Origin of the sequence: Acetobacter fabarum, from assembly GCF_029069195.1 — a bacterium.
GTDB classification, from domain to species: domain Bacteria; phylum Pseudomonadota; class Alphaproteobacteria; order Acetobacterales; family Acetobacteraceae; genus Acetobacter; species Acetobacter fabarum_A.
This window is the reverse complement of sequence record NZ_JARDYK010000012.1, coordinates 56,688-100,664: the sequence shown is the minus strand read 5'-3', so window position 1 is coordinate 100,664 and position 43,977 is coordinate 56,688. Positions and strand designations below refer to the sequence as shown.

General features: G+C 54.1%; 32 protein-coding genes, 4 pseudogenes and 1 other annotated feature (1 of these 37 cut by a window edge). Of the genes and pseudogenes, 24 read left to right on the top strand and 12 right to left on the bottom strand.

The features are described from left to right. Positions 1-63 precede the first annotated feature (63 nt). The 4 genes from PY793_RS12460 (at position 64) to PY793_RS12445 (ending at position 3,632) form a co-directional block, all read left to right on the top strand. On the top strand, positions 64-639 hold the full coding sequence (locus PY793_RS12460; RefSeq protein ID WP_475638945.1) for an RNase A-like domain-containing protein: 576 nt from the start codon (positions 64-66) through the stop codon (positions 637-639). Then, positions 614-997, top strand: a complete 384-nt coding sequence (locus PY793_RS12455; protein ID WP_275178333.1) for a hypothetical protein — start codon at positions 614-616, stop codon at positions 995-997. Before PY793_RS12460 ends, PY793_RS12455 begins: the two co-directional genes overlap by 26 nt. A gap of 291 nt (positions 998-1,288) precedes the next feature. After that, complete coding sequence (locus tag PY793_RS12450) at positions 1,289-3,346, top strand: hypothetical protein (protein WP_275178332.1); 2,058 nt, start codon at positions 1,289-1,291, stop codon at positions 3,344-3,346. 118 nt (positions 3,347-3,464) lie between these two features. Next, positions 3,465-3,632, top strand: coding sequence for a hypothetical protein (locus PY793_RS12445; RefSeq protein ID WP_275178331.1), 168 nt, complete (start codon positions 3,465-3,467; stop codon positions 3,630-3,632). Here the strand turns inward: PY793_RS12445 and PY793_RS12440 are convergent. The 3 genes and pseudogenes from PY793_RS12440 to PY793_RS12425 all read right to left on the bottom strand — a co-directional run bounded on the left by PY793_RS12440 (position 3,629) and on the right by PY793_RS12425 (position 6,991). Beyond that, positions 3,629-4,785 (bottom strand): annotated as a pseudogene (locus PY793_RS12440) (IS3 family transposase). The gene PY793_RS12445 and the pseudogene PY793_RS12440 sit on opposite strands and share 4 nt — an antisense overlap. Then, positions 4,445-4,561, bottom strand: a sequence feature (AL1L pseudoknot). It overlaps the preceding pseudogene by 117 nt. A gap of 263 nt (positions 4,786-5,048) precedes the next feature. Next, positions 5,049-6,050: an alpha/beta hydrolase gene (locus PY793_RS12430; RefSeq protein WP_275178330.1), complete on the bottom strand. Its 1,002-nt coding sequence runs from the start codon at positions 6,048-6,050 to the stop codon at positions 5,049-5,051. Then, positions 6,047-6,991: an MBL fold metallo-hydrolase gene (locus PY793_RS12425; RefSeq protein WP_275178329.1), complete on the bottom strand. Its 945-nt coding sequence runs from the start codon at positions 6,989-6,991 to the stop codon at positions 6,047-6,049. The genes PY793_RS12430 and PY793_RS12425 overlap by 4 nt, the downstream gene beginning before the upstream one ends. Before the next feature lie 77 nt (positions 6,992-7,068). Here PY793_RS12425 and PY793_RS12420 point away from each other — a divergent pair, with 77 nt between their 5' ends. Further along, positions 7,069-8,010 carry a LysR substrate-binding domain-containing protein gene (locus PY793_RS12420; protein ID WP_275178328.1) on the top strand — a complete coding sequence of 314 codons (942 nt, stop codon included), beginning with the start codon at positions 7,069-7,071 and terminating at the stop codon, positions 8,008-8,010. A gap of 30 nt (positions 8,011-8,040) precedes the next feature. Here PY793_RS12420 and PY793_RS12415 read toward each other — a convergent pair. Further along, positions 8,041-8,252, bottom strand: a pseudogene (locus tag PY793_RS12415) (IS3 family transposase); the annotation flags it as partial. 83 nt (positions 8,253-8,335) lie between these two features. Here PY793_RS12415 and PY793_RS12410 point away from each other — a divergent pair. The 4 genes and pseudogenes from PY793_RS12410 to PY793_RS12395 all read left to right on the top strand — a co-directional run bounded on the left by PY793_RS12410 (position 8,336) and on the right by PY793_RS12395 (position 11,611). After that, positions 8,336-8,641, top strand: a complete 306-nt coding sequence (locus PY793_RS12410) for a hypothetical protein (RefSeq protein WP_275178327.1) — start codon at positions 8,336-8,338, stop codon at positions 8,639-8,641. Further along, a pseudogene (locus PY793_RS12405) lies at positions 8,604-8,766 on the top strand (globin family protein); the annotation flags it as partial. The gene PY793_RS12410 and the pseudogene PY793_RS12405, both read left to right, overlap by 38 nt. 95 nt (positions 8,767-8,861) lie before the next feature. Next, positions 8,862-11,204 carry a nitric-oxide reductase large subunit gene (locus tag PY793_RS12400; protein ID WP_275178325.1) on the top strand — a complete coding sequence of 781 codons (2,343 nt, stop codon included), beginning with the start codon at positions 8,862-8,864 and terminating at the stop codon, positions 11,202-11,204. Further along, complete coding sequence (locus PY793_RS12395) at positions 11,201-11,611, top strand: DUF488 domain-containing protein (protein WP_275178324.1); 411 nt, start codon at positions 11,201-11,203, stop codon at positions 11,609-11,611. Before PY793_RS12400 ends, PY793_RS12395 begins: the two co-directional genes overlap by 4 nt. Positions 11,612-11,696: 85 nt before the next feature. On the opposite strand, the gene PY793_RS12390 is transcribed toward PY793_RS12395, so the two are convergent. From PY793_RS12390 to PY793_RS12380, 4 genes and pseudogenes are all read right to left on the bottom strand, one after another. Beyond that, on the bottom strand, positions 11,697-14,186 hold the full coding sequence (locus PY793_RS12390) for a phosphocholine-specific phospholipase C (protein WP_275178340.1): 2,490 nt from the start codon (positions 14,184-14,186) through the stop codon (positions 11,697-11,699). 274 nt (positions 14,187-14,460) lie between these two features. Then, entirely contained in the window at positions 14,461-15,054 is a 594-nt protein-coding gene (locus tag PY793_RS12385) for a FecR family protein (protein WP_275178323.1), read from the bottom strand. 168 nt (positions 15,055-15,222) lie between these two features. Beyond that, positions 15,223-15,360 (bottom strand): annotated as a pseudogene (locus tag PY793_RS14215) (FecR/PupR family sigma factor regulator); the annotation flags it as partial. Next, a complete protein-coding gene (locus PY793_RS12380) occupies positions 15,338-15,904 on the bottom strand; it encodes an RNA polymerase sigma factor (RefSeq protein WP_275178322.1) in 567 nt (188 codons plus the stop codon). The gene PY793_RS12380 and the pseudogene PY793_RS14215, both read right to left, overlap by 23 nt. Positions 15,905-16,585: 681 nt before the next feature. Here PY793_RS12380 and PY793_RS12375 point away from each other — a divergent pair. Next, positions 16,586-20,614, top strand: a complete 4,029-nt coding sequence (locus PY793_RS12375) for an EAL domain-containing protein (RefSeq protein ID WP_275178321.1) — start codon at positions 16,586-16,588, stop codon at positions 20,612-20,614. Between the two features lie 89 nt (positions 20,615-20,703). On the opposite strand, the gene mdlD is transcribed toward PY793_RS12375, so the two are convergent. Then, the gene (gene mdlD, locus PY793_RS12370; protein WP_275178320.1) at positions 20,704-22,032 is read right to left on the bottom strand and encodes an NAD(P)-dependent benzaldehyde dehydrogenase MdlD; all 1,329 of its coding nucleotides are present in this window, start codon (positions 22,030-22,032) and stop codon (positions 20,704-20,706) included. A gap of 545 nt (positions 22,033-22,577) precedes the next feature. Between mdlD and PY793_RS12365 the strand changes: the two genes are divergently transcribed. Then, on the top strand, positions 22,578-24,956 hold the full coding sequence (locus PY793_RS12365) for a TonB-dependent siderophore receptor (RefSeq protein ID WP_275178319.1): 2,379 nt from the start codon (positions 22,578-22,580) through the stop codon (positions 24,954-24,956). A gap of 74 nt (positions 24,957-25,030) precedes the next feature. On the opposite strand, the gene PY793_RS12360 is transcribed toward PY793_RS12365, so the two are convergent. After that, positions 25,031-25,828, bottom strand: coding sequence for an acid phosphatase (locus PY793_RS12360; protein WP_275178318.1), 798 nt, complete (start codon positions 25,826-25,828; stop codon positions 25,031-25,033). A gap of 199 nt (positions 25,829-26,027) precedes the next feature. Here PY793_RS12360 and PY793_RS12355 point away from each other — a divergent pair, with 199 nt between their 5' ends. Further along, positions 26,028-26,828 carry a deaminated glutathione amidase gene (locus PY793_RS12355; protein WP_275178317.1) on the top strand — a complete coding sequence of 267 codons (801 nt, stop codon included), beginning with the start codon at positions 26,028-26,030 and terminating at the stop codon, positions 26,826-26,828. A gap of 30 nt (positions 26,829-26,858) precedes the next feature. Further along, the gene (locus PY793_RS12350; protein WP_275178316.1) at positions 26,859-29,366 is read left to right on the top strand and encodes an excinuclease ABC subunit UvrA; all 2,508 of its coding nucleotides are present in this window, start codon (positions 26,859-26,861) and stop codon (positions 29,364-29,366) included. A 127-nt stretch (positions 29,367-29,493) separates the two neighbouring features. Here the strand turns inward: PY793_RS12350 and PY793_RS12345 are convergent, their stop codons facing one another. Both PY793_RS12345 and PY793_RS12340 read right to left on the bottom strand, forming a co-directional pair. Beyond that, positions 29,494-30,450 carry a GGDEF domain-containing protein gene (locus PY793_RS12345; RefSeq protein ID WP_275178315.1) on the bottom strand — a complete coding sequence of 319 codons (957 nt, stop codon included), beginning with the start codon at positions 30,448-30,450 and terminating at the stop codon, positions 29,494-29,496. Positions 30,451-30,977: 527 nt separating this feature from the next. After that, positions 30,978-31,601 carry a YceI family protein gene (locus PY793_RS12340; protein ID WP_275178314.1) on the bottom strand — a complete coding sequence of 208 codons (624 nt, stop codon included), beginning with the start codon at positions 31,599-31,601 and terminating at the stop codon, positions 30,978-30,980. A gap of 191 nt (positions 31,602-31,792) precedes the next feature. On the opposite strand from PY793_RS12340, the gene PY793_RS12335 reads away from it, so the two are divergent. From PY793_RS12335 to PY793_RS12285, 11 genes are all read left to right on the top strand, one after another. Beyond that, positions 31,793-33,154 (top strand): sensor histidine kinase, encoded by a 1,362-nt coding sequence (locus PY793_RS12335; protein ID WP_275178313.1) that lies wholly within the window; start codon positions 31,793-31,795, stop codon positions 33,152-33,154. Positions 33,155-33,168: 14 nt separating this feature from the next. After that, positions 33,169-34,167 (top strand): NADH-quinone oxidoreductase subunit B family protein, encoded by a 999-nt coding sequence (locus PY793_RS12330; protein WP_275178312.1) that lies wholly within the window; start codon positions 33,169-33,171, stop codon positions 34,165-34,167. 8 nt (positions 34,168-34,175) lie between these two features. Further along, on the top strand, positions 34,176-35,651 hold the full coding sequence (locus PY793_RS12325; protein ID WP_275178311.1) for a nickel-dependent hydrogenase large subunit: 1,476 nt from the start codon (positions 34,176-34,178) through the stop codon (positions 35,649-35,651). After that, positions 35,651-37,963, top strand: coding sequence for a carbamoyltransferase HypF (gene hypF, locus PY793_RS12320; RefSeq protein WP_275178310.1), 2,313 nt, complete (start codon positions 35,651-35,653; stop codon positions 37,961-37,963). The genes PY793_RS12325 and hypF overlap by 1 nt, the downstream gene beginning before the upstream one ends. 184 nt (positions 37,964-38,147) lie before the next feature. After that, positions 38,148-39,227, top strand: coding sequence for a hydrogenase small subunit (locus PY793_RS12315; protein ID WP_025825895.1), 1,080 nt, complete (start codon positions 38,148-38,150; stop codon positions 39,225-39,227). Beyond that, the gene (locus tag PY793_RS12310; protein ID WP_275178309.1) at positions 39,224-41,044 is read left to right on the top strand and encodes a nickel-dependent hydrogenase large subunit; all 1,821 of its coding nucleotides are present in this window, start codon (positions 39,224-39,226) and stop codon (positions 41,042-41,044) included. Before PY793_RS12315 ends, PY793_RS12310 begins: the two co-directional genes overlap by 4 nt. A 13-nt stretch (positions 41,045-41,057) precedes the next feature. Next, positions 41,058-41,819: a Ni/Fe-hydrogenase, b-type cytochrome subunit gene (gene cybH / locus PY793_RS12305; protein ID WP_275178308.1), complete on the top strand. Its 762-nt coding sequence runs from the start codon at positions 41,058-41,060 to the stop codon at positions 41,817-41,819. 218 nt (positions 41,820-42,037) lie between these two features. Beyond that, on the top strand, positions 42,038-42,688 hold the full coding sequence (locus tag PY793_RS12300) for a HyaD/HybD family hydrogenase maturation endopeptidase (protein WP_275178307.1): 651 nt from the start codon (positions 42,038-42,040) through the stop codon (positions 42,686-42,688). Between the two features lie 3 nt (positions 42,689-42,691). Further along, positions 42,692-43,060 carry a HypC/HybG/HupF family hydrogenase formation chaperone gene (locus tag PY793_RS12295; RefSeq protein ID WP_275178306.1) on the top strand — a complete coding sequence of 123 codons (369 nt, stop codon included), beginning with the start codon at positions 42,692-42,694 and terminating at the stop codon, positions 43,058-43,060. A gap of 6 nt (positions 43,061-43,066) precedes the next feature. After that, entirely contained in the window at positions 43,067-43,477 is a 411-nt protein-coding gene (locus PY793_RS12290; RefSeq protein WP_275178305.1) for a thioredoxin domain-containing protein, read from the top strand. Further along, positions 43,474-43,977: the 5' portion of a hydrogenase expression/formation protein gene (locus PY793_RS12285; protein ID WP_275178304.1), read on the top strand. Its footprint extends 387 nt past the window's final position; the window shows 504 of its 891 coding nt (coding positions 1-504); the start codon lies at positions 43,474-43,476; the stop codon falls past the right edge of the window. The genes PY793_RS12290 and PY793_RS12285 overlap by 4 nt, the downstream gene beginning before the upstream one ends.

Here is a 43,977-nt window from a genome sequence, read left to right as displayed (position 1 = left end):
CCTGTTCCTTCAGGATCCCTATGATCTGCTCTTCCGTAAAGCGGCTGCGTTTCATCCGTCCGTATCCTTCTTGATCGGACTCTACTTTTAAATGGTTACATTTTCGGGGGGCACGTCACTTCGGCCGCTTCCTGGCGTTTCTGTCCAGCTCGGAATGCAGCATGTTGTGCAGGCGCGCGAGCTGCCGGTGGTAGAATTCCGCCATCTGGGGATGGAGCAGGGACGGGGGCGCCTCGGCTGTCGCGAGAAACTCTGTCAGTTCCGCCTTGCGGGCCGCCACATAATCGCAAGGCAGGGGGTCATGTCCTGCTAAAGCACGTCGATCCAAGCGACGAATATATCGAACGCCGGTTTACGAAGGAAAAACGCCCTGTCGTTTCATTCTTCACTTCGAAGGAAGAGGCTGAACGTGCTATTCACCGGGTTCTCAAAGCTAACTCCCATAAGATTGATGCCTGGCTCAAGAGCGCCGCAAATGGAAGTTCAGTCGACGTCGAAGGATATCTCGCGGGAAAGGGAGATATCGTGATCGAGAGTGCTAATCGACAACGCAAAGCCGCACACCGCCTCCTTGTTACAATTATCAAAAAAGAACACAATGGGATGAATTATTATGTCTATACTGTCCGCCTGTACTAAATATGACATTCTTGACAAGTTTCCGCGCCTGACTAGTCTGGGGGGCAACTGTTTGGGTGAAGATGCCGATATGTTTGGAAACACGCTAGCGGAAGCTATCCAATGGGGACCTCGCACATATAATCTGCCATTCAAAACGCAAACGATCGACGAATTAACGACGTTACTGGCCTATGGCGATGCGGACATCGATCGCGTCAGTTGGGCCGTACTCGGTATTAATCCCACTGCGGATGTTGAAGAACCGTCTAATTGGGGCAGTTTTCCAAGCCTGAGGGCGTTCTGGTCCTCTGTTCTGCACGCTTTTGAAAATGACCCCGAGGTACAGGCGGGAAGAGAGATTGCCCCCGAGGTGTAGGGACAAGGCGTGCGCAACACTGAGTATATAGATGTCGGCTTTCATGTGTTGGCGTTTCAGAAGCAGACTTTCCGCTTGCCCCCCCCTGAACTGCCTATCTGCTCTACGAGACAAAAGCAGACGGGCAGCAGTCGCCTCTTTTCAGACCTTGCAGGCTAGCTTCTCATTTTCGGAAAGCGGACCTAGAGCAATTGTCTGGGCGCCTAATAAGCGCAAATATACTTTAGTGCCTTGCGCTCCTGCTGCCTTTGCTTGAAAATAAGCTTAAAACAACGTCGTGGAGAGTAACCGATGTGGGTGACTGAAGAGGTTTCATTAGTCGAGTTTTACCAGTCATGTCTCGGTCTAGCGTGCGAGGCTGGCTATAATGTCATCCTTAGCTTTATCGCTAGAAAGGCAGATGCCCCACAAGTCTATGACGAGATACTCGAGGCATGGCATTCACTCGATGATCTTACTGGGCCTCGAATACTTTTTCTGTTCGCCGGGAACTCGGTACATCAAAGACTGAAATCAGAAAGCATATGTCGGAAATCGGGCAGTGGTCATAACCAGGAAAGACTGATATTTTCACCAGACATAGCCTTATTTCTCTCCAAAAAGATAAATAACAAAAAGTCGCGGTCAACGTCCAACTATTCTGTCACGAGCCACTACACCTTGGAATATCTGAGGAGCCACACGGAAGGACATCATCCACTTACGAGAAAGAAAAATACGCAGGAAGACTGTGGTTTCGCGTACCGTCAACCTGAACGGCCAAGGCACCTTGATATTGAGCGCTCCCAGACCTCCCAAATTCGAGAGATCCGCGATTATCTCTCTTTGTGTGAGAGTGATATTCCATGTATTCATCTGACATTTCTCGATGGAAGAAAACCTTTCCATTACAAGGTTCGTCCAGACGACAATATCTATCAAATACTTAAGATTATTGTCGATATGGTAGAATCCAAAGATTTAAAAACGCTCACGGTAAAATCATTAAATATAGCGCAGGATCTGGTTTCAGTTAAAGCGGAACTTGCGAAACTTCAAACACCCCAAAAAAAAGAAGAAGTCTTTGTTAGCGTTATTACCACTCTTCGAGACAATGCTTTGAACGGCTCAGATTCTAGCGATCGGGTGGTCGCGTTGGAGAAATCGCTCATAGACCTGATACAAGAGCCTAACGAACAGCATAGACGCGCAGCTTTCGATGCTTTCAAAGGTGCCCGCGAGATTCTATGTGATAGACCATTTTGGCACGATTTAAAATCAGGCGTGCAGCGCGTCATCGATCTCGCAGCAATACGCGGTCCTGTCGGTGACATCTCGGATGTAATAGAAGTCCATAGGCGATTCAGTGAACAGAAAGCAGATAAGATATCACTGCTGGAAGAGCAGAAACTCGATCTGGAAGCACGAAGTGCTGCTGTGCTGCGTGAGATCACGGTGTTTTTGAGCGCTCAGAGCATTCGGCAACGTGTCAAAGAGGCCCTATCAAGCCATATGGAGAGGTCGTTGGACACCTTTATCGTAATCGCTGCTCGCCAAGAAATGGAAGCGGTGCGTTCGTATCTGGATTCGATCAAAGCCAGCCGCGCGACCATGAATTTGTCGAGCACTTGGCGGGCGGAACGCGTGTTGCTTCAATCTGATAGGCACCTAGAGTTCGGTTTGATTCAGGCACCTGCGCAAGGTGTGGAAGACATGGCGTCCCTATTGGATTTTCTGCAGAGTAAAGTAAGACCAGCGTCGGTCCTGATGGTGGGCATGATGGCCGGGATTCCAGACAAAAGCCAACTCCTTGACGTGCAGGCGCCGCGTAATATTATCAACGGGACCCGCATTGGCACCAGGGACGGGATGGTCGTAGCCGAGCCTCACGGCCGTGACGTCGATCCGGTGATGCACAATCGTCTTCAGTCGATCGATCGACATCGTAGCGGTATCGCCGACATAACGCTCGTCACCCATAAGCACTCCATATGCGTTGCAGCCAAATTTGACGACTTGACCCCAGATCTCGCTCAGGCAGCCCTTTCGACCGATCCTGAAAACATCGTCGGAATCGAAATGGAAGGCTCGGCGCTGACAGCCAGACAGACAAGTCAGAGAAGAAATGGCGAAAACACCGGATACCTGATGATCAAAGGCGTTGCTGACTACGCCGACGAAAAAGCTTCCGCGAAAGAAATCGCAGAACTCCAACGAGCACTCGAAGCCAGCGGCATTACAGACGTCGGCGATCTGCTCAAAGATCCTGACCCGACCACCAACAAACGGCTCAAGTCAGCGTTGCAGAAAGTCGCGACGATCAACGCCTTGCGGGTGGCATTAGCGTTGATTGAAGAGGAGCAGAATTGAGGTTGGTCGGTGCCAACTTGCTCTCTCCCGATCAACGTCGTAATCTTTATGTTGGCCTGACAGCGCGATTTAGCACTACAGTTGTACTTCCCTGAGAATTCCGAAACTATGGACAACCATGTTTCTGAAAAAGGAGAATCGCACGGTGTCAGTCAAGTATCTTCTGGTGCTGACGCTCAAGGCGTTGCAGGACGTCAAGGCACGGATGCGACAGGGATTCGAGCAAGAGTGGATTGCCGCCTTGAATTGCCCCGGGTTTTGTGGAGACGTTTTTTATCTGAACTAAGCGGCTAATGCATGTGATTTCTGTTTTGCATAAAAGCGCTCCTCAGCTTCTGCTGGCGGGATGTTTCCAATGGATGACAGGATCCGTCTATTATTGAACCAGTCGACCCATTTAAACGTTGCCAGCTCAACAGCTTCTCTGTTTTTCCATGGTCCCTGCCGATAGATGAGTTCGGTTTTGTAAAGTCCGTTAATGGTCTCCGCGAGAGCATTATCATAGGAATCCCCAACACTGCCGACAGAAGCAACGAGGCCCGCTTCAGCCAGTCTTTGCGTGTAGCGAATGGACACATACTGACAGCCACGGTCCGAATGGTGGGTCACTTTGCCCTCAGGCCGCCTTTGGCACAGAGCCTGCTCAAGGGCATCCAGCACGAAGTCGGTATGGGCCGTTGATGAGACACGCCACTCCACAATCATGCGAGCAAATACATCAATGATGAAGGCAACATACACAAAGCCTTGCCACGTGGAAACGTAAGTAAAATCCGAAACCCAGAGCCTGTCAGGGGTTGGTGCATGGAACTGACGCTGCACCATATCCTGTGGGCACGGACGTTGCGGGTCTGGCCGGGTGGTTCTGACCCCTTGGTCACGAATGACACCTTTAAATCCCATCTGGCGCATCAGTCGCTCTACCGTGCAGCGGCCGACATCCAGGCCTTCGCGTTTGAGTTGATACCAGACCTTGCGCGCCCCATAGACGCAGAAATTATCATTCCACACTCTACGGATGCCATCGCATAGTTCTTTGTCTTTCTGGCTGCGCACACAGGGATTTTTCTGTCTGGCCCGATAAGCATAGTAGACAGATGATGCAATCGGCAGAACCTTGCAGATTGAGCCGACACCATATGTCTGCCGGTGTTCCTCAATGAAGCGGATCATGGCCTGAACCGGCGGTCGAGTTCCGCCTGGGCAAAATATGCTGACGCCTTACGCAGGATCTCATTAGCCTACCGCAGTTCACGGTTCTCGCGTTCCAGTTGCCTGACCTTCTCCCGATCAGGCAGCTCATTTACCACAGGCGTATTGGCCCGCTCATGCAGACGTGTCCATTTTGACAGCGTGTCAGGATGAATATCCAGCTTTGGCGCTATCATCATCACCGCAGACCACCGCGAAGGATGGTTCTTCTCTTCCTCCAGAACCATGCGAGCTGCACGGTCACGAAATTCAGGCGGAAAGCGCTTCGATTTGTTGCTTATAAATTCTTCTTACCTCATGGGTCTTTCTGTCTCCACAAAACCCGGGGCAATTCACTGAACAACGGACGGCGGTTCCGGGTGCTGACGGTGGTGGACGACTACACGCGCGAATGTCTGACGCTGGTGGCGGATACGTTGTTGTCAGGCGAACGATTGGACCGCGAACGCACAGACCCTTACTTAAATCTGAGGGCATGTCGAGGGCAGGGTCAGACGCGACCAGTTCTGTCTCGGTGATGAAGGGGTAAATCACGGATACCGCAGGTATGTGCAAGAAAAACCTTGATACTTTCCAGAACCTGCCACCGGTTCTTCTCCATAACCACCATGTGCGTTCCCTCACCAATTTCCACCCAGCGCCGGTAAGGTGCATTCCGAAACAGCGGGAAGAGGTTCGCCATTTGCGCGGTGGTTATACTCCTGTCCCACTCGGCATGGAGCAAAAGAACCGGGACAGTAATGTTTTCTGGCGCGTAGAACGATTTTCCGGCTGACCAGTATTCGCGGATATCCTGAATTACGCCTGCTGGCGCACGGATGATGCCATCCTGTTCTGCAGGGTCACTGGCGAGCATGACCGCAACCCATTGCTCGAACCATCCCGCAGGAAGAATTTCGCCACGCTTGTCTTTCGGCACGCCGTCCAGCCAGTGCTGGTGGAATGCCGTGACATCGAACCGTCGATAGGCGTGAATAGGCCCACCGGGATCGAGCAAAGCCACGCCATTATTAATCCATTGCGGTGCAATTAATGCCAGTTTTTCAACTTTCTCATTATTGGCCGCGGTATAAGTTCCCGTAACGGTGCCCCCCCATGACATGCCAATCAGGCACAGGCGAGGAAGAGCGTGCTGGGTCAGGATGTAATCGACGGCGACTCCCAGATCACGCACTGCGGTTTCAGTTCTGACCTGAGGAGGAGCGTCTTCGGGTGCGCCTTCCATGCCGGGTGGACGTGTTGAGCCACCAAAGCCACGTACGTTGAGCGCGTAGACGTCAAACCCGTCTTGAGCAAGGCTGTCCATAAACGCTCCATCGCCTACTGGAACGTCAAACAGACTTTCCGCAGGCAGCGTCGCACCGTGCATCAACAAAATGGTGCGCTCTGGACCAAATGACTGGATGTCTGTGCGGCGCTTTCGGCGCAGGTGAAGTGAAATGCCAGCAGTATCACTCGGGATATGCAGATTTTCCGTATGAATGTTTATCATTTGATCTCTCCTGCATTTGGCTGGGCAAATTCCCATGAGAACCCACCCTCACGGCGTCTGACATAACCCGCACTCGTTTCCGCAAAGTGAGGAGTAAAACACAGGTTTCCACTTTCGGCTGCCAGTTCGAGCAGCCACCGGCGTGAGCGTTCTGCGGCATCAATGAATTCGCAGTAAACAGACCGGAGATCCGGGCGATAGACCTGAAGTGGATGATGCATGACATCTCCCGTAAACCAGGCTTCCTGCCCCTGCGACCGCAGGCGGATTGAGGCATGATCAATGCTGTGTCCCGGGGTCGAATGGAAGGAGAGACCTGCAAGAATTTCCTGACCGTCGATCATGATAGGCCGCCCAAGCCCGGCTTCGATCACAGAGAGTATACTGTCCTGATAGACACGGCGCAGCGGGCGATGGTCTGGAGGCCCCAAAACCTCAGGAGGCAGATCCGGTGCTGGATCAATGCCGTCATTGCTGGCACCATAACGTGCTTCAATTTCCGAAAAATAATGACGTGCGTTCGGAAAAGTCGGCACCCATTTTCCGTCGCGCAAATGGGTGTTCCACCCGACATGATCGGCGTGGATATGCGTGTGCAGCACAGCATCAATCTGCTCGGGCTGCACGCCTGCTGCTGCGAGACGCGCAAGAAACGGCGTATGCAGGTGATCAAGTGCTGGAGCGGCTGGCAAGGGTTTGTCATTCCCGGTGGCTGTATCGACCAGGATAGCGGTGCCCGGTAATTGGACGAGCCAGGCGTGGGTTCCTTGCGCGAGCCTGCCGGTGGCGCTGTTAAAGGAGCCGGGCGTCAGGGACGGACCAAAGGTCGCCAACGCCTCAGGATCGATATCCGGATACAGTCTTCCGGGGTCAGCGTTGTCCCAGTGCAGTTCCTGAATACGCGTAATGCGGGCATCTCCTACCTGAAAAGCCGCTGTCATTTTAGCCCCAATGCAATTGTTTTCCGTCGTCTCTCAAGTTAGGGTGCCTCCAACCATCATACAAATCGATTTGACACATGAAGCCCATTGACCATTTCAATCTTAGGTCCTTTGACCTTAATCTGCTAATTGCTTTTGACGCCCTTGTGTCAGAACGTAGTGTCACAAAAGCAGCTCATCGTTTGCGCATTCGACAACCGGCAATGAGCCATGCTCTGGCAACGCTCAGGATACTTCTGGCAGATGAGGTGCTGGTCAGAACAGGTGCCGTCATGCTGCCTACCGCCAAAGCAGTTGCCATGGCTCCACGTGTCGCTGAGATGTTGAGGCAGGTTCAAGGTATTCTGACAGCCGAGGATCGATTTGACCCGGAGACAGAGAAGCGGATTTTCCGTTTTGGATTTTCATCCGAACTTGAAGTTTTTTTAATGCCGGGATTGACGGCTTATCTACAACACCATGCCCCGGGGATCAGGCTGCTAGCTCGCGGTTTACCACGAAATGAAGTGCATACGTTGCTGGATACCGGCAAGCTGGATATCGCAGTCGGATGTTTTGACTTCGGTCTGGAACGCCATTGCGGTATGCCGCTATATGAGCAGTCACTAGTCTGCTGTTTTAACCCTGATCTGATCGATCCGGACGTTCAGATCACGGTTGAGCGCTATCTTGCGTTGCCGCATGTGCTCATGACGTTGAAGGATGATATTCAAGGATGTCTGTCTGAAGCTTTGGGGCAGATCGGTCAGAAACTTAACGTCGTTCTGGCCGTATCAGACTTCCTGACTGCCCTTGCGACTGCGGCAGCCGCACCTGTTCTGGCGACGTTACCCAGCCGCATCGCGCACCAGCATGCGTCTCATTTTGGTCTGGTGCTGCGTCCTGTACCGCTGGACCTGCGTATTCCTGCTATTTCGATGGTCTGGTCTGCCCGTAGCGACCGTGATCCTGCTGCCATGTGGCTGCGTGCTGCTGTAGCATCGATATTAAAAAAGGACATCCAGAGTTCCAATTTTTAAATATAAAATTGAACTGCCCCGGGTGTTGAATCAGTCAATCCATTTAAGCGTTGCCAGCTCAACAGCTTCCCTGTTTTCCATGGTCCTTGTCGATAGATGAGTTCGGTTTTGTAAAGTCCGTTAATGGTCTCGGCCAAAGCATTATCATAGGAATCCCCAACGCTTCCGACAGAGGCAGCGAGGCCTGTTTCAGCCAGTCTTTGCGTGTAGCGAAGGGACACATATTGACTACCCTTATCGGAACGGATGGTTCTTCTCTTCTTCCAGAACCATGCGGGCTGCACAGTCACGAAATTCCGGCGGAAAACGCTTCGGTTTATGGCTCATGAATTCTTCTTACCTCTCGGGTCTGCCTGTCTCCATAAAACCCGCGGTCATTCAGGGTTACTGCTGGTCGCTCAGTCCGGCCATCCAGAGCGATCAGGGTGCGCAAGGCATGGTCGGTTTGCAAAGTAAATTTCATGATCATGTAAAGGTGTATAAACTTGACATGTTTTCCAATGCGGCTAAAAAGAGGTGCGGAATGTGCACCTTAAAGGAGGAACTCGTGCCCGTCTCTCTCGACGACAAGACGCGTGCGATTATCTCCGTCAATCTACAAGCGTCTGCTCTCCACCCCGGCCATGCGTGACCTGTTCAACCCCTCCTATAGCTGGACGCGGGCAGCCCAAGGCGCTGGCTGCGCTGTGCTATGTCGAGCATATCAACGACCTCGGCGCGCTCAGCGGCATGGTCGAGAGAATTGCCGAAAAGCATGACCGCGATCTGTTTCTCTCCGTAGCCTGACATTTTTCGGGCGCTCATCGCGCGGGGGCGTGGCTCTTCGTGCGGCCATATCAGGAGCTAGTGCAATGCCGGACTCATCTTCCATTGTCAGGCCGGTCGCTGATCCGGTCAGTACTGTCCTGAAATGGATTCTCCTCGCGACCGGTCTTCTGACTGCGGTGCTTCTCATCTGGACGACGCAAGCGACCTACAAGGGGGCGCCTCCCCAGCCGGAGAAATTTGTCTCGGTCAATGGTGACGTTCTCATAACCGGGAGGGATATTGTTGCGGGCAAGGGTGGTTTCCAGAAAGCCGACCTGATGGACTATGGTAGCCTGTATGGCATGGGCTCCTATTACGGCGAGGATTACACTGCTTCGATCATGAAGCGGCTGGCGCTTGCCACGCGCGATAATATCGCGAGCGCAGACGATCATACAGCGTTCGCAAGCCTCTCGGAGGAGAGGCAGGACGCCATTACGGCGAGAATGCGCGGTGATCTTCATCATCTCGACCTGACTGCGTCAACAGTGACGCTGCCAACGGAACTGGCGGCAGCGATCGTATCCGTTCGCGCGGCAACGGTGGAGGGGCTTCTTCATCCGGACCGCAAAGCCGGCTGGGCCGGGGCGCAGAGTCTTTCCCCCGTACTTGCGGACAAGACGGCCGATTTCCTGATCTATTCGGCCCTCACAACGGTCGCCTGGCGTCCAGGTGCGGACTATTCATGGACGCAGAACTGGCCTTACGAACCATTGGTGGGTAATGCGCCGACAGGAGAAACATTTATCTGGACATGGGCGAGCTTCGGCTTTGTTTTTCTGGCTTTTGGCGCCGTGCTGTTTATCTACGAATATTGGCTCAACGATGCAGACACGGCGGTTCGGGACGCCGAGCTTCTCGTCTTTCATCCTCTGACCCCGAGTCAGAAGAAGATCTGGAAATATTTTCTTCTGGTGGCGTTACTGCTGCTGGTGCAAATTCTCGTCGGCTCAATCATGGCTCATATGTATTGCGACCGGACGAGTTTTTACGGCATCGACATCAATCGATATATTCCGTTCAACGTCATGCGTGATCTTCATATTCAGGCACCTATTGTCTGGATCGGCCTGTCGTGGATCGGTGCCGCTCTGTTTCTCGCACCCATCATCGCTGGTGGAAAGGAAGCCAAAGGGCAGGGCTGGCTTGTGGACGCGCTGTTCTGGGTAACGGCCTTCGTGGTGGTCTGTGGCTTGGCTGGGAACTATCTCGGCGTCATGGGAGTGATCGATGGCAGCTGGTTCTGGTTCGGAAATCAGGGTTTGTCCTATATCCAGCTCGGTCGCTTCTGGCAGATTGGATTCTTCGGGGGACTGCTTTTGTGGAGCGCCCTCGTTATGCGTGCTCTGTGGCCATCGGTTTCACTGTGGACCCGTGCGGCGCACAGTTTCTGGTCCGGTCATATCCGGTTGGAACACCTCATCTGGGCGTCTACCGTTAATGTCGCATTGCTGTATGCCTGCGGCATGATCCCGCTGACCGGCATCGAGAAATCCTTCACGCTCTCGGACTTCTGGCGCTGGTGGGTCGTCCATCTGTGGGTGGAACAGTCCTTTGAGTTCTTCGCAGCGGCGATGACTGCCTGGACGTTGATGGCTACGGGTCTGATCTCGCGCCAGCTTGCTGAGCGGGGCATGTATTTCGAAGTCATCCTGATCTTTCTGGGCGGTGTGATTGGTACCGGCCATCATCTTTACTGGGCGGGCGCGCCGAGCCTGTGGATTCCGTTCGGCACGATGTTCTCCTTCATTGAGGTGCTGCCGCTTGTATTGCTTATCATGGAGGGAATCAGCCACTATCGGATGATCAAGAAGCAGGAGGATTTCCGTTACCGGCTGGGGACCATTTACGTCATCGGAGCGGCCTTCTGGAACTTCGTCGGCGCTGGTGTTTATGGCGGCGGTCTACTGAATGCGCCGCTAGTGAATTACTACGAACACGGTACGTTCCTGACGCTCAATCATGCGCACTCATCTCTGTTCGGCGCGTTTGGCGAACTTGCGATTGGCCTGATCTATTTCTGCCTGCGTTATATTCATGCCGAAAAACCCGGTTTCTCCGAACGGCCTGGTCTGTGGGCGTTCTGGCTCTACAATGCGGGACTGGTTCTGTGGACGCTGCTCAATTTCTTCCCAATCGGCTGGCCTCAACTGCTGGCGGTGTACGAGCATGGTTATGCTTATGCCCGTAGTGCTGTTTTCTACGACAAGACCCTCTTCTGGCAATGGATGCGCTTGCCGGGCGACGTTGTCTTTGCGGCTGGTGCGCTGATTATGGCGTGGGATTTTCTTGTCAAGCTTACGCCGGTCTATCCTGGCTGGATGCGGCGGCTCATTCCCGGTTCGGGGGCAGGTTCCGCAAGCCGTCCCACTGAGAACACGCCATGACGGTAAAGCACGATGTTCCGGATGTGAGGCTCAAGCGCGTGTATGATGCCTTCGCACCCGACGATGGTCTGCGCGTGCTGGTGGACCGACTCTGGCCGCGAGGGCTGCGCAAAGCCGATGTGAAGATGGATCTCTGGCTGAAAGACGTGGCCCCAAGTCCGCACCTGCGTCAATGGTTCGGCCATGATCCGGCGCATTGGAGTGAATTCAGGCTGCAATACCGTCATGAGCTTTCAAACGGAAATGCCGAGATCGCCCGCCTTGTGGAACTGGCGCATAAAAGCAGGATCACGCTTCTTTATGCAGCGCATGACCCTCTCTATAATCATGCGCTCGTTCTTCGGGATTTTCTGTGCGATGCCGCGATGGTTGCATCTTCGGGCCATGGACGAGAGGACCAGTCATGACACAATACATCGCTTAACAGACAACCCAAGGCCCAGAACTAAACCGTGATACGTCCAGACCCCGTCGTTTCTCTCAGGAACCGGCTTAAACAGTACCCATTGCCGGATCCGTTTGTCCGGGACGCCCGGTTTCAATCCGGCCAGCAAAATGCCACAGAAAATCAGAATCATCAGGACTGGTTAAAATAATATCATACCACATTGAGTATTTCGTCAGATCAAATGCAAGTTCAGTGCTCTGTCCTGGTGGCAGGGTGAGCATTTTTTGCCCTCCCTGACTTTTCATTACACTGATAATGTTTGCCGGTTTCATTCCATGATTGGTCAGGCGCAGGATGAGGTCTTTCTTTTTGGCGTGGAGGTAACGAGTTTCGATATGAAGCTGAGGGCCGTCCAATTGCCCTTTGTACCCCCGGTAAAAACCATTCGGTGCGTGGACTGAAACATCGTACATTTGGTTTTTAAAAGATGACGTGCTGAAGGGGATATTTAACGTATCTCCCGCTGCTACAGCATAAGTGGCCACTTGCATGCCCGAAGAGGTCTTAACATCGTGATAGTAGACATTGAAAGGTAAACCAGCTGCGTGGTTTCCATGAATGCTGGTTCCGGCATGGAGACGCAGAGTAATTGCACTTCCGTTTTTCTCGATACTGCCATCACAATAGGGCTCATACGGCAAAGCACTGGAAGGGCGGGTACCAGGTTCCTGCTGGATAGTTTTGCGAACGTCTGTGGGGACGGCGCGCAGCGCCGAAACTTCGGTAGCTGTAAGGGAATGAAAGCCACCGGGCATGGGCTGGTCGCGCGCGTCTTCAATCATGTGTAAATGAGCATCGCGGTTCAGGTACGGTAAGGTCGGGATCGAGCCATCATACGGGCGGAAACACGACGTAAGGTTACCGCTAATTGCCCGTCGCCATGGCGAAATATTGGTCTCTTTAACGGTCTTGCCAAATTTTTCCTGAACGAATGATTCCAGAAAACGCAAGGTCGAAGTATGTTCGAAAAGCTGTGAATTTACCCACCCGCCCCGGCTCCATGGTGAGGCGACAATCATTGGTACACGAAAACCAAGACCGATCGGACCGGTACGCGCCAGATGAGCTGGCACTCCCATATCTATTTCGTCCTTGGCTGTGGTATACTCAAGCCCATCCGGACCAATACTGGCTGAAGACCGTCCTGTTTCCGGGCGGCTGGGGTCTGGTGCAGCATATGAACAGCAATGGTCAAAATATCCGTCATTTTCATCATAGGTTATAATGAAAATGGTTTTTTTCCATATTTCTGGGTTTTCCGTCAGAATGTCCATCACTTCTGACACATACCATGCGCCGTACCACGGAGAGCTTGGATGATCGGAAAAATGTTCCGGCGCGGAAAGCCAGGAAATTGTTGGCAGTGCTCCGGTTTTTACATCCTGACGAAACTGGTGCAGAATATCGCCCTTCGGTGCCTGCATATGCAGAGTGTTTGCTCCGTCATGAAAAACCAGTTCTTCAAGTTTTCGATAATTATTATCTCCACTATTAGTCACAAATGCTTTTTCGAAAAGATTGCGCTCTGATTCTGTCAGTTTTTCTTTCGTCAAGCCAGAAACAGAACGTCTTCGCAAAAGGACTTCAAGCAAAGCGCGTGCTTCGACCAACTGTTCGTTGTGAGCTTCAGACGCAAGCATCTCTCGGCTATGCAACTCTGCGATATCACTTTGACACTCGCTGATTCGTGCCTCCAGCCAGTCCCCAAAACCCGGATTGGCAGAAACACAATACTGATCAAAATATTCCAGAATGTTTGTGCTGAAATTACTGAGCCACGCATCCTCAGCTTCACTCATGCCACCGGTTTGTGACAATTCATTTTGATAATATTTCCAAGAAATACCGGCTTTTTCCAACCGCTCGGGAAAGGTAGCCCATGTCATTCCCCCTTCAAGGATTTCGTCATTGCGTATATAGACCTTTGACGAAACATCCTGTTGATTTCTTATTGTTCCGGTCATGAACAAAAGGCGGTTAGGGCTGGTACTGGTCATTGCGCCACAGTAGTTCTGGTCACAAACAGTAAAAGCATCAGCCAGAGCGTAGTAAAATGGAAGATCTTCACGAGTATAATATCCCATCGTCAAGGGATATTTGCCATATCCTTTGTGATGCGATTTTTTGGCATCAATCCACTGATCATGGCCCCCGTTATTCCATGCATCAACCTGACTGTCGCGGGAATGAGGGATTGAGCCCATCCACGTTACACGTGTATCCTTGATGTTCAACCGCCACGGTAAGTAAGTTTCGCCCGATTTGCTGCTTTGCGCAAAAGCTGGAAGTCCGTTCTGTTGCCGTATTGCACGGGGGTCGTTAAATCCCCGGACCCCCTGAAGAGTGCCGAAGACATGATCGAATGAGCGGTTTTCCTGCATAAGAATAACAACGTGTTCTGCATCTTTCCATGTTGAGCCAATATCTGGCGCAATGGCAAAGGCCCGTTGTATGGAAGAAGGCAGCACTGAAGCAGATCCGGCTGCGGCACCGGACAAGAGGGCGTATTTTAAAAAATCTCTACGTGTTGTCACTGTCATACCCTCTTGTTCATCTCATGAAAAATATGAGGCTGCTGGAAATGGTGCATATAGCCGAGCACTCTCACGGTGAGAAAATACCCTGTATCAAAAAATATATTATTTATGCTGCAGCTATGATGTTGCGGTGTTGCGTGCTTCAGTACAGAAAAAGACATGACAGCATCCTTGTGTAACAGAAGCATCTGTCTTTAATGAGTCGTCGGCATTTCCTTTTCCGCCGTTTTTTTTTGTGACAGTTATAAGACAGGCAGCCGATACAAAGAGTCTATTCCAGATAAAAATGGAGTGGGTCCTCTTTTACCCGTGCACCTGCAATGCTCTGTGCCGCCTGCACAAACATATCAGGTCGATTAAGGTCGAATAAGCCAGAGAGCCTCTGATCGCCCAACCGAAAGGACGGAATGATCTGTTTTTTATTGTAGCGATTGAAAATATCCGCGGCTTCGGAAATGGTTTCTGTTTCCAGTGCCACTTGGCCTGTTGTCCATGCGATGAGGCGGGTCAGTTCATCCTTATCCAGATGGCTGAACTGTAATGTTCCGCGTGATGTCACCGTAATACGAGTGCCTGTGGCAAGATATTTAGGGTCGGATAGGTCACGCCCCCACACATGTGCGCTGCCGTTAACCACGACACCGCTTTCATGATTCTGTCCTTGAAAAACCAGCAGGCTGCCGTTCACTACAAATCTCAGATTGGCTGTTTTCACCAGCCCATCGTATGCGGAAACATAACAGCGACCAGAAAGCACACGGGTGTCACAAGAACTGTCTTCAACTCTGGTATGGCAGTCTAGCGCCAGTTTTCTACGCCATTGCTCTGGAGTGTGCAGAATGTTTCTGTGGGTTTCATAGCGCATTTTTGCTTCTGTTGTTCCGGCTGGCACAAAAAACGCGCAAAGGGACGCTGCAACCGCTGTTGATAAAAACATTCGTCTGGAAGGAAGCCGTCGTCTCTGATTCCAGACAGCGGTCGGGGATCGTAACGCCCGTGCCCTGTCTGTGGCGTGCCATATAGCCTGACATCGCAGAAAGGCGCCTTCATGCCTGACATCCGCACCAATCCAGTTCTGTAACAGACGGTTTTCGTCTTCTGTCAACTTCCGCCTGTCAAGGCGTGCGATCCATTCTGCGGCGACCTGATCAGGAGTGGCTTTTTTTGTCATTATCCACACCTCCTCTTATGGGTATTGTCTGGCTTTTATCGCGTTGGGCATAGAGTTTTGAAATGGAAAACAGCGCGCGAGCCAGTTGTTTTTCAACACTATTTTCTGAAATCCCAAGATTTTTCGCACAATCTCTTTGCGTGAATCCGTTAATTTTACGATCAATAAACACATTACGACAGCGTTCAGGCAGACGCTGGATTACTGAATTCAGAAACCTCAATTCAGCTCTGGCATCTGCAACAGCTTCAAGAGAAGGCGTATGATCTGGCAGCAGATCGTTCTGGACATCAGCCAGAGCGACTATTTCTACAACACGAGCCTTTTTATAATGTTTCAAAACAATGTTCCGGCAAACTGTATAAAAATAGGCGGTAGGATTGGAAATATTATCAATCTCAGCTTCCGCCATAATGACGTAAGCTTCCTGAATGATGTCATCTACCTCAATATGAGAAAAGCGACCAAGCCATGTTCTGACAAGGTGCTCATTCGGCAGAATATGTCTTGCCAACCAGTAACTGTAATGTTGATCGCCAAGCATGAAGACGCCCCACCCTGAATGCGCAGGACGTTTAGCATTTTATCATTCTTTGTTTGTGAACGTTTTATGACAGAATGCGAAAATCACTCCTGAACCAATCTCTTCAAGGCCTGTTGGCTCAACGGTCCTTCCGCCAGATATGATGGTTATCGGGTTGCATGGTCAGGCAGCGGCGTATCGCCCGAATGCCAGAATGACCGCGATGCTTGATAATGAAGGCGTATCTCACCTTGCATTTAGAGCAAAATACGCAGTGGCTTTTTTTTAGATGCCATGCTCTTTGGCAGACAACTTAACCTTATCAAAAAAACATTCAATAAAATCAAACGGTCCGTGGCGTTGCGACCTGCTATGATAAGCTGGATCAACGTTCACGCGGACGTTCAGTTTGCCTCAAGTATCATCCTTCGTAACTGAGCGTATGCCGTACGCCTGAATTTGATCGTTAACATTCATAAATGTAGCTGACAGCGCCGAGCGCTACGTTGTTCCCCACACCTGCGCCAGACTGTTAAGAATTGTTGTATAAAATATAAAATTGTGTAAAGAAATGCACCAACTCTGCCTTCCGTGGATTTGTTGGGGCAGAGAGTATTACAAGGCATATCAGACTGGCATAAGCGTTGTTTCCTGTCGGGCATGCAATAACTATATTTTGTGTTTTAAGACTGGATTGAGCATATGCGTTTTCTGCGTGCCTTGCGATCTGATTCGCGCCGCCTAACCACCTTGGCAGAAGCGGCGTTGGACAGTGGGCAGCGTAAGACGTTGGAGCGCCAGAATGGTTTTAACGCCTTTCTGGCTCGTGTTGGCGTGGTTTTTGATCCTGCGTTGGATGAAACTGTCTGGTTGCAGAATGTATGTGAAGCCGCAACCCGGACTGCACGCCTTCGGGCTGCATTTGTTGCTCAGCCGGATGATGCAGGGGAATTCCATCTGCTGGTGAGCAGCGGCCCTGTGGAACAGATGCATCAGCCCGCTTTTTCGGTACGTCCCGACAGGTCTGAGTATTATGGCTATCTTGGGCAGGTTTGGCATAGTGGTCAACCGGCTTTTTGCGGCGATGTTCTGCGGGAGGCCGTATTGCAGACCTGGTGGAAGTGTCTGCAGAAAGAAGATGTAAGCTCGTGTGCGGTGATGCCGATATGGCGGGCGGGCAAGGTCTGGGCTGTGTTTGGCGTTTACGATGGGCAGGATGATGCGTTCGATCCCGTCATAAAGACTATCTTGAATGACACAGCTACGGTTTTGTCGCGCGGATTGAAAATCTATGACGAGCTCTGGTCGCGTGCTGCCCAGCTTGACCGTTCACAGGTTGGCATCATGTTGTTGCGCGACGACCGGATCCAACGTGCGAATGCCAGCGCAGCGGCGCTTGTCGGGTGTTCGTCAAGCGATATGCATAATGCTTCCGTGTCTTCCATTCTGGCGGGAAAAAACCCTGACCGGCAAATGGAGCAGGCTCAGCAACAACTGCACAAAACTGGACAGGCCAAACTGTCTGGCGTGCGTCTGTCTTCGTCGGATCGGCAGGATATTGTTGTCGATCTGTCTGCTGTCATGCTGGGAGACCAGTCCGGTCTGGATTCTGTCTGGACTATGGAGAATGTGACGGAGCGCGATGAAGCGCAACGCCTGTATCGCGCGTTGATCAATGCTGCTTCGGCCATGCTGACGGTCGAGGATGAAGCTGAAAAATGCCATGCCGTTTGCAGTGCTCTGGTTGACAATACTTTGTTCAGCACGGTCTGGCTGGCACAACCGGATCTGTCCGGCCACATGCATTTGCGGGCATATGCAGGCTTGGGTGGGAGCGCTATTGCCCGGTTAAAATGGTCAATTGATGAAGAGTCCGGCACTCTCCCGATAACAGTACAGGCATGGTTGAAAAAAAGGCTTGTCTATACCAATGACCCTGAGACCAAGTTGTTTGGAATCAACGGTTACCAGAAAATCGTGGATTACCGGTGGAAGGGCCTTCTGTCTCTTCCCGTGCTACGGGGAGGGCAGGTCTGGTCGGTTCTGACTTTTACCACGCAGCGTGCTGATGGTTTTGATGAACAAAGCATCATCTTGTGTCGGCGGGTGGCCGAATTGCTGGGGCAAAGTCTGGATCGGCTGGATTGTGGACGTAATTTACAAAAATTGCGACACGAGGAGGAGTTGCGGGCGCGCCGCGATGCGTTGACCGCGTTGCCTAATCGACTGGCGTTGGAGGAATACCTGCCCAAAGCGCAGGAACGCGCGAGTGAGCGCGGCACATCTCTGGCAATCGGGTTGATGGATCTGGACGGCTTTAAAGCTGTTAATGATACTTATGGCCATGCCGCAGGGGATAAGGTTCTGACTGAACTGAGCCAGCGGCTGTGGGAGACCCTGCGCGAGAGCGGTTATGTCGCTCGGCTGGGGGGAGATGAGTTTGTCGTTGTTCTGGAAAACCTGGACACGGGCATGGCAAACGAGCAGGTCGCCACTGCATTGGACAATTTGTCCTCGGTTGTAGCGGAACCGTTTGTTATAGCAGATGGTAAGACCGCCAAAGTCGGGCTTACCATGGGGGTGGTGCTGTGCCCGCAGGATGGTGACAAGCCAGACGCGTTGTTGCGGCAGGCTGACCGCGCCATGTACAAAGCCAAGCAAAATCCGGACAAAAGTGATGCCAGCTGGCACTTTGCCGCCGCCCTTGAGGATGCGCTGGATCTGGAAGATGATGCCGCAACGGATTTGTATCCGGTAGCTCCTTATGGAACCAAATCGGCAGAGCTTCTGGGGCGGGCCGTCAAGGCTGTCACAAAAATTCGCGAGAGCGTACGTAACGCTGTCATACCTGCTATCTGGAAAAAAAATGGTGGAACACCGTTTCTGGAGCATCTGACGCAGGACCAGCATGTTCGCCTGATTGAGCGGGAATTACAGCATCTGGAATTTCTGGCTTCTGCCACGACTGTCAGAAAAGACGTTCTGGCCGCAGCGCACACACTGGGTACAATGTATACGCTGTTTGGTGTGGACCCGGTCGTGCTTGTTGCCGAGCAGACCGGTTATCTGCGTCTGCTGCTGGCAGAGATGGAAAACGAGGGCATCAAGGGTGATGACCGCTATCTTGTGCAACAGATTGTGGAAGCCCGCTACCGGGATGATCGCAGGATGCGGCGTCTGGTAAGATTGGGGGTTCATAAAGCCTATATGACTTTTCTGTCCTCTCAGGTGGCCGAGGGGACATGGGGGAAGGCCAGTGTTGAAGCGCTGCTTGCACTGGCAAAATTACCCGGCATTCAGGCAGCTTTTTTAATTCGTTCCAATGCGGAAGGGGAACTGGTCGCGCAGGCCATGGCTGGCCCGTGTGCCACGGTGCTGGATGAGGCTCTTCTACGCGGTGATGCACGGCCGGTTGTCACCAAGTCGCAGTATGGCAACTTTATAGGGGCTCAGGCTTGGCGTACGGGCACTTTGCAAACCTGCCCGTCCATTGCTCTGGATGCTGATATGGCGCCATGGCATACACTGTTGACTGATTTGCGGATCTATTCGGCCATGAGTGTTCCTATCCGGCGTCAGGATGGAACGACGGCGTTGGTTCTGACCTTGTTTGGTGCTTGTCCCAACCAGTTTGAGACGAGCAGGATGCACCAATTTTCTAGCGGTTTGCAGGAAAAATGGGAAAAACTATGGCGTGACAGACAAGGCATGTCCGATGAACGCTCCTCTCTTCTGCTGGAGCGCCTGTTTTCGGGCGGGCTGTGTATGTTCATGCAGCCTGTTGTGGATCTGCGTACCGGACATTTGCGGAAAGTCGAAGCCCTTGCCCGCCTGAAGGATACTGACGGGACGATTGTTTCCCCCGCAATTTTCCTGCCGCTGCTGGGACATGATGATCTGGACCGACTGTTTGAAATCGGGCTGGAGCAGGGGTTGGCATGGTTGAAGTCATGGGATGAGAATGGTCTGTCCACAGAACTTTCCCTCAATTTGCCACCGTCCTGCTTATCCAATGCCAATATTCTGAATATTGTTGGCAATATGCTGAAGCGTTACAATATGCCGCCCGCCCGTCTGACACTGGAAGTGCTGGAAACTCAGGATATTGACTCTGGCAAGCAGGAAGCTGCTCTCCGGGATTTCCGGGCAATGGGTGTGCAGATGGCTATAGACGATCTGGGGGCAGGCCATAGCAATCTCATGCGGCTTTCTGCAATGGCGTTTGATAGCATTAAGGTAGATCGTGGTTTATTACACCATATTCGAGATGTGCCTTTGCAAATCTTCAGTGTCATTCGTTCGTTGCGGGAGATGGGGCGTGATCTGAGTAGCCTGGTTGTGGTCGAAGGCCTGGAAAATGCTGAAGTCATTGAGGCCATGCGCTATCTTGGGTGTCACTATGGACAGGGATTTGGCATAGCCCGCCCGATGCCGCCTGATGATTTTCTGGAGTGGTATCGGGTTAACTCGAAACTTATTCCGGAAGAAAAAGAAAACGAAATTTATTATGATCTTGGAGCGCTGGCTTATATGTGGGTCGCTACACGTGGCAAGCCAGTAGCGGGGCAGTTCCATCTGGAAAATGGGCCGTTTGTGCGCTGGCTGGAAAAACTGGGCCGGGACGATCATGATGCCGCCCGGTGGTATAGGCTTTTATCTACCGGACCTGTGGCAGAAGAGGTGGTGCATACTTTGCGTGAGTGGCTGGTTGATCGAGTTGTAACCCATTAGGTTCGGGTCAGCCGCGTGCAACGTAATCCCGAAGGTATTTTACAGCAGGGAGGTAAATTTCTCCCTGCATAATCCTGATTGTCTTAGCTTCAACCGGCGACAACAACGGATTTTTTATGTGTAAAGACATCGTAGCCACTACGGCCATGATATTCACCCATACCAGATGCCCCGATGCCACCGAAGGCAAGATACGGCGATACGACCTGAAGCATAATACCATTGATGACAGCATCGCCCGAGGGGATTAACTCTGCTATCCGTTTGCCATTTTCAATATTATTGGTGAAGTAGTATGCCGCAAGCGGATTGGGGTGATGTGCATTGACCAGTGTCGGCACATCTTCCAAATTCGTGAAAGTAAGAACAGGCAGCACGGGACCGAAGAGTTCCTGCTCCATCAATGAGTCAGACCAGTCCACTCCATCGACAACGGTTGCCTGCAAGGTCCGCGCTTCTGGATCGGCACCGCCACCATAAACTACAGTGCCTTTTGTGCGCTCGATCAGGGAAAGAAGGCGCTTGACCTGAGCCGTTGTGACTACTTTTCCGGTTGATCCGATATCAGGATAGTCGTGCTGGACTTTTTCGATGACTTTCTTGAGAAACGCATCTTTCACACTTGAATCGACGAGCACATAATCTGGAGCAATACATGTCTGGCCGCTGTTGGTGAAACGTCCCTGAACGACCCGATCTGCGGCCCGCTCGAGATCGGCGTCATTGAAAACAATAAAAGGTGATTTTCCGCCCAACTCAAGCACTACGGGTGTCAAATGCTCTGACGCCGCTTTCATGACGATCTTTCCGACCGCAGGGCTCCCGGTGAAGAAAATCATGTTGAAGGGAAGTTTCAGAAGTGCTTCGTTTTCTTCACGCCCCCCTTGAACAACCGCGACGTATTGGGGATCAAAAGCTTCACTGACAACTTTTTCAATGATTTTTGCCGTATGAGGTACTGCTTCTGATGGTTTGATGATAGCCCGATTACCGGCAGCGATGGCACCGACCAACGGTGAAAGAGCAAGATTAAATGGGTAGTTAAATGGGCCTATTATATAAACTATTCCAAAAGCTTCATGCTGTATGAAGCTCTGTACAGGTGGACGCCCTTTGTAATCCAAAGGAGATGGAAAATTAGGAACAGCTTGTGGCTTTGACCACTCATCAATATTTTCAATATACTGGTTTATTTCTTCCAAAACGACGCCTATTTCCGTCGTGTTCACCAACAGTTCAGATTTTCCTAGATCCTCACTGAGCGCTGTGCAGATTTCTTGGGTATGTTTTTCGATAGCTGCATGTAAAGCATTAAGTGCGCTTTTCCTTGCCTTGATATCAATGATTTTTTGCCCTCGACGGGCTTTGCTCTGAATGTCGAAGACGCTCTGAATCTTATTAAGCGGTGTGTAATCCATGTTTGGATACCTCAGTGAAGCGTTATCGGTGTGATATCATAATGACGCAAAACACCCTTTCGACCTGAAGCCAGAGTTTCATGGCATCGGTAGATGCCCGTAATTAAAGCCCACAATCACTCCGAACATTTGAGTATATAAAAACGAATATGGACACAACCAGAGGCAGATATTCACAAATACGTGTCTGCTTGTGGGTGTCATTTTTGACCAGCAAAAACATGCGTGACGCGGGATCGGAAGACCGGTTTTCCGGTATCTGAGTATGTCATGCTCTGAACCGGCGGTCGAATTCCGTTTTGGCAACATGTCGGTCAGGTTCTTCACGAACAACGTGGTTATTGTGCACCTGAGGCCAATAGGGAGATGGAAAACCTCATCTCTGAGAAGGGTAGAGGAGCCTGGAATTATTTCGATTTTCCTCATCCAACATAAAATAATATGAAAAAATTGTAATATTTAGGCGCTTTGGGGGTTGGCTGACGTCTGCTAGATGCATTGCATATGAGAATTAATCGCATTAACCTCTCTGGTAGGATAGTGATGTGACACTCCATCCCGTAGCATCTTTTCGTGTGACTGGTCTTTTGGCCACGACATTTCTCTCTCTGGGGGGAGCATTGTCTGCACAGGCGGCAGACACGGTATATAATAACAGTGCAACTTCTGATGAAGTGGTGGAAAAAAGAACGGATGACCGTAAAGCGGCAATGCCGAAGACAGAGAAGAACCAGAAAACCATCGTCAATGTTGCATCCACGACAAACGAAAGTATTCTGGTTAAAGCCCGCAGGTGGGACCGTGGAAGTTACACGGCTCCGGAAACAAGTGCTTCAACCGGTTTACCCTTAAGCCTGCGGGAAACACCGCAGACCGTTACGGTCATGACCCGTCAGGTTATGGATGACCAGCAGATCAATACTCTTGATGATGTTCTGAACACCACGCCAGGTGTTACGTCTTACGCTAACGATAATGCAGGCCGTACAACGTATCGCGCACGTGGCTTTGATATTACCAACTACAAGATTGATGGCATGCAGATTGATGCCTCAACCAGTTTTGGTGGTGTTGGTTCATCCATGAACATGGATCTGTACGACAATGTGCAGATTGTTCGGGGTGCTAATGGTCTGCTGGGCGGGACGGGGGATCCATCCGCAACAATTTATATGCAGCGTAAGGCGCCGCAGCGTGAATTTTCAGCTAACGGCCTGTTAAGGCTGGGAAACTGGAATGAGCACCGTGTTATGGCGGATTTAAATGCGCCCCTGAACCATTCGGGCACAATCCGTAGCCGGTATGTCTTTTCGTGGGATGATACGGATACTTTTCGGGTGCGTGAGCACGCTAATCGCGTTGGTGCGCTTGCCAATTTTACAGCTGATATATCTCCGCACGATACTCTTGATTTTGGCTTCCAGTATGAAAGAACCCGAAATGACGGTGCATCCTGGGGGACGAACGTTCCGATCTGGTACGCTGATGGGACAAACACAAATCTCCCTCGCAGTACGAACCCCGCAGCGAACTGGAGCCAGGCTACCCGTGACCAGTATACTGCGTTCATTAATTATGATCACGACTTCTCGGCTGGCTGGCATCTGAAGGCTGGCTATATGCGCACTCAGGGCAGTTCCTATAACAATCTTGGTGTTGCAAAAATCAACAATGCAACACGGAAAACCTATGCCGGGTTCTGGAATCAGGATGGTACGGGGGCCTATCTGAATGCTCTCCATGCCGAGTATGAAGATGCACGAGACAATGCCGATGTTCATGTGTCTGGCCCTGTGCGGTTTCTGGGCCATGAGCATCAGCTTGTGTTCGGTTTTAACGGTTATAATGATGAATTGACGCAATACACGTTCAGCAATGCTTTGGGAAACTGCTCCATCGCCGGGGTCAACCCGTATTCAGGGTGTCAGTATCGTGCGACCGGGCTGCCTATTGCTAACTGGCAGACATGGGACGGGTCTTATCCCAGCTTTGTAACGCATCGCACCCGTGCGCGTGAGGTCGATGTAACGCGTAATTATGGTGCTTATACATCCGGGCGCTTTGTGCTGGCCAAAGGTTTATCGCTTATTCTGGGCGGACGTATGAGCAGTTATCAGGCTTACACGGGCACTTATAGCAAGACGAACCAATATTCGGGCTCTTCGAGCACTGGCCAGCAGAATGCGGTGCTGACGCCGTATGCCGGTATGGTTTACGATTTTACCAGAACCATGTCGATTTATGGAAGTTACACAAACGTCTATACGCCTCAGTCAAACCTGAGAGATGCCAGCAACAAACCTCTTAATCCAGTCATGGGCAAGAGTTATGAAACGGGATTGAAAGGGGCATTCTTCAAACAACGCCTGAATACATCTCTGGCTTTTTATCTCAACCGTCAGAGCAACGTTGCTCAGGCAACGGGTGCTACAAATGTGAGTACGGGGGAGGCCATTTACGATTCAGTCAATGGTGTGAAAACGGAAGGGATCGACTTTGATGCCTCGGGTGAGTTGCTGCCCGGCTGGAATGTCTTTTTTGGGTATAGTTATCTTTACGAAAAAGGCTTGAGCTATCGTCAGGACCCACATCACCTTGTGCGTTTGACAACGAGCTATACATTCCCCGGCAGGTTGCATCATCTTACCATAGGTGGAGGTGTATCCAGCCAGTCCAGCACGGAATGGTCCACTAATCCTGGGCGTCCTCTTGGGGGTGGCAAGTATGATGCCTCCAACCTTCGGGTTAAAGGTTATACACTCATCAATATCATGGCGCGCTACAGGGTTAAAAACTGGCTGGATATTGCAGGGAACATCACAAACCTTACCGACCGCACCTATGTCCGGCAGGCAGGGTTTTATGATGGCATGATTTACGGTACACCCCGTACGTTCAGCTTTACTTTGCGTGGCCATTATTGAACGGCTGACACAGGGGTAGCCAGTCTTGCGGCAACCTCTCCTGTGTCAGCCTTAGCCGGGGTGGTGCATGCGGGTTAGTAAGTGTTTGTTGCGGCCTCACGCTCTACAGCGCATGTTGTGGCATCGGGTGTGCTGGGGTGGGCTTGCAGCTTCTCAAGCTCGCTCCGGACTGCTGCCATCTGTTTTATAAACCAGGGTTGCTCCTGCAATGCAGCAAACATGGTGCTTCCGTTCATGTAACCAGCCTGTACGTCGCTTTTCCAGTGTACGCCGCAAACAATGCGACTTTCACCAAAAACCCTGCCACGCTGCATGATCTGGCTGGCACGGTCGGGTAGGGCGCTGGCCAGAATGGAGGCGGCCATCCATCCCCATGTTGTATGGCCGGAAGGATAGGCAAAGCTGTTTGCCATGTTTACGCGCGCATCAGGGGTGCAGATATCCTGAGTGTTGCCAATAAAAGGCCGTGGCCTGTGCCAGAAGTTTTTTTCTTCCGTTACGCGCTGTTCCAGCGGGTCAGACAGTGTGTTCAGCAGGGCGAGCAGGGCTGGCAACCTGTCGGGGATAAGTGCAAAGCCTGCGGCGCAGGAAAAATCACGCACGATGTGCTGTGGGCTCAGGTCCGCATCATCAAGAGCCAGTTGCCAGCGCGGGCTGCCCTTAAGTTTGCGTGTGTTTTCAAACGCCTGCTTGTCTGCTTCCTGCGCGGGCGAACTGGCGGCGGGCGGCGGGGGCAGCACGATTCGCCCATCCGGGAGGAGGACAGGTTGTGCCCATGCTGTTTGCACCACCCCGTGCATGAGTGAGCAGATGGTTGCGGTGTAGAGGGCAAAAACACGCAGGCGCATGGAGGCGGGCCTTATTGTTGGCATAGACAGAAGAGGCCTCCATACACCAGACTGCGGAGGATGAAGTGTGATGTTTTGATGATAAATGATGGGTTGGGATGGTCCGGGTAGCAGGTGTCTGGGGTTTGATTTTGCGCCTGATCGGCTATGCTTTGGCATAAGCTGATGCGTTGGTGCGTACACCTGCGCCTGCCTGCTGGTTTGGCCTGTAAGGATTTTTCGGATGAAAATCGCTCTGGGACAGTTTGCCGTTGCACCGGAATGGCGTGTCAACCTTGATCAATGCGTGTCGTTGATTGAAAGAGCCGCAGCGGAGGGGGCCGGGCTGCTTATCCTGCCGGAGAGTATTATTGCGGCAGACATGCACGATCCTGGCATTACCGTACGGACTGCGCAAATGCTGGATGGGCCATTTGTCAGCGGGCTGGTTAATGCACTGGCCGGTAAGGCGCTGAGTGTGGTCTGCTGCATTGCTACCCCCGCCACACCCACTCTGACCCATAACTGCCAGATCGTGCTCAATGCTTCGGGGCCGGTGGCCTGCTACCGCAAGCTGCATTTGTATGATGCCTTTAGCATGAAGGAATCAGACGCTTATGTGCCCGGTGAGGAACTTCCCCCCATTGTGCAGGTGGGGGAGATAAGTGTGGGGCTGATGACCTGTTACGATGTGCGTTTCCCCGAGGTTGCGCGTTCCCTTGTGCTGCGTGGCGCGGACTTGCTGAGCGTGCCGGCCGCATGGGTGCGTGGCCCCGGTAAGGAGTGGCACTGGGAGGTTATGGTAACGGCCCGCGCGCTGGAGAACACCTGCTACGTTGCTGCAGTGGGCGAGTGTGGTCCCCGTAACATAGGGTGCAGCATGCTGGTGGACCCCATGGGAGTTGCCGTTGTCCGGGCAGGCAGCGCACCGGATCTGCTTTTTGCCAATGTGGATAAGGAGCGTATTCGCACAACCCGTAAGGTGCTGCCATTATTGGCCAACCGCCGGTTCAAGGACCCGGAACTGAAGACTTCAGAAGATTGAAGGTAACCCCCAATGCCCTGCAGGCTCCCAATGGAAGATACAGACCGGGAAGCAGAGAGCGGCTTTGTGCATATACGTGGCGCGCGTGAACATAACCTCAAAAATGTTAGCCTGAGTATCCCGCGTGACAGCCTGGTTGTGTTTACGGGGCTTTCGGGGTCGGGCAAGTCCTCGCTGGCATTTGGCACATTATATGCCGAGGCACAGCGCCGGTACCTGGAATCCGTCTCGCCCTATGCCCGGCGACTGTTCCAGCAGATGCCCGTTCCCGATGTGGATGGGGTGGACGGGCTTCCTCCAGCCATAGCGCTCCAGCAGCAGCGCGGGGGGAGTTCAGGCCGTTCCTCCGTGGGGAGCATTACAACACTCTCCAATCTGCTGCGTATGCTGTATTCGCGTGCGGGGGATTATCCTCCGGGACTGGCGCGGCTGGAGGCGGAATCCTTTTCCCCCAATACGCCCATGGGCGCATGCAAGCGCTGCCACGGATTGGGCCGTATTCATGATGTTACGGAAGAGAGCATGGTGCCGGAGCCATCACGTTCTCTCCGTGAGCGGGCGGTGGCATCCTGGCCGGGTGCATGGCAGGGGCAGAACCTGCGGGATATTCTGATCACCAGAGGTGTTGATGTTGATATTCCCTGGCGCGATCTGCCAAAAAAAACACGCGAGTGGATACTTTTTACCGACGAGACACCCACCCATCCCGTTTACCCCGGCCTGACACATGCGCAGGTGGTGCAGGCCATGGCGCACGGTGTGGAGCCGGCATATCAGGGCACATTTACGGGTGCGTGGCGCTATGTTCTGCAAACATTCGCCAAGTCGCAAAGTGCCATGATGCGCCGCCGGGTGGAGGCATTCATAACCACAACGCTCTGCCCGTCCTGCCGCGGCCAGCGGCTTAATACCGATGCCCTGCGCGTAACTTTTGGCGGGCACACAATTGCCGCCATGACCGCCTTGCCGCTGGAAACAATAGCCGCAACATTACGCGCGACCATTGGCCCAGAGCCAGCGGCAGACGCAACGGCTATTGCCGCAGAGCGGATTGTGGAGGACATGGCCGCCCGGATCGGTGTGCTAGAAGAACTGGGGCTTGGTTACCTGCAGATGGACCGGGGCGTGCAGACCCTCTCGCCCGGGGAATACCAGCGCCTGCGGCTTGGCACGCAGATTCATTCCAACCTGTTCGGTGTGGTCTATGTTCTGGACGAGCCCTCAGCCGGGTTGCATCCGGCGGACACGCAGGCCCTGCTTGCCGCACTGGAGCGCTTGCGCTGCGCAGGAAATTCGCTGTTTCTGGTCGAGCATAATCTGGATATTATCCGCCATGCGCAATGGGTGGTGGATGTGGGGCCACAGGCGGGCATACAGGGGGGAGAGGTGCTGTATTCCGGTCCCCTTGCCGGGCTGGAAAAAGTTGGGGCATCCCGTACACGGCATTACGTGTTTGCGCACCCGGTCAGAGTGGCTCACACGCCCAGAACCCCACAGGCATGGCTGCGTCTGGACGGCATGACATGGAATAACCTGGACAATCTTTCGGCGTCCTTCCCCCTTGGGGTGCTGGTCGCGGTGACAGGGGTATCAGGTTCGGGTAAATCCTCTCTGCTCAGTCAGGTGCTGACCAGCATTGTCGCCCGCGCGCTGGGGCAGACTCCGGTGGCCGTGGAGGAAGAGGGTGAAGACCCCGTTGTGTCATCTCTTCGCGTGGGGGAACCACAGGGTCGCATTGTTGCGGGGCTGGAGCATATCAAGCGTCTGGTGGTTATTGACCAGAAACCCATAGGGCGCACCCCTCGTTCCAACCTTGCGACCTATACGGGCCTGTTTGACATGATCCGTAAACTGTATGCCAGAACGGAACTGGCACAAAAGCGGGGGTACGATGCGGGGTACTTCTCGTTCAATCTGCCCAAGGGCCGCTGCCCAACCTGTGAAGGGGCGGGGGCGACCATGGTGGAGCTTCTGTTTTTGCCCAGTGTGTATGCTCCATGCCCCACATGCCATGGAACGCGTTACAAGCCGCAGGTGCTTGATGTAACTTACCGTGACCGTTCCATTGCGGATATTCTTGCCATGACGGTCGATGAAGCCAGCCTGTTTCTGGCTGAAGATTCTGGTCCGGCACAGATTTTGGCAACATTGCAACGTGGCGGTCTGGGGCACCTTACTCTAGGACAGCCCGCAACCGAGCTTTCCGGCGGGGAGGCGCAGCGGATCAAGCTGGCAACAGAGCTGCAGAAGCAGCGGCGTGGCCACACGCTTTATGTGCTGGACGAACCAACAACCGGCCTGCACCCGTTTGATGCAGACAGGTTGATGGCACATCTGCATGAACTGGTGGGCAGCGGTAATACCGTTCTGGTTGCCGAGCACGATATGCGGCTTGTCGCCCGGAGCGACTGGGTTATTGATCTGGGGCCGGGAGCTGGCAGCCGGGGTGGACGCATTGTGGCGGAGGGTGTGCCGTATGACGTTGCGCATACGCAAGGCAGCGTGACTGCGCCGTTTTTGGCGCGCTATACCGGGTAGCCGCATTTTGCAGGACATGCGGCATAAACCCGTACACAGATTGTGGTCTTGGCCTGAATGGGCGACTGAGCGGGGCAGACGTAAAGATGCTCGATCTGAGCGGTGAAATGCAGGGGCGGGATCCCCCTTACGGAGATGGTGTCTTGCCTGCGGCAGATTCGTAAGGGGAGTGTTTTTGGGTGGGGATGTTCTTTTTGGTGCTGTACATGGATTGGTCGGCATGGACCATAATGGCGGCCAGATTCTTGCCATCTTCGGGATAGAGTCCCCCGCCAATGCTGCCCGAAAGGGAGAGCTTGAGGGTGTCGATCATCACAGGGCGGCGCAAAACAGCCAGTAGTTTGTTGCTGACTGTCTCCAGCATGGTTCTGTTCTCAATATCGGGGAGTAAAATACCAAATTCATCTCCTCCCAGACGCACGACATAGTCGCTTTTGCGCACACTTTTGCGCAGCCTGCGGGCCAGACTCCGCAATACGTTATCCCCAGTGGCATGGCCATATGTGTCATTGATTGGCTTGAACTGGTCCAGATCAATCATGAGAAAGCCTATGGTCTGGGCCGGGTCATCTTCTATTTCTTCATTCCAGCGTTCCATCAGGCCGCGCCGGTTGCCAACACCGGTCAGTTCATCAGTAAAGGCATCTTTCTGGAGTGCGCGATATTTACGCTTGATGTCAGAAATATCGCGAAAAATGCCAATGGCAATGTCCAGTTTATGGAAGAAGAGCGCATAGTGCTGCACAATGCGTACTCTGCCATCCGCCCCTTTCAGGTCCAGTACCAGTTCTGGCAGTTCGCTGGTTTCCTCGCAGTCGGCCCGGCTCTTGGCCTGCCGGATCTGGGCGTGGAACTGCTCCTGCTGTCTGGGGTCAACGCAACTGGTGTCGATCAGTGCGGACATGGTGGCAATTCTGTCGTCCGCAATATGGCGAAAGGCTGGGTTGCGCAGGATAATCTGGCTGTCGGACAGGCGGACAACGACCGTCCCGATCGGAACTTTCTCGAAAAGTGTTTGCCCCAGAGTCGTCAGGTCAGGAAGGGTAGAAAAATCAATCTGACCAGGCAGGGAGGCGGTGTTCATAGACGAGAGTTATCCTGTGCAGCGGTGCCTGACTGGTCTGGTGCCTCAATAATCGGGGCGTTCAGGTAAAAGTTCAGCCAAAACGGGCGTATGGGGTTAATAAAGCCTGTTCAGGCCGTGACCACAATGCCCGAGCGTCACCTAGCCGTGATTCGGCTCTCAATACAGCACAGGCAATGACATATATCAATCATTCAGTATTATCCACGCCTGACGTGCCGCTGATGTATGTGACACATGCCTGTATCCAGAGCCGGATATAAGGGAATGAGGAAGTCTGCATATGCCTGAAAAAGAATAATAAATATTCGTATTTTTCTATATTTTCAATGAATTGTCTGAAAATGATATTGTATTCGGGGTTGGGTTGATGGTGATATATGCAATGTATTTGTTGCGATGAATAGCAATTATTCACCTGTTTTCAGGTCGGAATTTTTGCGTTCTGTGGGTGGGCGTGGCGGTCATATGGATCATATGGCCGCCATTTTGTTCTACAACAGAAGGGGTCATGTGGTGTGTTGGGGTTAGGGTTGATCCTGCTTTTCAAACGCACCGGAAATGCGCAGGGTTACTGAGTCGCTTACATAAGGGACATAGGTTTTGATACCAAAGTCACTGCGGTTGAAGGTGCTTGTGGCGTCAAACCCGGTTGTATATTTTTTGTCTATCGGGTTAATGCCAGCCCCTACAAAATGTGCATTCAGGGTGATCGGCTTTGTAACGCCGTGCAGGCTCAGGTTGCCATGAATTGTTGCATCGTTCTGGCCGAGCATTTTAATGCTTGTCGAAACAAAGGTCGCCTTCGGGAACTTTGTGGCGTCAAACCATTGCGGGCCTTTGAGTTCATTGGTCAACTGGGTGCTTGTTGTCTGCACGGAAGCAACTGGAATGGTCACGGATAATCTGGAAGATGCCGGGGAATGTGCATTCAGCTCCAGTGTGCCCGATGCGTTGGAAAACGCGCCAAAGTAATTGGTAAATCCAAAATGCAGAACGGAAAATCCGATCTGGGTATGGCCGGGTTCGACCGCATAGCTGCCTGACTGGAGCTGAGATGCCTGGGTAATGGTCTGTGCGAACGCGGTGGGGAGTGTGCCGAATGTGAGAGCGGCAAAAGCCGCTGAAAATAGAAGAGAAGCGCGGTTCATGCTGGGGAATGCTCCAAATGGAAGGTCGGTAAGACGTGCCTTGATGTGAATAGCAGGGGCAAGTGCATTAATAAATAACATGAATATAAGTGCTTTGTTTCTGTTTTTTGATTCGTTTCCCGTGGGTAGGCGGCGCTTGCGCCTGTGTTATAATCCGGTAACGCTCATGCATAAGAAGGGGAGGGCCTTGAATGTTGACCGGAAAGGCCCCGCAGTCCGCGCCTGTCAATGCCTCTGCCGAAGGTGAGCAGATATGGCTGAATGTTATAGGTAAAATGGAAGAAACCTGGGGCCAGCTTATTGGCCAGCAGGTGGAGCTGGAGCGTAAAAATGCCGCGCTGGAAGAAGCGCATGCATTTATGGCCAGCGTGTTTGAATCCATGTCCGATGTGCTGGTTGCTTGCGATACGGCGCTGCGTATCGTGCGCACGAATGCTGCCGCGGAAAAACTGTTCGCGCCAGAGGGGCAAAGCATTGTCGGCGTGCGGCTGGAGGATCTGATTGCCGCCTCGTCCGGGCTGAAAGCGGTGGATGTTGCAACCTGCATGACCCGGCGGCAGGGTCTGGAAGACAGGGAGTTCCAGTTTTCCACCTCTTCGGGAGCATTGCCTTTTGCCGTCAATGGCACGCTGTTATACGACCGGCGGCAACGTCTTTCGGGGATTGTGCTGCTTGGCCGCCCCTTGGGCGAGGTCAGGCGTGCCTATTCCGATCTGGATCAGGCGCACCGTAACCTCAAGGCGGCTCATGTGCAGTTGGTGCAGGCCGAAAAAATGGCGTCCCTTGGGCGGCTGGTCGCCGGGGTAGCGCACGAGTTGAATAACCCGATCTCGTTTGTGTATGGCAATGCCTATACGCTCCAACGCTTCCTGCCCCGGCTGATCGCGTATCTGGAGCATATTCATGCACAGCCCGGCGCATCCCTGTTCGCGCGTGAGCGACAGGCTTTGCGGGTGGATATGGTTGTCTCCGAACTGGGCGGGACGCTGGACGGTATTGTGGAAGGTGCCGAGCGCGTGCGTGATATTGTAGCCGACCTGCGTCGTTTTTCATCAGACAGGCGGAGTGCGGGCGCGGTGTTTGACATGGCTGCCGTCGTACGAACGGGGCTGGAATGGGTGCTGGCCAGCGCGGACCGTATTGTGGAAACCCGTATGGATGTGGAAGGGCCGCTGGAGGTTGAAGGCCATGCAGGGCGCATGCAGCAGGTTGTGATGAATCTGGTGCAGAATGCGCTGGATGCCATGGAAAATGTTCAGCATCCTGTTCTGTGCATTACGGCAAAGCGGGATGGCGTGCGCGTGCATGTTCAGATTGCCGATAACGGGAGTGGCATTTCCCCCAATGTGGCAGAGCATATTTTTGATCCGTTTTTTACGACCAAGCCTGTCGGCAAGGGAACCGGGCTGGGGCTTGCCATCTGCTATGGTACCGTGTCCGACCATGGGGGGCAGTTCACTGTGCGCAACGGGGCGCAGGGAGGTGCGATGGTGGCATTTGACCTGCCAGCCTTTGCCCCGGATGGCGAATGTGCCGTGCTGCCGGAAAAATAAAGGGTAAGCAGAGTATGGCTTTTACTGTTCTGTGGCTTCAGTCTGGTGGATGCGGCGGGTGCAGCATGTCGCTTCTGTGCGCCGAAACCCCGGATCTTTTGGCCCAGCTGCGTGGTGCGGGTGTGGAGTTTCTGTGGCATCCCAGCCTGTCCGAGCAAAGCGGGACGGAGGTCACGGCGCTGCTGGCGGACATTCTGGCAGGTCGTGTGCGTATGGATGCCCTGTGCCTGGAAGGAGCCGTACTGCGTGGGCCGGAAGGTACGGGGCGTTATCATGTTATGGGGGGTACGGACCAGCCCATGATGGCGTGGGTCCACCAGTTGGCTGCGGTTGCACGGTATGTTGTGGCTGTTGGCAGTTGCTCGGCCTATGGCGGCATGGCTGCGGCGTCTCCCAATATTCTGGATGCCTGCGGGCTGCAGTATGAAGGGGTTCATCCTGGCGGGGCGCTGGGGGCGGATTTTCGGGCTCAATCCGGTTTGCCGGTTGTCAATATCGCGGGTTGTCCGACGCATCCGGGCTGGGTGATTGAAACACTGGCCCTGCTGGCGCAGGAGAACCTGCATGCGCAGGACATGGACGCAGTCGGTCGGCCCCGCCTCTATGCTGACCAGCTTGTGCATCAGGGCTGCACACGGAATGAATATTACGAATACAAAGCCAGTGCGCGCCAGCCTGCCCAACTGGGCTGCATGATGGAATATATGGGGTGTATTGGCACACAGGCCCATGCGGACTGTAATAACCGCCTGTGGAATGGAGAGGGCTCATGCACACGTGGGGGTTATGCCTGCATTAACTGCACAGCCCCCGAATTTGAGGAGCCAGGACATCCTTTTGCGCAAACCCCGCGTATTGCCGGTATTCCCGTCGGGTTGCCAACCGATATGCCAAAGGCATGGTTTGTTGCACTCTCCACGCTGGCTAAGGCGGCAACGCCAGAGCGCGTTGCCCGTAATGCGGTGAGTGAGCACCTGCTTGTCCCACCCAGCAGCGCAAGGGCGAAGGGGTAGACGCGAGCATGGGAAAACAGACAAAAACCCGGCTGGTGGCAGGCCCTTTCAATCGTGTGGAAGGCGATCTGGAGGTGCGGCTGGATGTGGTGGGGCATCAGGTGGACCGAGCCTGGGTGAATGCGCCGCTCTTCCGGGGCATAGAGCGGGTGCTGGAAGGCCGCACCCCCATGGATGCACTGGTTATTGCGCCGCGCATCTGTGGCATATGTTCTGTCTCCCAGTCCCATGCGGCGGCGCTGGCGTTGGGGGGTGTTATGGGTATGGCGCCAACCCATAATGGTCAGCTTGCGACCAATCTGATTCTGGCGACTGAAAATCTGGCAGATCATCTGACGCATTTTCATCTGTTCTTCATGCCCGACTTTGCCCGCCCGGATTATGAGGGACGGCGCTGGTACGCCCGGGCGTATGACCGTTTTGCCGCGCTACGCGGGAGTGCCGTGCGCAATATTTTGCAAACGCGGGCACTTGCGCTGCATGTCATGGGTATTCTGGCAGGACACTGGCCGCATACGCTGGCCATACAGCCCGGTGGTTTGTCCCGTGGGGTGGAAAAGCAGGAATGCATGCGTTTGCTGGGTATTCTGGGGGGAGTGCGCGCCGCGTTGGAAGATGCCCTGTTTGGCACAGGACTGGAAGACGTGGCGGCCCTGTCTGCCCCGCAGGACCTCCGGCGCTGGACGGATGACCGGAATGGATCGGATTTTGGTCTGTTTTTACAGATTGCCCAGGATCTCTCCTTGCAGCAAAGTGGCCGCAGTTACGATCGTTTTTTAAGTTTTGGGGCGTATCCGGGTTTTGAATCCGATCCGCGGCAACACCACTGGCGTTCTGGCATTTTTGAATCCGGAGCCGCGCGGGCCTTGAACATCCATGATGTGCGTGAAGATCACACCTTCAGCCACATGGCACAGACCGCCCAACCTCTGCCGCCGTTTGAAGGCACAACCGAACCTCATATGCGGGATGAGACGTCTTATACGTGGTGCAAGGCTCCCCGCATGGCGGGGCTGCCGTGCGAGACAGGCGCTCTGGCTCGCCAGCTTATGGCAGGCCAGCCATTGGTGCGCGCACTTGTGGCGGATCATGGTGGGAATGTTCTGTCACGCGTGGTGGCGCGACTTATCGAAGTTGCCCGGCTTGTGCCGCTTATGGAGCAGTGGGTCCGTGCCCTGCGGCCAGATGGGCCATGGTGCCACCCCCAGCCAGGAGCTGTGCCCGACGGGCGCGCCATAGGGATGACAGAAGCTGCGCGTGGAGCCCTCGGCCACTGGCTGTGTGTGGAAAAAGGGCTGATCTCGCGCTATCAGATCATAGCTCCGACAACATGGAATTTTTCACCGCGTGACAGAACCGGGGTGGAAGGGCCGCTCGAATACGCGCTAAGGGGCGCTCCCGTAAAAGAGGGGGAGCGGACCCCGCTGTCCGTGCAGCATATTGTGCGTTCGTTTGACCCATGCATGGCATGCACCGTGCACTAATGCCCGAGTGTGTAGAGGAAATTCTTGTAACGGGTTTGGTGCAGGGGGTTGGTTTTCGGCCTTTTGTATGGCGTCTTGCGCAAAAGCTGGAACTGCGGGGCTATGTGAGCAACCGGGGCGATGGCGTGCGTATTGTTGTAGCCGGGCCGCCAGATCGGCTGGCTGCCTTGGTGGAGGAACTTGCCAGCCCGCCTCCACGAGCCCGCATTGAGGCGATCAGGCGCAACATGGCGCAGGACGAAGGCTGGCAGGATTTTACCATACAGGCCAGTCAGCCCGGCACGGTGCAGGCTGGCATTGTGGCGGATATGGCAGTATGCCCTGCCTGTATTGCGGAAATTGCAGATAAAAAAAACCGCCGATACCAGTACGCTTTTACAAACTGTACGGATTGTGGGCCGCGTTTTTCCATTGTAACCGGTATTCCGTATGACCGTAACCGCACAACTATGGCGGCATTTGTCATGTGCCCTGCCTGCGGGGCTGAATATGCCAATCCGCAGGACAGGCGTTTCCATGCCCAGCCGGTTGCCTGTCCTGTATGTGGTCCCCAGTTAATGTTTGTCTCCGGCTCCAAAGGGAGCCGCAGCCCTGTTGTGGGGGATATGGCGCTTGCTCATGCTGTGAGCAGCCTGCTGGCAGGGCAGGTGGTGGCCATAAAGGGTATTGGAGGCTTCCATCTGGCCTGCCTTGCCCGTTCGGAGGTTGCTGTTGCGGCACTGCGGACCCGCAAGAACAGGCCTGCCCGCCCGCTTGCGGTCATGGTGCGGGATATGCCCATGGCAGAGGCTTATGCCTGTTTTTGTGCCGGCGAACGTCAGGCGCTGGAGGATGTTGCTGCTCCTGTGGTGTTGGTCCGCCAGCGCAGGGAGCAGTCTTTTGCAGCCAATGTTGCTCCGGGTATGGAGCGGGTCGGGCTGCTTCTGCCCTATACGCCGCTGCATACTGTGCTGATGCGGAAAATCGGTCAGCCGCTGGTTATGAGTAGCGCTAACCGCTCGGGGCAGCCGCAGGTTGTGCATAATGCTGAAGCACTTGAGGAATTGCAGGGCATTGCGGATGCATGGCTTATGCATGACCGGCCTATTGCCCGACGGCTGGATGATAGTGTGGTGCGTGTGCTGGCAGGGCAGCCGCGCGTTTTGCGCCGGGGGCGAGGGCTGGCACCAGAACCACTGGCCCTGCCCGTTCTTATGGCAAAATCTCCTCCAGTTCTGGCCATGGGGGGGGATTTGAAGGCCGCGTTCTGTCTGACGCAGGGCGGGCGGGCTTTGTTGTCCCATCATTTGGGAGATATGGCGCAACTGGCTACGGAGCAGGCCATGCTGGCAGCTCTGGCGGATTACAGGATGCTGTTCGGGCAAACACCCGCTATTGTGGCGGTGGATGCCCATCCCGGATACCGCAGCCGGGCTGTGGGGCAGAAACTGGCCGAAAGTCAGGGCTGGCTGCTTGAAACAGTCTGGCACCACCATGCGCATATTGCCGCCACCATGGCCGAGAGTGGGTGGGGGCAGGGGCCGGTTCTGGGGCTGGCACTTGATGGTACGGGCTATGGGCCGGATGGTACCCTGTGGGGGTGCGAAATGCTGGTGTGCGATTATGCCCAGATGACCCGTCTGGGCCGTTTGGCAACAGTACCCATGCCGGGGGGAGAAACAGCCGCGCGTGAACCCTGGCGCATGCTTTTGACGCATCTGGACAATGCCTTGGGTGTGGAGGGCACCGGCCTGGTGCAGGCGCAACTCCGGGCATTACAGGACAGACAGGTGGATGTCCTGCGCTCCATGGCCCGTGTGGGGGTCAACGCCCCTCTTACCAGCTCCGCCGGACGCCTGTTTGATGCCATGGCAGCTCTTGTGGACAGTGCTCCACCCCGCCTGACTTACGAGGGAGAGGCCGCCATGCAACTGGAGGCTCTGGCCGAAAGGGCGGAAGGGGCGTGTGCCCCTCTGGAGTTTGGTTTGCGCATGTGTGGAGACCTGCTGGAAATAGACCCCGCTCCCATGTGGCGCGCAGCTCTGCTCCGGCTGGCAGAAGGGGTTACCGCTCCCGAACTGGCATGGGCATTCCATGCCGGGCTGGCTCATGTTCTGGCCAAAGCCACAGGTCAGCTTGCCCGGCGTACGGGGCTGGGTACGGTGGCACTGGCTGGCGGAGTTATGCATAATGGCGTGCTGGTGGGTATGCTGGTGCCACTTTTGCAGGCGGCCGGGTTGCGCGTGCTCCTGCCTGCACATGTGCCTGCAGGGGATGGGGGGCTGGCTGTGGGGCAGGCCGCGGTGGCAGCATACCGGCATAGACCGGCCTGAAAGTTTTGAACACACCGGATAAAAGTGGAAAGCTGGCAGCCAATTCTGTCGGCAAAGCTGTGTCCATTCGCGTGTTCTGGGCGGAACTGCCTGCCTTTTTTGGGTGTGGCACACTTCTTGCTTTCTTCTCATAGGTAATCGCGGACCTGTTCTGGTTCGCCGCCTGAGGAGGACGTCTTCATTGATGGCTGGTCTTGAAACGTTTTATGACGTGATGCGACGGCAGGGCATTACCCGCCGCTCGTTTATCAAATACTGCTCGCTGACTGCTGCGGCTCTTGGTCTGGGGCCAGAGTTTGTGCCCCAGATTGCAAGCGCGATGGAAACCAAGCCCCGCCTGCCCGTATTGTGGCTGCATGGGCTGGAATGTACCTGCTGCTCGGAAAGTTTTATTCGCTCGGCGCATCCGCTGGTCAAGGATGTGGTTCTGTCGATGATCTCGCTCGATTATGACGATACCCTCATGGCTTCTGCCGGGCATCAGGCCGAAGCCATTCTGGACGAAGTCATGGAGAAGTACCACGGCAACTACATTCTGGCCGTGGAGGGTAACCCGCCTCTTAATGAAGATGGCATGTACTGCATCATTGGCGGCAAGCCATTTGTGGAGCAGCTTAAAAAAGTGGCCAGTGGGGCCAAGGCCATCATCTCGTGGGGGTCCTGCGCATCGTATGGCTGTGTGCAGGCTGCCAGACCCAACCCTACACAGGCTACCCCCGTACACAAGGTTATCCTGGACAAGCCCATTATCAAGGTGCCCGGCTGCCCGCCCATTGCCGAGGTCATGACCGGCGTTATTACCTATATGCTCACATTTGACCGTCTCCCCGAACTTGACCGGCAGGGGCGACCCAAAATGTTCTATTCCCAGCGCATTCACGACAAATGCTACCGCCGCCCCCATTTTGATGCGGGTCAGTACGTGGAAAGCTTTGATGATGAAGGAGCCCGCAAGGGGTACTGCCTGTACAAGGTCGGCTGTAAAGGCCCAACCACCTACAATGCCTGCTCGACCGTGCGGTGGAATGATGGCGTGTCCTTCCCCATCCAGTCCGGTCATGGCTGCATTGGCTGTTCCGAAGATGGGTTCTGGGACAAGGGATCATGGTACGCAAGGCTCCAGAATGTCGGGGGCTTTGGCATAGAAGCCAGTGCGGACAAGGTTGGTATGGTCGCCGCCGGTGCCGTAGGTGCGGGCCTTGCCGCACATGCCGCCATAAGCGCGCTCAGCCGCGCACGTTACAAAGGGGATGACGCCCAATGACCACGCTTCAGACACCAAACGGTTTTGCGCTTGATAACGGTGGCAAGCGTATTGTGGTGGACCCGCTGACCCGCATTGAAGGGCATATGCGTGTTGAGGTTAATGTGGATGAGCAGAACATCATCCGCAATGCGGTTTCCACCGGCACAATGTGGCGCGGGCTGGAGGTTATTCTGCGTGGGCGCGACCCGCGTGATGCATGGGCCTTTGTAGAGCGGATATGCGGTGTGTGCACCGGCTGCCATGCTCTGGCTTCCGTTCGCGCGGTGGAAGATGCGCTGGATATCCGTATTCCCACCAACGCATTCCTTATCCGCCAGATCATGGCCAAGGTTCTGGCATGGCATGACCATGTGGTGCATTTTTACCATTTGCATGCGCTGGACTGGGTTAACCCCGTCAATGCCCTGCGGGCGGACCCGCGTGCAACATCTATGCTGCAACAGTCGGTTTCTCCCAATCATGCCAAATCTTCTCCCGGCTATTTCCGCGATGTGCAGAACAGGCTGAAAAAATTTGTAGAGAGCGGGCAGCTCGGTATTTTCAAAAACGGGTACTGGGACAGCAAAGCCTATCTGCTCCCACCCGAAGCCGACCTCATGGCCGTAACACACTACCTTGAAGCACTTGATTTTCAAAAAGAAATTGTAAAAATTCATACCATTCTGGGGGGGAAGAACCCACACCCCAACTACATGGTTGGTGGTGTTCCCTGCGCGATCAATATTGATGGGGATATGGCGGCAGGGGCTCCGCTCAACATGGAGCGCCTGAATTTCATCAAGCAAAAGCTTGATGAGGCCTACGAATTTTCGAAAAATGTGTATGTGCCCGATGTAATCGCAATTGCCAGCTATTACAAAAACTGGCTCTACGGCGGGGGGCTGGCAAACCATAACCTTATGGATTACGGCGATTACCCGACCGTGCAGGGCGACAAATCCACAGACCGTCTGCCCGGCGGTGTGATCCTCAATGGCAACTGGAACGAAATTCATCCGATTGATGCCCGTGACCCGCAACAGGTGCAGGAGTTTGTAACCCATAGCTGGTACAGCTACGGGCAGGGCCGGGAGGATATTGGCCTGCATCCATGGGATGGGGTAACTGACCCACACTACGTTTTGGGGAGTGGAGCCAAAGGGACACGCACCAATATTGAGGCAGTGGATGAAAATGCCAAATATTCGTGGGTCAAAGCGCCACGCTGGCGCGGTAATGCGTGCGAGGTCGGACCTCTGGCGCGTTATGTTCTGGCTTATGCAAAAGGCGTGCCCTACGTCAAGGCGCAGGTGGATGATGCGCTGGGGCGCTTCAATGCTCTGGCGGGTACCAGCTTTACGCCGCAGCAGGCTCTGCCAACCACAATCGGGCGTACGTTAACCCGTGCGCTGGAGGGGCATTACTGTGCCCAGCAGTTGCTGGATGATTACGATGCCCTGATCACGAACATTCGTAATGGTGATCTGGCAACAGCCAACATGTCGCGCTGGGACCCTGCGACATGGCCCAAAGAGGCAAAGGGTGTTGGCCTTGTGGCTGCTCCGCGCGGAGGTCTTGGCCACTGGATCAAAATCAAGGATGGCCGCATAGAAAACTATCAGTGTGTGGTGCCCAGCACATGGAATGCAGGCCCGCGGGATGCCAAGGGGAATATTGGCGCATTCGAAGCGGCGCTTTTGGGGACGCCTATGGCCAACCCCGAGCAGCCGGTGGAAATCCTGCGTACGCTCCACTCGTTTGACCCCTGCATGGCCTGTGCCACGCATGTCATGGCACCTGATGGGGATGAACTTGCCCGCGTAACCGTGCGCTAAGGGGGATAGCCCGATGGTTTCATCCAAATCAAACATCCTGACCGATGAGGATCTGCAGGGTACAAACCTGCAAGGGCAAAACGCGCGCGCATTGCGTGCGCGCAAGCTCACCACGATTTATGTGTATGAGGCTCCTGTAAGGCTCTGGCACTGGGTGACTGCGGCCTCCATCGTTGTGCTGGCTATTACCGGGTATTTTATTGGCTCTCCCCCTCCCTCATTGTCGGGGGAGGCCAGTAACCATTTTCTTATGGGCTGGATCCGTTATCTGCATTTTTCTGCGGCATGGATTTTTGCCGTAGGGTTTGCCGGGCGTATCCTCTGGACTTTTATGGGTAATATTTACACGCGGGAGCTTTTTTATATCCCCGTCTGGCGCAAGGATTACTGGAAAGGCCTGCTGGACGAAATACTGGTTTATGCCTTTATTAAAAAACAGGGTGAAAAAACAATCGGGCATAACCCGCTTGCCCGCACGGCCCTGTTCTTCTGCTTTACCCTGACCGGACTGTTCATGATTGTCAGCGGGTTTGCGCTGTATTCTGATGGAACCGGTATTGATAGCTGGGAAGGTAAGGTTTTTGGCTGGGTCATGCCCTGGCTTGGGGGGGGGCTTGCTACTCACTTCCTGCATCACTGGGGGATGTGGGTTATTATCCTGTTTGTCATGATCCACGTCTACACCGTCACGCGGGAGGATATTACGTCCCGCCAGACGTTGCTATCCGCCATGGTCAATGGCTACCGTTCTTACAGAGATGATCGCCCTGAGTGAGAGGCTCTTGACCATAAAATCAGTCATTCTGAAAAGTTGGTATCCATAAAATCCCACCATCACATTCACGTGTTGGTGGGATTCTTGTATTTACCCGGTCGCGTATCTGCCATTCTGGAAGTTGGCATGTTTCTTGCTTCATTAATAAAATCAGGAGAAACGCGAGCCTGCCAAGCCGGTCCGCTGTTTTTCGTGCAGGGTAGCAGGAGGCGGCAGACGTGGCGGCGGACGCGGTTCTATATGGCAATGAGCGGAAAATTCTGGTGCTGGGCATCGGGAATATCCTGTGGGCAGATGAGGGGTTTGGTGTTCGGGCTGTTGAGCATCTTGCCGCGTATTACAGTTTTGGCCCCGATGTGCAGATCATGGATGGCGGTACGCAGGGGCTATATCTGCTCCCCGTGCTGGAAGACCTTGAAACCCTGATTATAGTGGATGCCATAGATTTTGGCCTTCCACCTGCCACCTTGCATCATGTGGAAGGTTCTGCCGTGCCTGCCACAATTGGCGCACGGAAGATGAGCCTCCATCAGACCGGTTTTCAGGAAGTGCTGGCATTGCTGGACCTGCGTGGTCATGCGCCACGCGCTATTCATCTGGTGGGTGTGCAGCCCGTGACCATGCAGGACTATGGCGGTGGGTTGACCGAGGCAGTCGCCCGGCAGGTGCCTCATGCCGTGCATATGGTGCTGGACCTTCTGGCGCAGCGTTACGGTGTCTGCCCCATGGCGTTGCAACATGCACCATTACCGGGTGCAGGGGTGATGACACAGGCCATAGCGCGCACGGCTTATGAGCAGGGGCGCCCGTCTGCAGAACTGGCCTGCCGTTACGGTGATGAGCGCGTGCTTGCGCGTAGCGGAGTATAAACCATGTGTCTTGGCATACCCATGAAAGTGTTGCGGTGCGAAGGGAGCATGGCGCTCTGCATGGTGGAGCCCCTACCCGGCCAGCAACAGCCCACCCGACAGGAGCAGGTTGATACCATACTGGTGCCTGATGCGCAGGCAGGGGACTACCTGCTGGTTTTTATGGGCATGGCGCGTGCGCGTATGGAGCCGGAGGAGGCCCGTAAGCTGCAGGATGCCCTTCAGGCGCTTGCCACATTGGCCGCAACACCAGTGGACGCAGGTGCCGCCCGGAAAATTGTAACCCACGGGTTTGCAGACCTGTGTGACGCGCCACCGCGTCTTCCCCCCCACCTTCAGGCTGCATTTGATGCAGGACTTACGGAGGCCTGAGTAAAAATGTCCGTTCTAGAACTTCCACTGGTGCAGGGGCTGACAACCCGGCACGGTATGCCCGTTCTGCACATGCTGGAGCAGGCACAGGCGGGGTATGTGCTGCTGCTGTTGCCCAGCCATGCCAGAATACATCTGGAAACACCTGACCTTGCGGCCATTTTGCCGGACCTGCTGCGGTTGGGGGCTACCCATTTGCAGGGTGCGCAACCACTCAGCGGTGCCGTGGCCGATGCTGCGCTGGAGGCCGAACTTGTGCGGAATGAGAGCGATCTTTCTCTTCCCGCACTGGTGCTGCTTGAAAATGGGCAGGTCAAAGCCAGTATTTCGCGCATGCGCGACTGGGAGACCTATGTCAGCAGGTTTGAAGTACTGTTTGCACCCTCCACAGCAGCAGGCAGGGAGCCAGTGGCATGAGCGCATCTTTTATGTTTCCCCCCTCAGGGTTTGGTCCGGGTTCGCAGATCGGGCAGGACGATGAGGAACTGAACTATCTGGCCATGCCATCGGGCGTTCATGTTTACGAACCCCATGTGCCGGAGATTGATGACCCGGCCACAATGGCGGCAACGCTGGTGTTTCTGGATGAGCTGCAAGAACAGGCGCAGGCATGGCGGGTGGGGGATGCGCGTCTGCTGCCCCGGCACAACCTCGCCCCGGCTGCAGGTGCGGCGGTGAATGATGCTCTGGGGGAGGGTGAAGTCTCAGCCAGACTGGAAGATGCCGCAGGGCTGGTAGAGGTGCAGGAAACGGTCTTTGCGGGCATATGGGCCCTGCGTGCTTATGGTGGTCCGCAAGGGCAGGATATGCGTGAGCAGGTAGAGGTTTCGGCTTTTCCCAAAGCGCTTCTGGCCCGTGCGTTTCCGCCCAGACGTGCCCGCCCAGATATGGCAACGGACATGGCCGATGGGGTTGTG

Bases quoted from the DNA above. Each gene is read 5' to 3' on its own strand.
- PY793_RS12420 (WP_275178328.1), top strand. From the start codon at position 7,069: ATGAAGCCCATTGACCATTTCAATCTTAGGTCCTTTGACCTTAATCTG.
- PY793_RS12340 (WP_275178314.1), bottom strand. From the start codon at position 31,601: ATGAACCGCGCTTCTCTTCTATTTTCAGCGGCTTTTGCCGCTCTCACA.
- PY793_RS12325 (WP_275178311.1), top strand. From the start codon at position 34,176: ATGGGAAAACAGACAAAAACCCGGCTGGTGGCAGGCCCTTTCAATCGT.
- PY793_RS12445 (WP_275178331.1), top strand. From the start codon at position 3,465: ATGTTTCTGAAAAAGGAGAATCGCACGGTGTCAGTCAAGTATCTTCTG.
- PY793_RS12315 (WP_025825895.1), top strand. From the start codon at position 38,148: ATGGCTGGTCTTGAAACGTTTTATGACGTGATGCGACGGCAGGGCATT.
- PY793_RS12400 (WP_275178325.1), top strand. From the start codon at position 8,862: ATGCCGGACTCATCTTCCATTGTCAGGCCGGTCGCTGATCCGGTCAGT.
- PY793_RS12455 (WP_275178333.1), top strand. From the start codon at position 614: ATGTCTATACTGTCCGCCTGTACTAAATATGACATTCTTGACAAGTTT.
- PY793_RS12380 (WP_275178322.1), bottom strand. From the start codon at position 15,904: ATGCTTGGCGATCAACATTACAGTTACTGGTTGGCAAGACATATTCTG.
- PY793_RS12355 (WP_275178317.1), top strand. From the start codon at position 26,028: ATGAAAATCGCTCTGGGACAGTTTGCCGTTGCACCGGAATGGCGTGTC.
- PY793_RS12385 (WP_275178323.1), bottom strand. From the start codon at position 15,054: ATGCGCTATGAAACCCACAGAAACATTCTGCACACTCCAGAGCAATGG.
- PY793_RS12350 (WP_275178316.1), top strand. From the start codon at position 26,859: ATGGAAGATACAGACCGGGAAGCAGAGAGCGGCTTTGTGCATATACGT.
- cybH (WP_275178308.1), top strand. From the start codon at position 41,058: ATGGTTTCATCCAAATCAAACATCCTGACCGATGAGGATCTGCAGGGT.
- PY793_RS12375 (WP_275178321.1), top strand. From the start codon at position 16,586: ATGCGTTTTCTGCGTGCCTTGCGATCTGATTCGCGCCGCCTAACCACC.
- hypF (WP_275178310.1), top strand. From the start codon at position 35,651: ATGCCCGAGTGTGTAGAGGAAATTCTTGTAACGGGTTTGGTGCAGGGG.
- PY793_RS12430 (WP_275178330.1), bottom strand. From the start codon at position 6,050: ATGATAAACATTCATACGGAAAATCTGCATATCCCGAGTGATACTGCT.
- PY793_RS12335 (WP_275178313.1), top strand. From the start codon at position 31,793: ATGTTGACCGGAAAGGCCCCGCAGTCCGCGCCTGTCAATGCCTCTGCC.
- PY793_RS12360 (WP_275178318.1), bottom strand. From the start codon at position 25,828: ATGCCAACAATAAGGCCCGCCTCCATGCGCCTGCGTGTTTTTGCCCTC.
- PY793_RS12295 (WP_275178306.1), top strand. From the start codon at position 42,692: ATGTGTCTTGGCATACCCATGAAAGTGTTGCGGTGCGAAGGGAGCATG.
- PY793_RS12330 (WP_275178312.1), top strand. From the start codon at position 33,169: ATGGCTTTTACTGTTCTGTGGCTTCAGTCTGGTGGATGCGGCGGGTGC.
- PY793_RS12310 (WP_275178309.1), top strand. From the start codon at position 39,224: ATGACCACGCTTCAGACACCAAACGGTTTTGCGCTTGATAACGGTGGC.
- PY793_RS12425 (WP_275178329.1), bottom strand. From the start codon at position 6,991: ATGACAGCGGCTTTTCAGGTAGGAGATGCCCGCATTACGCGTATTCAG.
- PY793_RS12450 (WP_275178332.1), top strand. From the start codon at position 1,289: ATGTGGGTGACTGAAGAGGTTTCATTAGTCGAGTTTTACCAGTCATGT.
- PY793_RS12410 (WP_275178327.1), top strand. From the start codon at position 8,336: ATGAATTCTTCTTACCTCTCGGGTCTGCCTGTCTCCATAAAACCCGCG.
- PY793_RS12345 (WP_275178315.1), bottom strand. From the start codon at position 30,450: ATGAACACCGCCTCCCTGCCTGGTCAGATTGATTTTTCTACCCTTCCT.
- mdlD (WP_275178320.1), bottom strand. From the start codon at position 22,032: ATGGATTACACACCGCTTAATAAGATTCAGAGCGTCTTCGACATTCAG.
- PY793_RS12395 (WP_275178324.1), top strand. From the start codon at position 11,201: ATGACGGTAAAGCACGATGTTCCGGATGTGAGGCTCAAGCGCGTGTAT.
- PY793_RS12290 (WP_275178305.1), top strand. From the start codon at position 43,067: ATGTCCGTTCTAGAACTTCCACTGGTGCAGGGGCTGACAACCCGGCAC.